Origin of the sequence: Pararhizobium sp. PWRC1-1 (assembly GCF_049897905.1) — a bacterium.
Lineage (GTDB): Bacteria > Pseudomonadota > Alphaproteobacteria > Rhizobiales > Rhizobiaceae > Pararhizobium.
Window position 1 is genome coordinate 114,617 of record NZ_JAFCXE010000014.1, and the last position, 52,867, is coordinate 167,483.

A 52,867-nucleotide genomic window follows, 5' to 3' on the forward strand; every position below is an offset into this window, starting at 1 on the left:
CAATCTGCTGGTGGAAGTCATTTGGCCAGAAAAACCTGGACAGACGATATGCGCGAGCCGGAATCGACTTTGAAGCACATTGCCAGCCTTACCAACGATCTGATCGCGGAGGCGTCCGTCCCGCGTAAAAGATCTGGAGTATCGGGCTGGTGCTGCCGACGCTTGACGACGATATCTACGATTTCACCACCAAGCAGCCGGGATGGGATGCCTGGGCCAACGTCCCTGTCGCCCAGCGCCTGCAGGACCTGTGCGGACTAACGGTGCTTGTCGAGGATGATGCAACGGCTGCGGCGATCGGCGAACATTTCGCTCGCAGCAACAAGGACAAGCGCAACTTCGCTCATCTCTATATCGGCTATGGTGTCGGTGCCGGCATGATCGTCGATGGCATGCCTTTGAAAGGTGCGTGGGGCAACGCCGGCGAACTGGGTTTGCTGCCGTTTCAGCCGAAACGCATGCGCGACAACGGCGAGCCTCAATCATCGATGCGGTGCTTTCGCTGAACGGGATCGCGTCGGCACTCAAATGGTGCATCGAGGAAGCAGATGCAGCCCTTGCCGACCTGTCGATCCTTGCCGATATCCACGCCCGGCGCGACACCCAGCTTTCGGCCTGGATGGAAGAGGCAGGACTTTGCCTGCGTTTCCTCACCGCCATTCTCGAAAGCACGATCGATCCGGAATTCATCACCGTTGGCGGATCTTGCCGCCTTCGATCATCACAGCCCTGGTCGAGCGGGCCTACCCACTGCACCGCTCCTTGAGCGAACGCAAGGATCGCCGCTCGCCCCGTCTCGTGGTCGGTGAACTGACGGACGATGCGCCGGTCATCGGCGCTGCCAGCCTACCGATCTTCTATACGCCAGATTGGCGACGACCCGCGCCCCTTTCGAGCAGCCGAAGAGGGGTTAGCGGGAGCACCCGTCTTTGGCAAAGCCACCAGGCCCCAGCGCTCGGCTACTTCGCATCCGCGCCGGATGCTCGCAAAAGAAAACGGAGGCGAGCGCACCGGTAGGCGTCGGGGATCGAGAGCGCCCAGACGAATAATCCGCCGGCATGCCGCCCGATAAAGGAATGCTCCGGCGTGGTCGTCATATAGGTCAGAAACGAAAACAATAGCACGAACGACGCGAATGCCAGTCCGCGCCGGGCTTCACCGATTGCGACATGGCCCGCCCCCGGCAAGATGATCGACAGGAGGAGAACGAAATACGGATTGACCGGTTTCGACATGGCAGTTCCTCATGCAGCTTTCGAGGCAGATGATCGTTCAGCACCGGACAGGACAGCGCTGAGGCTTTCGGCCAGTGCAATGGCCTGTTTGATCGTCTCCGCCGGAACCGTCTCGAGCGAAAACTGGGCCTGCCGGAGAAACATGTGCGCCGCGCGGCCGCCCTGTGATGCCTGATAGACAATGCGGGCAATTGTGGGCGTGATCACGGCTTCCTTGACGCGCGGATCGGCAAACAGCCTTTGTACATGGTCACCAAAAAGGCTCTCATGCTCACGCGTCGCACACCCATCGCCACGCATCAGCAGCGAGATACCGGTCTTGGGTGGCGTCATCCATTCAGGCAAGCCGTGAACGAGCGAGTAGTATTCGGAGCCCGTTGGACGGGCGAGCGCACCGATGGCCGGGCGGACAAGCGGCTCGCTTTCGATCAACGTCGCCTTCAACCAGAGTTGCGGCAGGCGGCGCGTTACCAGCGTATCGGCGATCAACTCGATCCGGACCCGGCGTCCATCGGCAATATGCCCGGTGACGACAGGAAACTGGTCGGGAGCAAGGGTCATGCCGGGTTCACGGAGCAGGTCGTGCGCTTCATCCAACAAGCGATGGCGCTCCGCCATGGCACGCTGGTGCCCCCTTACGGCGGCCCGGATAAACCAGGCGATGGCCAGCAAAGCAAGAGCGCTGAACAGGTAGTACGTCATCATATTCGATCCCTCCCACGGCAAGCCCGCAGCCGACAATGCAGCTGCGGGCGGCGCCGTATCAATAACCTTCAGGCCGTGGCCAGGGCATCGTGAATTGATCGCCGCGGCGCACATACCGGTAACGCCGGAAGTGGAACCAGAGCGAGGCGATGATGTAGAAGCTGACCATGGCGATGAGCTGTGTGCCATAACCCAGAAACACGGCGACATAGGCTGTCGCGCACAGGATCAGCAGCACGATTGTCGGCAACGGGTGCATCGGGTGGACATAGCCGCGCTTGATCGTATCGAGCGGCCATTTCCTGCGGAACATCACCATGTTGAAGGTCATGAACGTGTAGCCCAGCAACCCGGACAGGATCGAGAATGTCACCACTTGGTCGAGCGGCGCGCCGAGTGCGAAGATCAGGGCGATCGGCACGAGGAAGATGATCGACCGGTACGGCGTGCGGTAAACCGGATGCACCGCGCCGAACCAGATCGGGAGGTAGCGGTCACGGCCCATCGAGAACCAGGCGCGCGAGGCATCGTTGATGCAGCCGTTTGCCGAGGCGAGTGTCGAAAACATCGTGCCGATGAACAGGAGAACCATCAGGCCGCGATTGCCGGTGACGCGGGCCGCATCGAAGAGTGGCGTTCCGGCCTGGCCGAGATATTCCCATGGGATAAGCCCGGAGCAGACATACCAGGTCATGGTCGCGGCGATCAGCAGGGTCATGATGCCGGCCATCGTACCATACGGCAGCGAGCGGGCCGGCGAACGCACTTCCTCGGCCGCCTGGCAGGTGCCCTCGATGCCGAGGTAATACCACAGGCCGAAATGCAGCGAGGCGAGAATGCCGATCCAGCCATAGGGCATGGGATCGGTCGTCACCGCCGAAAAATCAAGCGGCACGCTGGATACACCAAACTGCACCGACAGGAACAGGACGATAATGGCCATGAATGCGATCGCGGTAATCACGAGGTTGAATGTCAGCGTTGCCAGCACGCCGCGATAGTTCAGCCATGCCAGAAACATCACGCAGAGAACGATGAACGGCTGCTGGTGCAGGCCGGTATGGCCTTGCATGGCGGCTACAGTATCGAGCAGAAAACCGATGGTGATGGCGTTGGCGGCCTCAAGCATCGTATAGGCCATGACCAGGAACAGACCGACATTGAAGGCCATCAACGGACCGACGATGTGCTTGGCCTGCGCATACTGGCCGCCGGCAGCGGCCACCGTCGATGTCACCTCGGAATCGATCATGGCCACGCATGTATAAAGCAGCCCGGCCACCCAGCAGGCAATCAAGCCGGCGATCATGCCGCCTTTGCCGACTGCAAAATTCCATCCCATATATTCGCCGACGAGAACGATGCCGACGCCAAGCGCCCAGATATGGGCGGGCCCGAGGACGCGCAGCAGTTGCAGCCGTTCAGGCTGACCGGAGGCGGTTTTCGTGTCTACCATGTCGGGCCCCTCACAGCGTGTGACGTTCAGCTGCCGCTTCAATCTCGCCTTCGCGGGATGATGTCAGCAGGTCGTTGTCATAGGTCGTGTCGATACGCACCATGTCGGAGAGCATCAAAAGGGCAAAGAGCGCCGAAAGGGCCCAGGCCGCGTATTCCAAAACAGTCCACATATCCATTGGTGCCCCACTATTTTTTCTTGGCGCCGAAGCGCTCAGCGATGACGTCGCGATATTCCCTGTCCGACAACCGCACCACCAGCACGAAATATCCGATCACCAGAATTGCCATGACCACCAGGGCAACCCAGCTGAACGAATAGTCGAAGCGGGCGGTGATGATGTCGTTGGCCGCGGCCGGATCGGTGATGCCAAGAGCTGCCCACTGTTGCTGCTCCGTGGCATTCTGGCCGAGCGCTTCCCATGTGGGATTGGCGATGGGCGCGGGAGTCTTGGCAGCCCCCGCAAGGCCAAGATAGAGCGGAAGATAGAGCGCACCGACGGTCAGGACCAAAAGAGTGATGACGTCGAAAATCTGCCCGGCAAAGCTTTGTTTTGGTGGTTTGTAAGCCATTGTTCCCTCCTAACGCTTGCGCCGGCGCATCTCGTCGAGATGCTTGAGGTCGAGCCCGTAAATGAAATGCTTGTCTTCCCGGTAGTGCCGGAGCATTGCAACGATCGCCGCGGTGTTGAACACCAACACAAGGCCGCAGGCCACTGTCAGGATGATCCGGATGGCTGGCACGGCGATGTAGGGCCAGATCGTCACCAGCGCAAAAACCAGCGTGCACCACAGCACTGTAATGAAAATGAGCAACCCTGCCCTGTCGCGCGAATGCATCCGATCGATGCGCGTCGCAAGATGCGCGTCGGCACCTGCTTCATGCGTTACCATTCGTCCCTCCCAGACTATGCTTCAGCTTGCAGTATTGCCTTTAAGGCAAATTATTTTCTTGAAAGGAATATTGACGAAACCCTGTGCCGTCAAGGCAAACTGCGCGGAAATGTCGCATTTGCCGAAAATTGAAGCGGCGCCCCATGGCGCCACCGGCAATGGTAACGCCGCACGACACCCCAGGCCTGACGGCCCATGAAGGGACAGATGGTCCAAAATCACAGCGGGGCGCGTTGCGACGTAAAAAATTTTCTCCGCACACCAAGCCTGATGAAACTGCTTGACCGGACTTAAAGATGCAAACTTCTTGCATTCCCCGCCAGAATAGCGATTACTTAAGGAGCTTTATACAAATCCAGACAGGTTAATGAATATGGGCATTCGAACGTGGTTGGGCCTGAAGAAGAAACGTCCTGTTGCAGAGCAACCGCCAGAGCCGCCTCCGTTTTGGAATGAACATAGCTTCGCGCAGATACAGCAGGACCGCTGGGTCTTGGCGGAACTGGATGGAAAGCGCGGAGGTTTCTTTGTTGAGATCGGCGCCTTCGACGGAAAGCAGCTGAGCAACACTTATCTTCTCGAAACCGAGTATGATTGGAAAGGTATACTGGCGGAACCTAATCCTTTGCTTGATGGCATCCGCAAAGTCCGGCACGCTGCGCTGTATACACATCCCGTCGATGCGGTGAGCGGAAAGTCTGTAAAGATGCGGTTTGTCGCCGACCATCCCGAATTATCATCCATGGTCAACAATGCGTTTAAGGACCGCCATGCCCATTAGCCGGCGGAAGGAAAGTGTGGAGATCGTGCAGACGACGATCAGCCTCAACGAACTGTTAGAGACTAACGGCGCTCCCTTGGAGATTGATTTCATTAGCATCGATACAGAAGGCAACGAGCCGGACATTCTTTCAACTTTCGACTTCGATAAATTCTCCGTCCGGCTTTTTTGTATTGAGCACAACAATACGAATGCCAACGAAAAACTGGACAAAATTCTTCTTCCGAAGGGTTATGAACGCGTTTATCGCGAATGGTCCAGATGGGATGCCTGGTATCGGAAGCGCTGAACGCCGATACCATCCACCTGCGCCAGATCGCAGAAGATCAGCTCGATTTCGGCGCGGATGATCTCCGAGAACGGCAGGAGGAAATCCATTTATCCGACAACGAGGCCGCTGATTTTCTTGGTGTGAGCCTGCGGACGTGGAAAAACTATCGCGCTGCCGCTCCCATAAGCAACGCTGTCAAAATGCTGCTGAGAGTCAGCCAGCGTGACCCCTTATTGATGCATGCTCATTATCGGTCGCGCCAGACCGGCAGGCCAAAAGCGGCTTAGTTTTCGTCGGTCCGCCCGTGACTCCGAGAAGTCAGGAATTGGCTGTGACTTTTGTGCTTTACTGCTCTTGACCCTGTTCGACAGCCTGACCGGTACACCGTAACGATCGATAATGACCACGAAGCCCTGCACGCTGCCCTTCAGACCTACGGCGGACGGGCGGACATTCTGGCGGTCTGCGAGGTGACCGGCGGCTATGAAAGCCTTTCACGGCGATGCAGGCATTGTCCTTGCGGATGAGGGTTTCGATCTGTGCTTCGATTTTGGCGATGCGCCGGTCGAACTCGGCAATATGATCCTCGATATCGGCGGCGATCATGGCGCTGCGGGGTGCTTTGAGCCGGTTCTTTTTTCCTGGACCCGCATGGCCACGAGATCGGTTCAAGGGCCTATATATCCGTTCTTTCCGTAGACGCGCCAAGACAACCGACGAAGGGAAAGTGGCACTGGGCAGGCTCTTGGCCTTGATCCCATAATGGCAAGCCGCCGAGGCCGACCGCCGGTTACGCGGAATTCCGCGATAGGAAAACGCGGGTTGGTTCGGTTTTCCGCTCGACGTTCAACGCTAAAGGTCGAGGAAAACTGGGAGCTGAGTATGCGCTTGTGGAGCCGCGCAACCCACAAGGCAGGCAACCATGAGCGACGACAAGATGGTACACCCGAATTCTCCGGTACATTTTGAACATTGGTGCGGCCATGAAGGCTGCGAAAAATGGGGAGGAGCGCAGAAGCGGCGAGACCGAGTGGCGCTGCAGGGAGCACCTGGCCATCGATTATTGGGATGGGCGCTCCACCCCGCTAAATTGAACAACGGGGTGGTTCAGGTCGCGCCGCATTCACGACCGAATCAATACCACTTTCGGTTTAGCTCAGGTATCCCTCAATTGGGGGATTAGTGGGATAGCTCGACCGCTTGGCCGGCTTGCCTGTGTATTGCTTCGGCGAGCGCCGCGCGTCGCCATTCTGGAAGCTTCAGGATGAAAGTGTCCATGTCGCGCCCGAAGTTCAACCAGGCTTTATCACCGGCTTCGCCCCGATCGATTACGCCCGCCGCCTCCAGGTCGGTACGATCCATGTTCACCCGAGCGAGTGAAATTTGGAGAAGATCCGTGCCGGTTATCATCGCCCTACCCCTTGTTGGCTGTTGTTCAAAGTCCCGTGGCTCGGCTGCCGTGGCGAAAAGTCCGGTTCCGCTGCCTCTTCGTCCTGAACCACTTTGTGATAGCAAGCCTCGATATCCTGAGCGATGCCGTCAGCGTCATAGAGATATCCATCTGTTCCACCGTCGGTCTCGATGATTTCGGCAATCGAGGTCATCATGACGCGCCCCAGGCGCTGCAAGGCGTCTCTGTGGCGATCGGCCCCCGAACTTGCGAACTCGCGATTGGCGTCGTCCAGCGCCTGGCGCATGGCCTGAAAGGATCCGTCGATATGGAGTTGCGCATTCATTGCATCACTCTCCTGTCATGGGATTGCGGAAACAGACTCCTCTAACGCAATACCCGTGGATTGGTTCACCTTACTATAGACAGACGACTAAATGCCACAATTGATTCGCGTATTAGCTGGAACAAACGTAATCTGCCATCGTTGAAGCCGGGTTCATCGGGAGAAAACAACATGGCCGGACGTGCTCTTTGGAAGGGCTTTCTGAAGTTTGCCGAGATCAGCTGCCCCGTGGCGCTCCATAGCGCTGCTTCCACGTCAGAGCGCGTGAGCTTCAATACCCTCAACCGAAAAACCGGCAACCGGGTGAAGCGCGAGTATGTTGACATCGACACATGGAAGGTCGTGGAGAAAGAAGATCAGATCAAAGGCTATGAAGTCGATGATAACCTCTACGTCCTGTTTGAGCCGGACGAGCTGGCCGCGGCGGTTCCCCAGAGTGACAAGACGCTTCGAATTCAGTCCTACGTGCCATTCCAAGAGATTGATGATCTCTACTTCGACAAACCCTACTACCTTCTGCCCGATCGGATTGGCGAGGAAACCTTTGTCCTCATCCGCGATGCGATGCGGGAATCCAACGTCGGGGCGCTCGCTCAAGCCGTGCTCTTCCGCCGGTTACGGACGGTGTTGATCCGCGCTCACGGCGACGGCCTAATCGCGACCACGCTCAATTTCGACTATCAGGTTCGCTCTGCCAAGGATGCCTTCGCCGATATCCCGGCACTGAAGATCGAGGGAGAAATGCTCGAACTGGCAAAGCACATCATCAAGACCAAGGCCGGTTTGTTCGATCCCACAACATTCGACGATCGCTATGACGCTGCACTTGCCGAGCTGGTGAAGGCGAAGATGGAAGGCCGGTCGGTTGCGGTGAAGAAGCAGCCTAAGGTCGAGTCTTCGACCAACCTCATGGAAGCGCTGCGCATGAGTGCCGGCTTTGGATCAGCGCGGGCATCCAAACCCAGAACAGCGACAGCAAAGCGGGCAACTCCCGCGTCACGGCCGGCTGCTCGCAAGAAGGCGAGCTAGCCATGGCAGCAGTCAAACCATATTGGAAAGGCTATCTGAAGCTCTCGCTGGTCACCTGCCCTGTCGCCTTGTCACCCGCGACGAGCGACACCGAGAAGGTGCGCTTCCACACCATGAACAGGGCAACCGGCAATCGCGTTGCTTCTCGATACGTCGATAGCCTCACCGGCAAGGAAGTTGATCCAGATGATCAGGTGAAGGGATACGAGCGCGGCGAAGGCGATTACATCATCCTTGAGGAGGAAGAGCTGGACGCAGTGGCTCTCGAAAGCGTCCGGACGATTGAGATCGAGCTGTTCACGCCGCGCGACTCCGTCGAATGGATTTGGCTGGAGAAGCCCCATTATCTCGTTCCGAACGACAAGGTCGGTGAAGACGCCTTTGCCGTCATACGCGACGCCATGCGCGCGGAGAACGTGGTTGGGATTTCCCGCCTGGTGTTCGGCCAGCGGGAGCGCGCGGTGATGCTTGAGCCACGTGACGAGGGCATCGTCCTCTGGACGTTGCGCTATGGCGACGAGGTACGGCCGGAAGTGGAGTACTTTTCAGCCATCAAAGCGAAGCCAGAGGGTGGCCTTGCTCCCCTGATGAAGCAGCTCATCAAGCAGCAGACCAAAAAATGGTCTCCGATCACCGATCCGATCCAGGATCGCATGCTCGACTTGATCGCCGAAAAGAAGAAAGCAATGAAAAAGCTGGAGAAGGTGACTGCCAAAAAATCTTCATCTGGGACTAAGGACAACGTCATCGACATAATGGCGGCGTTGAAGAAAAGTTTGGAAGAAAGCAAGCAACGCAGTCGTTAGCCCCTTCCGACTACGGAACAAACCGACGATCTCTTGGTTACTTCTACGCTGGAGATATCCTTTTCCAGCACAAGGTCAACTGGGCCCCGCTTAGGCGGGGTCATTTTCGGCCAGTCGGGAGGACCTGCCTTGCCGCTTTACTTTTTCCATCTGCGAACCACCAACAGAAGATGCGCACAACGATGGCAGTGTGTGGGCAGCCTCCCAAGAGGAGCGCGAACACGTGACCCAAACTGAATATATTCTAATTCTTGAAGACGAGCCATTTATCGCGCTCGACTACCTGTTTGAGGATGCTGGCTTCAAAACCCAAGTTTGCGTCTTTAGAAAATTGGAGTGTCAGATATGATCCGATCCGACAAGCCCAGGCGTCCAAGGGGCGCTTCTCCCCGTGGCGACTTCGAAGAAGCAAAACAGTATGCCAACCGTACTGAACAACTGCGCCTGGAGAATGCGAAGCTCAAGACTGCCGCTTTGAGAGAAGCGCGACTGAAAAAGCAATTCGAGGGGAGCGGCAACCCAAACCAATAGACCTCTTTCAAAGGCACCACGCAGCCGCTCCAACAGAGGAACAAAGCTGTCATTGTAGAGTTCCCCTCGAAATCGAGGAACCATGATGATCAACACGCCGAAATATCCGGTCTCTCACGAGGACCGTCATCTCGTCTGCCAGGACAAGGTCGAGGGCCCGGTACAGGCCATTATTGACAGAGCAAACATGCACGGCTGGACCACTCTTGAGACGATCACGGCGATGGAAGAGGTATTGAAGAACCTCCGGATCGCGTATGAGGACGAACCCGCTCCAGCACAAGACCCGCCGCCGGCCGACAGCGGCGATGCTTACGACTTTGGCGCGTTTCCATCAGCTGACCGGCTCGTCAAAGCCTATGTGGTAGAGCGGGAAAAGCCATGAACATTTATGCCTGGACTGTCAAAGTACCCGGCCGCCAAGACGTTCAGCACGTCACGACGCTGGACGAACTCCGGGACTATCTGCGGGTCATCGACCTGCCCGGCGTCGCGCCGCCAGAGTTGACCACTCACGATGCCGAGGTGCATGACCATGGCACCTATACCTACAATGAGGGCAGTGCGGACGAATGGTCGCTGACCTGGACGAAGGTGGATGGCGAGAGTGGATTGGTCGATTGAATTAGGCGGCCTTTTTTACCGACGGCGCTACCCGCCTTTATCTCGCGAGCCTCCAGCAATGCTATATCAATCAGATAGCACAGTATTTGGTCGCCATTGGCCTTTGCCAATATCTTGGCGCTTTCAAGCAGATCTGTGATTGCAGTTTTCATGAATAACTCCTCTATCAGACGTTGAAAGCGTGACCCAGCATGGTTAACCTAAACCGAATGGGAGACCCGCGGGTCCCACATGCGACGGACGATTTGGGGTAATCAATCCGAACTCCCCGGTGGCATTTCGAGCACTGGTGAGGGCATGAAGGCTGCAAGCGTTGGGGATCGTTCGGGAAAGAGCGCGGCCGGGCGAAACCGAATGGCGCTGCATCGAGCGCCTGGCGGCCGACGCGTGGGCGAGGTCTTATTTTTGCGGCTGTCTGGCAGATGCCTCGAATCTGGTGGCTGCATAGCTACCGTTGGGTTTCTTAACTGCCCCATCCGCGGCATCCCCCGTTTTGGGTCGCCCGCATAAACGTGAGTGCGGGAACAAATTAGCCGCATCTAACGTTATTCCCGCGAGGAGAGTGCCATGACAATCGTTCCAGCAAAATTGAAAGTTAGTCATCCCGACCCGAAGTTCCGCTCACAGAGCGCGGTCGGTCGCGCTGTCTACAAGGTCCTCGCGGATGCATCTGCCCATGGGTGGAGCATGGAAAAAACCAACAGCGAGATGGAGATGGTATTGGGAAACCTACGGCTTAGTTACATTGATGGCGTATCGGGCAATACAAAGGCTACCCAGTACAGCGATCTCGCTAACGACATCGTGAGCAGACCTGCCCCTTCCGCGGCCGCGGCCGCGCGCCGACCGATCGGCCCGGGGTAGCGTAGCGTTACCTGATCCACGTTCGCCTTTTGAAGCTGTAGATGCAGCTGGCAGAACAAAGTAGGTTCACTGTCCGAGTTGCATGTATTGGGGGAATTGGCAGCAACTTCTAAAGTCTTCGGACTTTACCCATTTCAGGGAAGGACTATGCCTATCAATGACCCCAACATTGGACATGATGGTCCAAGGAGGAATTTCCTCAGACTTGCCGGCGCAGTGAGCGCCAAGATTGCCGTAGCCGCGGTAGCTTTGTCACACGGTTCAGCGGCCCTTGCCAAAGGGAAATTATGGCACAAGCCCGATAAAAAAGGCGGGATGTGTTTCCTTCGCGGCACCGCCATTTTGACCCCTGCAGGCGAAGTGTGCATCGAAGACCTTCAAATCGGCGATCTCGTCGAAACCGCACGCGGCCCAGCTTTGCCGGTCAAATGGATCGGACGCCACGTTTAAGCGGAGCGGTTCGACCTGGCATGAGAGCGTTCTGCCGATTCGAATTGCACGAAACGCTTTAGATCAGGCAACTCCCGCAAAGGGATCTCTATGTCTCACCTGGCCATGCTCTACTCATCGATGGCGTCTTGATCAGGGCGAAGGATCTCGTTAACGGCCTGTCAATTAAGCCTGCTATGCCCCCCGGTCGGGAGATGAATATCTCAGTATTGTGCTCGACAGCCACGAAGCGGTCTTGGCCGAGGGTGCTGCCGCCGAAACCTTCCTTGTCTCGGCCAATAACTACGAGGACTTTGCGAATTTCCCGGAATTCGTGACCTCCAACTCTGCCAGCCCTTTACCTGACATGAAGCCGTGTGCGCCCACTGTAGCAGTTGACTCCGGTCGGGAACGGTTAATGGCACTCCTGCCATCGCGTCTGTCCCACGGCCTCCATATTCGCCGGCCGGCACACACGATTCGCGAAAGAATAGTAAAGCGCGCTCAGCAACTGGTCAGCTGAGTTATTTTTGCAGGCATTCGGCCTGTGCGATCTCGACTTCATGTCAACAGCGAAGAATAGTCAGACCACCCCACGTTTGTGTGCATGGCGTGACGGAATACTGCCGCGTCGGGCGACGGGAGGATGATGGTCGACCCGCCGAAATACCGGTCACCGGCGAGGACAGCCACCGCGAAGTTAAACATGCCGTTGCCCAGCCGGCGCTTATTAAGCATTGAACGGTTGATTTCCCAGGCGTAAAAGCCCGCCGTGGGTGCACGGCGGGCCAAAGTCTTACGTGATAAAATTACCGCGCGAACTAGATACGGCATATTCATAACTTGGAATATAAGCGAAGGTTCCGCACCAATATTCACTCTCTGGAATTGAATGACACATGCGGTGATCAGGTGCCCGCGGGCTGGTCTTTCCGCGATGTTCCGGTCACGACCTTGGACGATCTGCGCGATGTACTGCGGGTGCTGGAATTGCCTGGAATTGCAGTGTTCATGCAAGTGGAACAGGCGATACCCCGACCATGGCACCTACCCGAATGACGAAGGTAGTATGGAGGAATGGTCGTTAAAGTGGACCAGGGCCGACGGCAAGACTGAGGTTATCGACTGAGGGTGTCAATGGTTCGTTAACTACTCGATGCGAATATTAGCATGAGCTTGGATTGCCACCCAAGCGGCTTGACATGTACCCTAGGCCCTCCTGCGGAAATGCGGGAGGGTTTTTCGTTTCTCACGGAATTTTCAGCTAATGGCGGACAGGTGATACAGCCGTCTCACTCATGTGGGCGACAATGCTGCCTATCGTCAGACCAGCGAGCGCGATCAAGCCGCTGATACCGACGCCAAGCGTCTTCATCCGTTTCCACTTATCAATCGCCGGAGCTACGATGCTGGTTCTTCTCGACCGTTTCTTTCAGGGCTTGGATTTCGGCCTTACCTGAGCGTCAACCTGACCGCTAAGGGCGATAGTCGTTTCCATGTGGGCGATTTGCAGAGCTTGGTTGTCCAGCCGCTGGTGAATAACCAAGCGGCTTTCATGCGATCGCGATAAGGCGTACCTGTTCGACCGCCTGCGCCCCCCGGTCCCGCCGAGACAGGAAAATCGAAGGCAGAGAACGTTTCTGTCCTTTGATACCTAAAACCTGCCGCCCGCCTGCTTCAGATAAGCAGGTCTGATCATGGCTATTCTGGTGGCTGTCGCCTGCGATCAGTGCCGGGTCACGGGGTTCCTGCCCTCTCTCAAGGTCCATCTCCCGGCCATACCTGGAGGAATAGCCAGCGCACTGGTGGTGTTTGCTACCGCATATGGGGGCTGCATCTCGCCTTCTACGGAGCCGAAGGCCGCAACCGCCGAAAGGGCGACGCATTCCCACAACGCAGAACAACCACACGGGCCGATATCGGATACGGGCATTGGAGCGCCGCCGACCAAATGAAAATTACATATACCCATTGCATAACATAGGAGTCCTATATATATTCGCTTCATGGAAACGCCGAAGAACCCAACCTCCGTCAATCATCGCATACTCGAAGGCCTTTCACGGGTTGCCATGGCCATGCGGACAGACGACTGGAACCGCGCCAAGACCAGCGGCCTGAACCCGACCCAGCTCGCCATTCTGGAATTGCTGGAAGGGCGAAAGGACGGGCTTGGGGTCAAGGAGATCGCCGCCAACCTCGGCGTTTCGCAGCCGACAGCGACGGACTCGATCGCGGCGCTCGAACGCAAAGGGTTCGTGGCGAAACGAAGCGCGGGTACTGACAAAAGAGGTGTGAACGTCGGCATCACGCCCGAGGGACTTTCAGCGCTTGAGGCTGGTCGATTGTCGCAAAGCGTCGCTGAACAAACGGTCGATGCCTTGGCCGAGCATGAACAGGAAGACCTCTTGATCACACTGGTCAAGATGATCAGACATCTGCAGGAGACCGATGCGATCCCGATCCAGCGCATGTGCGCGAGCTGTCGGTATTTCGCGCCTTTCGCCCATTCCGATGCGGCACAACCGCATCACTGTAATTTCGTCGATGCGGCATTCGGACAGCGGGATATCCGTATCGACTGCCGCGAACACGAAGCCGCCGATCCCGCGTTACGGGCAGCCACCTGGGACGCTTTTCAGCAGGGATAGTTTTGCAACCCCTCCAGGCTATGGAGATAAAGGAGAATATGAACATGATCAGGACATTTGCAGCTGGCGCGCTTGTCGCCGGAACGGCCTTGCTATGGCTGTCGACCGCCAACGCGCACTCCATCAAGGCTGACCCCGCGGAAGCCGTACAGGCACCGTTCGACATCATCGAAACGACAATCGTCACCAAGGGAAACTCTGCCGTCTTCACCACCCGCGTTCGTGGCGAGGCTGGTTCCGAGAAACCCGCAGCCACTGGCAAGTTCGGGGGATCGGATGTCTACGCCTATGTCTGGCCGACATCGCTCAACAGCGGCGAGATCGGTTTCGACAAGGATCAGGGTATCGTCGCGCTGGCCGTCACTTTCCATCCCGACTTCGACGACGCGGCCAAGGGCGGCAAAAACCGCGATGTCTGGCATCCTCACTGGGTCGTTCTGGCTGAGGACAAGGCCTGTGGCGGTGGTCTGAAAGTCATCGACATCCCCGAAGGCACGAAGCCGAAGGTTCCAGAAACATGGCCGGGCGTGCCGCTTCTGATCGACAGCCCGGAATACCCGACAACGTTCAAGGGCGATGCTGTCGACGTCACCATTCCTCTGTCCCTGATCGGCGGCATCGAGGGCGCGTCCTACGACGGCGTGACCGCGGGCCTCAAGGTCAACGGCGATCTGCACGCCCCGCTTCTGTGCGTCAGCAACGTCTTCAAGGTCGCTTCCGGCAACCTCAGCCTTCCCGGCAAGGTCCTGCCTTCGAAGTGACTTGACCTGCGCGGGTCCGCCGACAGCCATCGACGGACCCGCATATTCCCCCCTCCAGGCTAATAGAGAAAAAGAACATGTCCAGAATTACACTTATCGACCCGGCCAGCGCAACAGGCCAGACATCGGAACAGCTCGCCCAGATCAAGGGAGCGTTCGGCATGGTGCCGAACATGTTTAAGGCCGCGGCAAGCTCGCCCGCTGCCCTGACAAGCCTGTGGGGCGCGTTCGGCGCGCTCGGCGGCGGCCGTCTTGGTGCCAAGCTCGGCGAGCAGATCGCCGTTGCGATCGCCGACCGCAACAACTGCAACTATTGCCTCGCCGCCCATACGGGTCTCGGCCGCAAGGCTGGTGCGACCACACAGGAAATGGCAGAGGCCCAGGTTGGCCGCTCGACCGATCCTCGGACGGCCGCCGCCCTCACCTTTGCTCTCGCTGTTGTCGATGAACGGGCCGGGATCGAAACTGCCGATGTCGACGCTCTGCGAGCCGCGGGCTTTGACGACGAGGAAGTCGTCGAGATCGTCGCACACATCGCTTTGAACCTGTTCACCAACTACCTGAACGTCGCCCTCGACGTGCCCGTCGATTTTCCCGGTGTGAAACTCACGCGAGCCGCCGCGTAACACCTGGGGGGCGGACCGTTTCCCCTGCTGTCGCCCCGCAACATAAGGATTTGAAATCATGTCTACGACATCATCGACGCTCGCCCCCGAACTGGCGGTGAGCGACTGGTTCAACACGCCTGCCCCGCTGACGCTTTCCGCCCTGCGCGGTCGCCCGGTGTTTATTCACAGCTTCCAGCTTCTCTGCCCCGGCTGCGTTTCTGAATCCATCCCGCAGGTCCAGCGGATCGAACGCATCTTCGGCCATACCGATCTCCAGGTCATCGGCATCCACACGGTGTTCGAACACCATGCCGCGATGACCCCCGTCACGCTGAAGGCATTCCTGCACGAATACCGTATCAAGCATCCCGTAGGTGTCGATTTCGCCGACGAGCGCTCCGATACGCCGATTACGATGCAGCGTTTCGGTTTGCGTGGAACTCCGTCCTCGATCCTGATCGGCCGTGACGGCTACATCGTGCACCAGGTGTTCGGTGTCGAGGAAGACCTCGCAATCGGAGCGCGGATCGCGATGGCGCTTTCGGCCCGTATCCCAGATATCACTGCCACGACGACGTCGCGGGACGACGACGGATGTGCCGACGGCCGTTGTGAACTTCCTTCCCAGAGCGCTGCGTGAGGTCGTCATGGAAAAGACTGCCCTTGTGCTGCGTTACGTGCATTTCGAGGACCTCGGGTCGTTTGAATGGCCGCAGAAGGCGTCGGGTTACAGGATTTTCTACAGCGATGTCACTGACGTGGATTTCTGTAAAGGCGACCCCTTGGAACCCGATCTGCTGGTCATTCTCGGCGGACCGATTGGTGTGTACGAAGACGCCGCCTATCCATTCATCGCCGTCGAACGCGAGTTCATCAAAGCACGCGTCTTGGCGGATCGGCCAACGCTGGGCGTTTGTCTCGGCGCACAACTCATTACTTCCGCGCTCGGAGGGAACGTGTTTTCCTCTGGCCTGAAGGAGATCGGATTCTCCACTCTGAAGCTCTCCGATGCGGGGCGCGTCAGTCCCATGAGACATCTCGAAGGGGTTGCCGTCCTTCACTGGCACGGAGACACCTATTTACTGCCTCCCGGTGCCACGAACCTCGCCTCGTCCAATTCGGTGGAGCAGGAGGCCTTTTCGATAGGGCCGAATATTCTAGGACTTCAGTTCCATCTGGAGGCCGAAACCACGAAGACCTTCGATCGCTGGCTCGTAGGGCATGCCGTCGAGCTGGCTTCGGCAGGGATCGTCGTTTCCGCGTTGAGATGTGAAGCGCTGGAGCGCGGTCCCCTACTGCGCGAGGTCGCAAGGCTGGTGCTGAAGGACTGGATTGCCCAGCTAAAGGTGAAAGAATGACCAGCTTTCCCTTGTCGGCCTTGCTCACGGGCTCCGTCAAGCCTCTAGGACACCGCGCTATCCCGAGCGGCATCGTTAAATCGGCCGTCGCCAATCCCACGCGGCTGACCGAGACAGGGTTCGATCGCGATGCACAGGGCGATCTGGTCCGGCACGGCGGCCGCGACAAGGCCGTCCACCACTACCCGTTCGAGCACTATGCGTCATGGATCACCGATATCGGCCCGCACGAGCTTCTCGGTCGGCCCGGTGCGTTCGGAGAGAACATCTCGACCGTTGGGCTGACCGAAGACTCCGTTTCCATCGGTGACGTCTTCGAACTAGGCACCGCGACGATTGAGGTGAGCCAAGGCCGGCAACCGTGCTGGAAACTCAACGAGCGTTTCGGCAGGCCTGAGATGGCAAGTGCCGTTCAGTCCTCGGGTCGCACAGGGTGGTATTACCGTGTCTTGTCCTCAGGGGTAGTGAAACCCGAGGATCGCCTCAAGCTTGTTGCCCGCAGATCACCGGGCTGGTCCATCGCCCGCATCTGGCGAGCATTCTACGTTAACACCCTCAATCCAGAAGAACTCGCCCGCCTCTCCGAGGTCCCGGCACTTGCAGAGGCCTGGCGCTATCACGTTCTCCGAAGGCTCAAGACAAACAAGGTCGAAGACTGGACCAAACGCCTGACAGGCGCAGACCCGGAGCCTGTCGTCACCAGACACTGACAATAGAAACCTCATCGAAGGAGGCACGAAAATGCCACGTACGCTTACCGAACATACGAAATCCATAGTGAGGGCAACCGTTCCAGCACTCGCCGAACATGGAGCCGCGATAACCGCTGCCATGTACGGCCGGCTGTTCCAGAACGAAGATGTGAAAGCGCTCTTCAACCAATCCAACCAAGGCGGCGAAGGCCGTCAGACCCATGCGTTGGCGCATGCGATCCTGGCCTATGCCCAGAACATCGACAACCTCGAAGTTCTGACCGCCGCTGTCGAGCGTATCTCCCAGAAGCACGTCAGCTTGAGAATTCTCCCCGAACATTATCCCCACGTCGCTTCCGCTCTCCTGGCGGCGATCGAGGATGTCCTCGGACACGCGGCGACCGACGAAATCCTCACCGCCTGGGGCGAGGCATACTGGTTCCTTGCTGAAATTCTTATGGGCAGAGAAGAGACGATATACACTGAACAGGCTGCTGCCGAAGGCGGTTGGACGGGCTGGCGGGACTTCGTCGTGGAGAGCAAGCAGCGTGAAAGCTCGATCATCAGCTCTTTCGTTCTGCGCCCGGCAGACGGAGGCCCTGTTTCCCGCCATCTCCCGGGCCAATATATCACTCTGCTCTTGCCCGTTCCTGGAAAGGCACCGCAGCGGCGCAACTACAGCATCTCGTCGGGGCCGAACGATCATACCTATAGGATCACAGTCAAACGCGAACCGCACGGCGTTGTCTCCTCGATCCTTCACGATCAGGTCCAGGAAGGCGACAGGGTTTTTCTCGCACCACCGTCAGGCGACTTTTTCCTTGCCCACGACACCGCCCGACCGATTGTCCTGCTGAGCGGCGGTGTCGGTCTTACTCCTATGGTCAGCATGCTGGAGTCCATTATTGAAGACGGCACTTCGGCGCCGCTGTTTTTCGTCCATGCCACCCAGCATGGGGACGTCCACGCAATGGGGGATCATGTCCGTGCGCTCGCAGACATCCATCCCGAAATCAGGGCGGCTGTATTCTACACGTCACCCCGTGATGGGGACGAACATGGCAGGCATTACGATCATTCTGGAAGGATCGATATGGAGTGGCTGTCGTCAAACACGCCACTAGCCGAAGCGGAGTTTTATCTCTGTGGTCCAAAGGGATTTTTGTCCGCGATGGTTGGCGGATTAGCGTCCCAAGGCGTCGACAATAGCCGCATCCACTATGAGTTCTTCGGTCCGGCCGTGGAGCTTGCCCTTTAACTAACGAAGACCCGGGACCGCTTTCGCCGTCCCGGGTCTTCCTGGCCAACCGAGTGCCGGGGGCATCACGCTGGCTGGCCGACGTTCCGTCCGAGTTCCAGCTCGAAAGGTCCGTCCTGCTGGAAGCTGCGCTGCAGCAACTGTCCGACCCGCTGCCCTGTCTCCGGCCATGTCGCTGAGGGCAATCTTCCGCCGTCGGTGAATGTCCATCCTGACCGCCTGGGACCGATAATCCGGGTCGATGCAGACGGCGAACGCGAGTTGACCATGTCTACGTGGGGGCATGCCACCCCCGACGAACATCTCGAGGGCAAGCCCGACAAGGGCGTGACCAACGTTCGCAAGACGTTCATACCTCATTGGCAGCAGTGGCTCGGCGTGGAACACCGTTGTCTGGTCCCTGCGACGGCCTTCAGCGAGTATGAACAAGTCGCCGACCCGGAGACGGGCATGAAGCCTTTGCGATGGTTCGTCGTGAACGACGCCCAGCCACTTTTCATGTATTCACACGATGTGGACCGGCGCGCGGGGACCGATCAAAGCGCGCCGCGGTTGGACGAGCACGACATCTATGCGTTCCTGACCACGAGCCCCAACGAGGTCGTCAAACCAATCCACCCGAAAGCCATGCCCGTTCTACTGGCGACGCGGTTGGAGTGCGAGGTTTGGATTACAGCGCCGTGGAAAGAGGCCAAATCGCTTCAGCGCCCCCTCCCCCTTGGCAGGATGACCGTACAGCCACGCTACACGGCCGTCGGTGGTTTGGGTGGCACCCGACACAGACGACTGATCTATTCTCAGAATAACCGAATGGCGAAAGACAGCACGGCATACCCCAATACGCCCGACGGCCGTTATTTCGTTGTCCGAAGAAGGCTTTGGCGGCGGAGCAATCCGGCGCTCGACGAGGAAACCCGTGACGGTCTGGTCAAAGACTTGATGTCTGCTCGACGGGCTGTCCGCGATGCCAAAGGCGAAAAAGTCGCGACAGCCGATGCCCGAAGCCGTGTCGACCAAGCCAAGTTTGCACTCGGCGAGCGAGGCCCCGTATGGTGGGAGGAGGGTCAGCTGGATTACAATAGGCATATGGCGACGAACACGCCGTATGCAGGTTGGTACGAAGCACTCCCACCGTCAGCGAGACGGTAGCCTGGAGAGCTTCCAGTGTCCCAATTAGCACCTCGCCTTTCCGTTGACTTAACCGGGTGCAAAAACCATCTAACCTCCATGCCAAAGCAGGAAAAAAGCGACATCGAACTTCTCAAGACCTGGACCTTGCCGTCAGCAGCAACACTCGGGTCATCAGTGCGCTCGAAAGGCATTCTCTTGGAGATGCGCGCGCGGCTTCCAGTAACATCGAAGAAGTTGCTCGTGCTGGAAACAGGGGAACTCGTATTGGCGATGCCGGCCAGTGCAAAGACGGAATTCAACGCCGCAGCGGGCATTGTCTCCGCAGGAATGAGGAATATCGAAGGTCTTCCCGTCATTCCGCGAGAGATACAGGATATCCTCACCATTAAGCCGGGCGAGAGGCATCGCTGGCTGGCCGACGGCAGGCTTCCCAGCGCGGGAACGCGGACAGTACGGCTAGCGGGACGCGCCAAGAAGATCACCTTCCACGTCTTCGATCCGCGAGTCGTCGAAGAACTCCTGAATAGCGGGACGGTCGACGAATGGCGTGAGGAGGATGCGGCGGCAACTGTCGAGAATCGAAGGCGCGCTGCATACAAGGCGAAGCTAACGTGGGCGCTGAAGAAGAATTCGAAGTTAACATCGTCGCCAGACGCGAATTCAGACGAGGCAACCGCGATACTGTCGGACTGGGAAGAGTTCGGGCGCGACGGTCTTTTGCGGTGATCGTCTGATCGAGCAAGCGGGCTTCTCGCCTGTGTCACGACTATCCGCTGAATCTCAAAGTCTGTCGGAGCATAGGACCGCTCCTCGCGAATGCTCGGTGCGGAGCCAGTCCAAATAATAGCGCGCCTCCGCCTCAGGCAACGGATCGCCGAGACCCGGAGGTATTACGGCCACTGTACAACGGTCGGCTCGTCTGCCGGGTTCGGACGAAAACACTCTTACCGGATCATCGCCGACGTTTGACCTTGTCCAATGGCTTACACCGAGCAGGCCGGTGCTAACGTCTTTCCGCAGACGGGATATTTCCGCAGCGGAGGTCAGCATGTCGGTCATGCCCAACACAGCCGCGGCCTGAGAACCTTCGTAGGCTAGGATACCGATCTCCGCAAAACCCGCCGGATTGTCCATATCACCCCCTTCTTTGTCGTTAATGCCACTCATATAACGCGCGGGCGTTTGGTACAACACGGCATATTTTCGAAAGGACATCTTATGACCAAGCGCGCACTAATCGTCGTTGACCTGCAGAACGACTACCTGACGAGTGGAAAGTTTCCCCTGGTGGGCATAGATGCAGCACTCGAAAACGCGGCGCGGGTGGTTGACGCAGCTCGCCGCTCTGGGGAAATGGTCATCAATGTACGCCACGAAAGCCCGGTCGATGGACCGTTCTTTGCCGTAGGCACGGAAGGGGCGGAAATCACATCCAAGATGGCTCCACAGGACGGCGAAGCGATCGTTACCAAGCGGCACCCCAACTCGTTCCGCGAAACCGAACTGGCTGATTTGCTGTCTACGGCTGGTGTCGATGAGGTCACGGTCATCGGCGCGATGAGTCATATGTGCATCGACGCAACCGCCAGGGCGGCTTCTGATCTGGGCTACAAGACCACCATCGTGGAAGACGCGTGCGCAACGCGCGACCTGGAATTCAAAGGCGAGGTCGTATCGGCCGACAAGGTCCACGCCGCCTATATGTCCGCTTTGGCCTTTGGCTATGGACAGGTTGTGTCGACTGCGGACTATCTCGCGAAGTAATTCGCGCGCCGTGGACAGCGGTTGACCGTCAGCTCACCGTCTTTTTCGTTTGTCACCTTTCGAACAGAGCATGGGCCAGTCGATTGGGAGCATCATCGTGGAAGGATCAAACACGCAAACAGGTCTGCTGCCAATGATCCCCAATCCTAATTATCTGCTTGTCGGGCGTAAGCGCGTGGAAATAGCCCCAATCACGATGCAACGAAGACATGAGCGCTGGCCGGATCGAAACCGAGCGTAATGGAATCGCCCCGGCTAATCCGAGATGCGGCTTCATGACCGAAAGGCAGACGCACGGACAGTGCCTCGCCAGTCTCGGCCGCGGCTGCTACATGGATATTGCTGCCGAGAAAGGTAATGTCGGTGACAGTGGCCGCGAGATTGGCGCCGCCTAGGCCACCTTGTCCGCGCGTCAGGGAAAGGCGCTCCGGCCGCAGCATTAGCGCTGCCAATCCGCCGGCAGCCCCCGGCCCATGCAACGGCACGCCACGGATGGCGCGGGAGCCGATTGCAATATCGGCGCGCCCGCCCTGCGCGGCAACAATCCGGCAACCAATAAAATCGCTATCGCCGACGAACTCGGCGACAAAGCGGGTGGCCGGATTTGCGTAGAGCTCCGGCCCGGTTCCGATCTGTTCGATCACGCCCCTGGAGAAAACGGCGATCCGGTCGGACAGCCGCAGCGCCTCCTCCTGGTCGTGCGTCACATAGAGGATGGTGACCTCGGTTTCCTGGTGAATGCGGCGGATTTCGTGCTGGATCTCCTCACGCAGCTTCTTGTCCAGTGCAGACAAGGGCTCGTCCATCAAAAGCACCGGCGGATCGTAGGCCAGCGCCCTGGCAAGCGCCACGCGCTGCTGCTGGCCACCGGACATTTGTGCCGGCTTGCGATCCTCAAACCCTTCAAGCCGGACGAGCTTCAGCATTCTCGCGACCTTCGCATCGATCTCGGCCTTGCCAAGCCTGCGGACCTTCAGCGGAAAGGCGATGTTTTCACCGACTGACAGATGCGGAAACAGCGTATAGCGTTGGAAGACCATGCCGATATTGCGCTTGTGCGAGGGCGTCGAGATCAGGCTTTGGCCGTCCAGCAGGATATCGCCGGCCGTCGGGTTTTCAAAACCGGCGAGGATATACAGCGTCGTGCTCTTGCCGGATCCGGACGGCCCAAGGAATGTCATGAACTCGCCGCGCTCGACGGTGAGATTGACCTCCTGAACAGCGGTGACGATGCCATAGTCCTTTCGCAAGGCCTGAATCTGCAGGAAGGGTTGGCTCATGATTTCAGTCCTTTGCGCAGCAATGCGACCAGCAGCATCAGGGCGATGGTGACGACGATGAGAAGGGTGGAGGCAGCAGCGATAACTGGCGTCAGGTCCTGGCGCAGCGTCGCCCAGATCTTGACTGGCAGGGTTTGCAGCGTCGGGCTTGCCATGAAGATGGCCAGAACGACCTCGTCCCAGGAGGTCAGAAACGAAAAGACCGCAGCCGAAAAAAGTCCGTGGCTGATCGATGGCAAGGTGACACGGATCTTGGCCTCCAGCGGAGAGGCGCCGCACAGAACCGCCGCATCCTCGATCGATTTGTCGAACCCTTCCAGGGCATTGGTGATCGACAGGATCGAAAATGGCAAGGCCACGACCAGATGTGCGATGACGAAGCCGGTCACCGTGCCGTTCAGCCCGACACGCAGGAAGAAGGCGTAGAGGGCTACAGCCAGCACCACGACCGGCAGGATCATCGGCGTCAAAAACAACGCGCGAAGGCCCTCCTTGCCGATGAAGCGGCCGCGCACCAGCCCGAATGAGGCGACAAGGCCGATCAGCACAGACAGCACGGTCACGATAGCAGCGATGTAAAAGCTCGTTCCGGCAGCCTCCAACCAGCGCGGATCGGCAAAGAACATGGCATACCATTTCAGCGTCCAGCCGGGCGGCGGGAAGATCAGCCATTGCGACGAGCCGAACGACAAGGCAGCGATGAAGAAGATTGGCAGGATGAGGAAGGCCGACGTCAGGGCCGTGATGCCCAAAAGCACCCATTTCCATCCTCCGAGACGATCGAAGTTCAACAGCATCTCAGCGTCCCTCCATCCGGGCCGTGCCGAACAGCTTCAGCTGGATGGCGTAGAGTGTCAGCGTCACCACCAGGAGAACCAGCGCTGCCGCGCCGCCCATGCCCCAGTTTACCAGCGACTGCACAAACTGCGCGATCAGTTCGGCCAGCATCATGTTGGCCGTGCCGCCGAGCAGCGACGGCGTGACGAAATAGCCGAGCGACATGACAAAAACCATCAAGGCGCCAGACACCATGCCTGGCGTGGCGAGCGGAATGAGGATGCGGGTCAGGGCCTGCCAGCGGGTCGCGCCGCACAGGGCTGCGGCCTGCAGGATGGCCGGGTCGATCTTGCGGATGACGCCATAGAGCGGAAGGATAATGAAGGGCAGCATGATATAGGTCATGCCGATCGTCACGCCTGTCAGGTTGTTGACCAGCGGCAACGGTTCGCTGATCAGCCCCATTCCCATCAGAGCCTTGTTGATGACGCCGGTGCGTTGCAACAGCACCATCCACGCATAGGTCCGCGTCAACAGATTGGTCCACATCGACAGAAGCAGGATCGCAAACACGATCGACGACAGCCGGGACGGCATGATGGCCAGTGCCCAGGCAACGGGAAAACCGATAGCCAGCGTCACCGCCGTGACCAGAGCGGACACGACGAAAGTGTTGAGGAAGATCTTCAGATACGTCGTGGAGCCGAGCAGAGCCGCATAGTTGCCGAGCCCCGGCTCTGGCTCCAGCACACTGCGCAACAACAGCGACAGCACCGGCAGAATGAAGAAGACCACCAGCAAGAGCAGAGCCGGCAGGGTCAGGGCAAAGTTCATGGGCCGCAGCCCCTTAGGTGCCGCCAATGATGGATCGTCTTGCGCAGTCAGCGAGGCCATGCCGAAAACCCTTCCGCCGTTCCGTTGAGAAATGCGGGCACGGCTATGCCGTACCCGCGACGATGTTACTTCGCCTGCCAAGCGTACCAGCGCTCACCGATCGCATCGCGGTTTTCAGCCCAGTAGCTCATGTCGGCATTGACCTGGCCCACCGTCTGCTGGTCCGGCAGGGTCTTGGCGACGTCCGGATCCATCAGCTTTGGCGAATCCAGATTGATGGGCGCATAGCCGGTGCCCTTTGCCATTTCAGCCTGTGCTTCCGGTGACGTCGCAAGCGCGATGAACTTCATCGCCGCAGCCTTGTTCTTTGCGCCTTTCGGAACAACAAGAGCGTCGGCCGCCGTGATGTTCTGCTCCCAAGAAGTTTCGACGGTCACACCGGTCGCCGCAAGCGCCGTCAGGCGGCCGTTCCAGAACGAGCCAAAGGGTGACTCGGCGGATGCCAAAAGCTGTTGGGACTGCGCGCCGCCAGTCCACCAGATGATATCGGCCTTGATCGTGTCGAGCTTCTTGAAGGCCCGGTCGAGGTCGAGCGGATAGAGCTTGTCGGGTGCCACGCCATCAGCCAGAAGTGCTGCCTCGACGACGCCTGGTGCCGACCACTTGTAGAAGGCGCGCTTGCCGGGGAATTTCACTGTATCGAACAAATCGGCCCAGCTTTTCGGGCAAGCCGAAACGGCGTCCTTGTTGCAGCCGATGACGAAGGAATAATAGAAGCTGCCGACCGAATAATCGGTAACGAAGCGCGGATCGAGTTTGCTTTTATCGATGACAGCAAAATCGAGTTTTTCCAACAGCCCGGCCTTGCCGGCCTGGACGGCATAGTCGCCCTCGACATCGACGACATCCCAAGTCACGCCGGCCGCCTCGACCATGGCTTTGATCTTGCCGTAGTCCGTAGGACCGTCCTGCAGAACGGTGACGCCTGATTTTTCCGTGAACTTATCTGCCCAGGCGGCCTTCTGCACGTCCTGTGTCGTGCCACCCCAACTGGTGAAGACCATGTCTTCGGCCCGCACCTGCGTGGATAGGCTGAGTGTTGCAGCGATCGCCGCGATAGTCAGTCTGTTTTTCATGTTCCCTTGCTCCGTTTGTTTGGACTGTTTTTCTTGGCTTCATTACAGCCGTCGGCTGTCCGTCCCGGGTTCTCGTAGAAGGTGGCAAAATCCCGAAATTTCGTGTCTTTCGAGCCAACGGCTCTCCGCCGGATCAGACCGGCCGTGTTCCTCCCGCCGGTGAAAAGGGTGCAGGTTTCAGAATCTTGTTTTCAGCGACCTCGATCAGGTCGCGGATTTTAGGCAAAAATGCATGCCAGGCGGGGTCTGCCATCAGCGCGCTGCGGCGGCCTTCCCGGTCATCAAGGCTGGAGAAGCCCCAGATGTGAACGATCTCATTGATCACGCCGATTTCCGAAAAGAAATAGCCGACGAGTTCGCCCAGGTGACGCTTCTGGATAGCGATGCCCTCGTCCTCCACCACCTTGAGATAGGAGGGGATGGCTCCATTCTTCAGCCGGTAGGTTCGCATCTCGTAGACCATGGCCGTCACCGCATCACAAAGGGATCGGGGATCGGATCATCGGAGGTGCGCAGCCATATGGTCTTGGTGCGGGTATAACCGAGTGCCGCCGCCATTCCGCCTTCGCGTCCATCGCCGGAAAGCCCGGAGCCGCCGAACGGGGCGATTGGCGATACCGCGCGGTAGGTGTTCACCCAGACGATGCCGGCACGGATCGATTTCATGAGCCGATGCGCCCGCGTCAGATTTTGCGTGAAGATACCGGAAGCCAGTCCGTAGGGCGTGCTGTTGGCCAGCTCGACCGCCTCGGCCTCGGTCTCAAAGGACATAACGGAGAGCACAGGACCAAAGAATTCCTTTTCCAAGGATGGCGAGCGCGTCCCATCGCAATCGAGAATAGTTGGCAGATAGAAATAGCCGTCCCCCTCAGGTGCCGACCCGCCGGTGACGAGCCTGGCTCCGCTCTCCAGCGCCGCTGCGACCAGCGTTTCGATGTGACGGCGCTGCCGCTCCGTTGCAAGCGGCCCGACCTCGGTATCCATGGACAGCGGAGAACCGATGCGGATGGCTTCCGCTTTCGTTTTCAATATATCGAGAAACCTGTCCTTGACGCTGCGCTCGACAATCAGCCGGGAGGCCGCAACGCAGCTTTGACCGGTTGCCGCGAAAATGCCCGCGACCTGCGCGTTGGCCGCACTTTCCAGATCGGCATCGGCGAAAACCAGCAGCGGAGACTTGCCACCCAATTCCAGGGATGTCGATGCAAGGTTTTCCGCCGAACTGCGCACGATATGGCGGGCCGTCTCGGCGCCTCCGGTAAAGGCTATATGAGCGACTTTCGGATGCGCAGTCAGCGCCGCACCGCAGGTGGCCCCGAAACCGGCGATCACGTTGACGACACCCGGCGGAAAGCCCGCTTCGTCTACAAGCCGGGCAAATTCAAGCAGGGGCGCCGGACCATCTTCGGATGCCTTCACTACGATCGTGCATCCCGCCGCAAGGGCCGGACCAATCTTCACTGCGGCAAGAAACAGTTGGCTGTTCCACGGCACGATGGCAGCCACAACCCCAACCGGCTCGCGGCGTAGCCAGACATCCATGTCCGCCTTGTCGATCGGCAGCGAAGCCCCTTCGATCTTGTCGGCGAGCCCGGCATAGTAGCGGTAATAGTCGGCGACATAGGCGATCTGCGAGGAGGTTTCGCGGATGATTTTTCCGGTGTCGCGGGTTTCGAGTTCAGCCAATCTCGGCACGCTCGCGGCAATCAGATCGGCAAGCCGGTAGAGGAGTTTGCCGCGCTGTGTCGCCGTCATGCGCGCCCAGCGTCCGCCGCCATACAGAGCCTGATGAGCTGCCTCGACGGCCTGATCGACATCGGCCTGCCTGCTCTCGGGCATCTCTGCCCAAGCAGCGCCCGTTGCCGGATCGACGCTTTGAAAGCGCGCCTCACCATTGCCGAACCGTCCATTAATGTAGCATTGGAACTGCTGCATCACGCTACTCCGCAAATGCCGGCATGACATCGGCGATGAAACGTTCGAGTGATGCCTTCTTGCGCTCGAAGCTCATGCCCGTGTCGATCCAGAAAGAATATTCATCATAGCCCATTGCCTCGTAGGCCTTGAGCCTTGCGATGACGTCGGCGGCATTGCCGACCACATTGTTGCGCCGCATGATTTCGGCGGAAAGCATTGCGTTTGCGGCAATATCCTCGGCTGCAATACGCTCGATCAGACCCTGATGGATCGGCTTTTCGTTCTTGAACCAGGCGAAGAAGTAATTGTAATAGACGCTCATTTCATGGGCGGCTTGCGCGATGTCGGTCTCGTCAGAGCCAACATAGGTGTGGCGCAGCAGCATGATCTTCGGCCGCTCGACTGAAGCGTTCTTGCTGCAAGCTTCGTTGAAACGTACCATCAGCGTCTCGACTTCGTCATCTCCCTGCCAAAGCGGCGTCACCTGCACGTTGCAGCCATTGGCAACCGCGAATTCGTGGGAGTTTGGATCACGGGCCGCAACCCAGATCGGCGGGTGTTGCTGGACCGGCTTCGGCGCTGATGTGGTGGACGGAAACTGATAGAACTCGCCGTCATGGGCATAGTCACCGTCCCACAGCTTCTTGACGGCGGGAATGAGTTCGCGCATGCGCTGGCCGGCGACCCAGGCGTCGAGCCCGGGCAGCAGGCGTTCGTATTCGAAAGAATAAGCGCCACGCGCGATGCCGATATCCAGCCGGCCATCGCAGATGAGGTCGGTCATCGCCGCTTCGCCGGCCAGCTTGATCGGGTGCCAGAAGGGCGCGATCACCGTGCCGGTGCCAAGCCTCACCTTGCTGGTGCGACGCGCAAGATCGGCGATCGTGATGAAGGGGTTGGGCGCGATGGTGAAATCCATGCCGTGATGCTCGCCCGTCCAGATCGCATGCATGCCGCCCTTGTCGGCGATCTCGCAAAGCGCCACGAATTCCTCATAGAGGGTTTTGTGATCCTGCTCGGCGTCAAGCCGTTCCATATGAACGAAGAGGGAGAATTTCATCGCACTCAGGCCTTCCTTGAAACCGGGTGAACTTTGCCGGCTATCTCGTTGCCGAAATAAACGCCGAAATTCCCGATCGAGTTTTCGAGATCAAACCGCCGGACGATATCCGCTGTCGCGGTGCTGTCGAATTTTTCCTGCAGCGCAGCGGCGGGCGCCATGAATTGGCCGGCAGCAGGTTCCCCGGCGCTTGCCGTCGCACGGTAGACAATGTGCTGGCGGTTGTCGGTGCGGCTCTCGTAGACGGAGTAGAGAAATCCGATCGAAATGTTCAGCCCCGTCAGCCGTTCAAGATGGGCGCGCAATGTCTGGACAGGCTCGCCGCTTTCCATCGCGCAGGCCGGGAGGCTGAGTGTGCCGCTGCCCAGGAAAAGAAGATCACCGTCGCGTTCGATCACCGCGCTCAGCTGTGCCTCCCCTTCCGCTGCTGCGGATACAGCCTTGCCGGCCAATGCGGGTGTGAAATAACTGCCGCGGGCGTAGCCAAGACCGTTCTTACCGCTGTTGTCGAAGGCCCTGACCCGGCCGGTCATGATGACATGATCGCCAGCATCCAGAATCTGCTGCGTGCAACAATCAAACCAGGCCGCGACATCGGCGAAGATCGGCGACCCCTGTGGCCCGGTTTTCCATTCGACGGCAGCAAAGCGATCTTCGACCGGACGTGCAAATGTGTTGGAAACTTCCTTCTGGGTTTCCGACAGGATGTTCACGGCGAATTTTCCCGCCTTCGTCATCGTCTCGAAATTCCGCGACGTCTTTGCCAGACAGACAAGCAGCAGCGGCGGATCGAGCGAAACGGACGTAAATGAATTGGCGGTAAAGCCGACCGGCCGGCCGGACGCGTCATGCGCGGTGACAACGGTGACACCGGTCGGGAAAGCGCCAAAAGCGTCGCGCAGAGCGCGCGCATCGAAACTCGTTTCGCTCATCGTGTTTCCTCCGGTTTCGCCAGCCAGTTCGCAAGTATCGTATTGACCTCTTCGGGCGCTGTCAGATTGACCATATGCCTGTGGCCCGCAATCAGCACGGCGTAACCATGGGGCGTGGCTTGCGCCATCGCATGGGCCATTGCCGGCGTGGAGTTGGGGTCGTCTGCGCCGGTGAGAAACAGGGCCGGGCAGCGAACCTTCTGCCAGCCATCGGCATAGGTGTCATCTCCACCGGCAAAGGCAGCATAGGCCGTAGCGTAGGCGGCGCGATCGACGCAGGACAACCAACGGTGGGTCAATCGGTAGGTTTCACTCCCTTGGGCGTCTGCGCCGAACCAGCGCAGCAACGGCCCGTCGATATCGACCTCTCCATCCTGGATTTTGCGGGCTCTGTCCATGACTGCGGCGCGCGCCGCCGGATCCCGGCGATAGACCGCATTCAAAAGAGCAACCCGGGACACTCTGTTGCCGAATGTGGCCGCAGCACCGCCGGCAATCAGGGCGCCCATCGAATGTCCGGCGACATTGGCGTATTCAAGCTTGAGGTCGTCGAGGAAAAAGCCCAGCCAGTCGACGAACGCATCAAGCCTCGACCCCTCCGACAAGGCCCGGCTTTCGCCATGGCCAGGCATATCGACGGCGATCACCCGATGCGACCTGCTCAGCACGCTCATTTGCGGCGCCCAGGCCTCCAGGCGCATGCCGACCCCGTGGATTAGCACCAGGGGCTTGCCGGAGCCTTGCTCCAGGTAGGCCGCGCCGTTTCTCGTGTGGGATCGCCGAACGGAGTCCATATCAGACAGCTGCCGGATTGGTGGCGTCGTTGCCGAGATCCTTCAGATCCTGGTAGCGGTCGCCGATACGATGATGCGGGCGGCCACCGACCGACGCGCCCAGAGCAACGAGGATTTCATTTGCCGCCGGCGCATCGCCGATCGACGTCTGGATGGTGAGATAGTGCGAGCGGCGCCCTTCGTCTTTCTTGTCCATCAGCGGGATCATCACCGGCGCATTGGCTGGGCCGCGCGTGTTGCAGAACGCGAGATAGGACTTAGCGCCGACGGCGCTGCGGTAATGATTGCCGAAACGCAATGTATGGATGAGCGCGGATGCATGTTCGAGTTCGCCATCAAGCCCGACGACTGCAGCCTTGCCGTAGGCTTCGACGTATTCGCCGGAACCGACGGCGTCGATGATCATCCGCGTCAGGAGCTCGCCGAGCACGGGCGCCGCCGCGTGGATCTCCGGTTTCAGATCATCCACAAACCCCTTGCCAGCCCAAGGGTTCCTCACCACGGCAATGGCGGCGTAAAGCTTGAGTGGCGTTGCGGCAGCCTTGCCGCCCTCGATCAGCAAGGTTTCCACCTGTAGCAGCGTCTTGCGAATTTCGATGGTCAAAGCCGTTTTCCTTCATTGCGTCGATATGCCGTATGATGGTATACCATACGACAACGTGTCAAGTCTTGTTTGGAATCATTTGAGCGGCTATTAAGGACAGCATGAGCCAGAACCTCCTTGCCCAAGCCGCCGCCCCTGCCCCGAACCTGGAATCGCTGCGGATCGACACACCGCCGGTCACCCTGCGGGAGATGGCGCTCGAGAGGCTGCGCAACGCGATCATCGCCGGCCTTTTCAGCCCCGGACAGCGTCTGGTCGAGCGCACCTTGTGCGATCAGCTCGGCGTATCGCGCTCGGTCATCCGCGAAGTGCTGCGCCATCTGGAAACGGAGGGTCTGATAGAGACTGCACCGAGACAGGGGCCCATCGTTGCTCTGATCGACTGGCATCAGGCCCGGCAGATCTATGATGTCCGTATTGCTCTCGAGACGACCGCCGTCGCCGACTGCGCCCGCAACGCGACGTCCGCCACCAAGGAAAAGCTGAAAGCGGTCCTGAAGGATCTCGACCGCAACTCCCGCAAGAACGATCCGCTGACGATCCTCGCCGCGACCACGCAATTCTACGAGACGATCTTCCTGTCTGGCGGGCACGAAATCGCATGGGATATCGTCAAGCGCTTGAACAGCCGAATTTCCCGTCTGCGCGTCATGACCCTTGCCACGATAAACCGCACCGTATCGGGCCCTGCACGTATGCGAGAGATCTTCAATGCGATCGAACGAAACGATCCCGACGCCGCCGACGCCGCCTGTCAGGCTCATATTTCCGAGGCGGCGGAGATAGCGCGAACCCTGTTGGAATCGGAAGGACGGCACGACGCGGGACGATGACAGTATGTCGGGGTTCTGTTCTCGCAAAAATATCGTCAAGCGTCTCAGATAGTGATCCGATTGTTATGAATGGCGCTCCAATGTAACGGTTGCGATGCCCTAGGCGGGCGTAAAAACCCCGGGATGCAGGTTCCATTGCAGGGCGCAAAGGCGGCGACAGTTCTTCGCGATTGTCCGAAGTAAAGGTGACCCGTGCGAACTCTCGGGCAATATCCGGATCGGTCTGGCAGAAGCCCAGACTAGAAGCCGATGAGATCGTCCAAGCAGGGAGACTGCAAGTCAGTAAATGTCTCGTCGCGCTCGATCAGCCAACATTCTTTCCTAACTTCAACGGCTCGCGTGGGTAGGTGGCGGTGTCCAGCGCGCCAACCGGTCAAAGCTTGGTATGTTTGATGATGCGCACCGATCTGGCGGTCCAAGCAGGCCATTGTTGCCATCAAGGAAGTAGGATAGCATTTTGCGGGCCGAAGTCGACGCCAGGCAAAAATCGAAGCAGCGTGTCACATATCGCGATCCTACCTCGTCTAGTCTTTAAGAATTGATAGACGAAGGAGACGGCCATGTCGGAACGAAAGCAACATGCGGCGGAGGCGGTGCGATGACGATAATGAGCGGCGTTGATGCTGCCCGCATTTTCGATCCGTTGCGGCCGAGGCTGATGCGGGTCGCGTATCGTATGCTCGGCTCGGTTACCGAGGCAGAGGATATCGTCCAGGAGAGCTTTCTGCGGTGGCTCGATGCGGATCGACAGGCGGTGCAGGAACCTGCGGCCTTCCTACACCGCATCGTGACGCGGCTTTGCCTCGACCATCTGAAATCGGCACGGAGCCGCCGCGAGACCTATATCGGCCCGTGGCTGCCGGAGCCTATGGTCATGACGACGGACGACGAGGTGGAAGACATAACGCTGCCTCTAATGCTCGCGCTGGAGCGCCTGTCGCCGCTCGAGCGCGCCGCTTTCCTGCTGCATGATGTCTTCGACATCGACTTCGAGGATGTCGCCGAAACCATCGGACGAAAACCCGCCGCCTGCCGCCAGCTTGCTAGTCGGGCGCGCGCCAATCTGCGCGGTGCGCGGCAGCGTTATGCCATGCCGCGGGAGCGCGGAATGCAGATCGCCTCAGCCTTCTTTGCCGCCTCGCGCAGTGGAGAGATGGAGGCGTTGCGCGCGCTGCTCGCAACCGATGCGGCCGTTTATACGGATGGCGGCGGAAAGGCGGTTGCGCCGCGGCGACCTGTCGTCGGCCTCGACAAGGTGATGAAGCTCTTCGCAGCATTGCAGCCAATCTTTGCCGCCAAGGCATCGCGGCTTCTGCACTATTCCCTGATCAATGGCCTACCGGGCTTTCTGACCATGGAAGAAGGTCCTAATCTGCAGACCACGGCGCTCGAAATCGAAGACGGCAAGATCATCGCCGTCTACGTGACGCGCAATCCCGACAAGCTCGCCCATCTCAGGCAATACGCTGCCGCTTAAGCGAAGAGCTAATATCGCATTTCCTCATCTCACATAGACCTTTCGCCGTCAGCGAATGGATCGTCATGCCATTCCCACAAAGGAGACTTTATCCATGTCCCAACCATTGATCGCCATCGTCTATCACAGCGGCTACGGCCATACGGCGCGGCAGGCGCAAGCCGTAAAAGCCGGCATAGATGAGGTGGCGGGCGCGACAAGCCAGCTATTGACTGTCGACGAGGCGCCGACATGCTGGAGCGATCTTGCCGGGGCGGAGGCGATCATTTTCGGCACCCCGACCTACGTAGCCGGCCCCTCGGCGGCTTTTAAGAGTTTTCAAGAGGCGAGCTCAAATGCGGTGATGGCGCAAGGCTACCGATGGAAAGACAAGATCGCCGCCGGTTTTACCAATTCCGGGACGCACTCTGGCGACAAGCTGGCGACGCTAATGCAGATCGCGCTCTTTGCCGCGCAGCACGGTATGCACTGGATCAATCTTGATCTGCCGCCAGCAAACAATTCCCGGCGCGGCAGCGAGCAGGATCTTAACAGACACGGCTTCTGGCTTGGGGCGGCGGCACAATCAAATATCGACGAAGGCGCCGATATTGCGCCGCCCGAAGCCGACCTTGCGACTGCTTGCCATCTCGGCCGTCGGGTCGCCCTAGCGACGCTCCAATTCGTGCGTGGCCGGCTCTAATCAGAATCAGGCAGGCGTGCGCGTGACTTCGGGACCGCGGCACATTTAATGATATTTGCCGAAAGACTTCCTTGCCCTAACAGTGCCTTTTTCGAAGACTTCAGCGAGACCGTGGTGCCCTTCCGGGATGCCGGTTTCATGACCAGTCTATCGCAGACGCTCATTAAACTGACAGCTCCAGGCAGACCGGACATTTATCAAGGGAGGGAAGGGCCAGACTTCAGCCTGGTCGACCCAGACAACTGCCGCCGCATCGACTTCGCTGCTCTGAATGCGAACGAAGAAAATGTGAATCAGACCGATCAAGTGACCGGCTTTCATCGGAGGAAGGCCCATCTTATCCGCAAGGTGCTGCATATTTGAAAGCTCAATCCAGACCTGTTTAACCTTGGTAGCTATTTGCCCATCGAAGCGTTGGGCCGAAGAGGAGACAAAGTCGTGGCCTTCGCACGGGTGCTCGACGGACAATTTGCACTAACGATCGCTCCAATAATGGTTTTTGGTCACGTTGTTCGTGGATCCATGCAACTCACAAAGGGCTTCTGGGCCGACACGGTCGTGCGGATACCTGAACATCTTCGTGGGTCACTTCGCGACGTCATCTCCGGCAAGGCTCGCAGCGGCGGCGAGGTGCTCGCTGGCTGATATACTCGAAGAGAATGCAACTGCCCTTCTGCACAACGGATTGGATACGATAGATTAGAAAGTGTTGCGAAAATCGGATTCACCCGGGAACAAATCGATCGATCAAGGTAAAGCTCGGTTGCACAACCGGCCGTTTGGCAGGTTTACGGGAAGTTTTAATTTCCTCTGAATGCTCGCCTCATGCGTGAATACTGGAGCCATCGAAAACGCTCCCCACCGTTCAACTCACCGAACGTCCGTTTCACTTTGCCGAATGATGCAATATGTCATGGTGGATCAGACAATACGGAGCCGGCATGGCCGAAAAGACGACCCAACAGGATCCCTTGCGCGCCAAGCGCGGCCGCAAGGCGGGCGAGCACGCCGTCCCCTCCTCGGTTCAGGTGCTCGACCGCAGCCTGAAGCTGCTCGATCTCGTCGCCAGCGCCGATGGTGCGGCCCTCACCGACCTGTCCGATCGGTCCGGCATGGCGCCGTCCACCGTCCATCGGCTGCTCACCTCGCTTGCAGGTCACGGCATGGTTACCCACGATGCCGAAACCGGAGCCTGGACCATCGGTCTGAAAGCCTTCGAGATCGGCAATGCCTTCCTGCGCTTTCGCAAGCTCGGCACGATCAGCCGCCCTTTCCTCAAACACCTGATGGAACATTCGGGCGAAACCGCCAATATCGGCATCGAGGACGGCGGTGATGTCGTCTTCATCTCGCAGGTCGAAAGCCACGCCCCGATGCGCGCCTTCTTCCGTCCCGGCCGCCGCGGCCCCATCCACGCCTCCGGCATCGGCAAGGCCATCCTATCGACCTGGGACAACGCCACCATCGAACGCCTGCTCTCGCCCCGCCCGCTCAGACGTTTCACAGAAAAAACCCGCGACACGTTGCCAAAACTGCTGACCGATATCGAAACCATCCGGGCACGCAGCTGGTCGATCGATGACGAGGAACACACGCTCGGCATGCGCTGCCTCGCCGCTCCTATCTTCAATGAATACGGCGAAGCGATCGCCGGAATTTCCGTCTCAGGCCCGGCTGTGCGTTTGCCGGACGAAACACTCGCAGCACTCGGACCGGTGGTGAAGGCTGCAGCCGACGGGGTGACGCAGGCGATGGGGGGAAGATTGGACTGAGGTCGGAGTTGTCTATCTGGGCCGATGCAGGAACATCGATCGCGCGGATGCATTCTACCTCTGCAAAGGTTAAGCTGATGACGAAACGCGCCTGATTAAACCAGCATAACGCTAAATTGGATCTCTCAACGCGAAGGGACAGACAATGGCAAAGAATACGATTTGCGTTTGGTACGACAAGGACGCCGAAGACGCTGCCCGCTTCTACGCCGAAACGTTCCCCGAAAGCAGCGTCGGCGCAGTCATGCATGCACCAGGCGACTTTCCCGATGGCAAGCAGGGAGACGTGCTGGTTGTCGAATTCACAGTCGCCGGTATTCCCTGCATCGGCCTGAACGGCGGCCCCACCTTCAAGCACAGCGAAGCCTTCTCATTTCAGATTTCGACGGAAGATCAGGAAGAAACCGACCGCTACTGGAACGCAATCGTCGGCAACGGCGGCCAGGAAAGCGAATGCGGCTGGTGCAAGGACAAATGGGGCATCTCCTGGCAGATCACCCCGCGTGTTCTCATGGAAGCGATGGCAGTAGGCGGTGCGGAGGCTAAACGCGCGTTCGAGGCCATGATGCATATGAAGAAGATCGATGTCGCCGCAATCACGAAGGCGAGGCGCGGCGATTGACTGCCGCGCCGCCCTGTTTTTCAAAAAAGTTCAGGCAGCCTTACCCGGCGCGATGCCGTCCAGTTCCTGAATGGCATCGGCCGGCAAGGCCAAACCGGCGACGGCCAAATTTTCCCTGAGATGGCCGCGGGACGAGGTGCCGGGGATCAAGAGGATGTTTGGCGCGCGCTGCAACAACCACGCGAGAGCCACCTGCATCGGCGTTGCGCCAAGCCGTGCTGCAACATCCGACAATGTCGATGACTGCAGCGGCGAGAACCCTCCGAGCGGAAAGAAGGGCACGTAGGCTGTGCCTTCCGCCGCCAGCTGATCGATCAGAGCTTCATCCTCGCGATGGGCGAGATTGTACTGGTTTTGAACGCAGACAATCTCCGTGATCTTTCGCCCGTCGGCGATTTGCTTCGCGGTAACATTGGACAAGCCGACATGCTTGATCAGCCCTTGGCGCTGGAGATCAGCAAGAACGCTCAGCGGTTCCTCGAGCGAACCTTCCGCCGGGCCATGAATGCCGAGCATCGAACGCAGGTTGACCACCTCGATCACGTCGAGACCGAGATTCCTGAGATTGTCGTGGATCGCCTGCGTCAGGGCCTCCTTGGAGAACGCCGGATTCCAGGATGCGTCGGCACCTCTCGTCGCGCCGACCTTGGTAACGATGACGAGATCATCGCTATAAGGGTGCAGCGCTTCCTTGATGATCTGATTGGTGACGTGCGGACCGTAGAAGTCACTCGTGTCGATATGGTCAACGCCGCTTTCGACCGCTTCGCGCAGTACCGCGACTGCCTCGGTGCGATCCTTCGGCGGGCCGAAGACGCCCTTGCCGGCAAGCTGCATGGCACCGTAACCGAGACGCTTCACCGTGCGGCCGCCGAGCTTGAATGTGCCGGATTTTTTAAGATTGGACATGATGTACCTCCGTTTGATCACAGGAGAAATAGGCCGCATTAGTCCGCGCGATAAGTGGGGACAATGCGCACGGGCTGTGCGATTTTCCGCACAATGCCCTCGATAAAAAGACTGTGTCAGTCCGGCTGCCATCATAGTGAAGTCCCAGCCATAGCCGTCGTTAGCACAGAACGCGGAAAGCTGCGCCTTCGCATGCGAAAATGTCTCGAAGCGGTCCGCAGCACGCTGCAACAGATTCATTCAACCAATCAGTTGACTATTTTCTGGATGCGACTACATTCAACCACATGGTTGAACAAAAAACACTGCAGATGAATTCAGTCTTTCACGCCCTCAGCGACGGCACACGCCGTCAGATGCTGCGGGAACTGACGCGCCGCGAGCGCACGGTGAGCCAGCTGGCGGAGCCGTTTTCGATGTCGCTGGCGGCGGCATCCAAACATATCAGAGTCCTGGAAGGCGCCGGCATGATCCGCCGAGAGGTGCGAGGACGCACCCATCTGTGCCGGCTTGAGCCCGAGCCGCTTGCCACCGCATATGAGTGGTTGGGCTTCTACGAACGCTTCTGGAACGACCGCCTGGACGCCCTCGAACGGCTCCTGCGCGAGGAAGATGCACACAAAAGCATGACCAAAGACCCTGATCGCAACACCGGCGGCTGAACCGCAGCAGAAGGAGAAGACCGATGAACACGCTTGCCCATGTCAATCCCTATGGCGTCCTGATCGAGCCCGACACAATGAAGCTTGAGCGCCTGCTGCCCGGCCCGATCGAGCGGGTCTGGTCCTATCTTGCCGAAAGTGACCTGCGTAGCCAATGGCTGGCGGCGGGCGACATGCCGATGAAGATCGACGCGTCCTTCGAGCTGGTCTGGCGCAACGACACCCTTTCCAATCCGCCCAGCAAACGGCCGGAGGAGTTTGCCGAAGTGCAGCGGATGCAGAGCCGGATCGTCGAGCTCGACCCGCCAAGACGCCTCACCATTTCCTGGGGCGGCAGCGGCTCCGTGTCCTTCAATCTGGAGCCGAAGGGCAGCGATGTCCTGCTGACCATAACCCATCGCCGCATGCCGGATCGCGCCGCGGCCCTGATGTTTGGCGCCGGCTGGCACATGCATCTCGACACGCTGGCCGCCCGCATCAACGGACAGCCGCCGCAGCCATTCTGGGAGGGATGGGCCCGCCTAAAGTCCGAATATGACCGGTTGATTCCGGCTTGATTCAATCCGCGCGGTTCAGTCCCTCCGGGATACGCCGGAGGCAATGTCACCGCCTTACCCCAAAGAAAACGGAGATAGCCATGACCAGTTTCACCACATGCTTTACCGTGGACCAGACGCCGGAAGCCGCTTTTTGTGCCATCAACAATGTGCGCGGGTGGTGGTCGAAAGCAATCGACGGTCCCACCGATACCGCCGGCGGTACGTTCGATTATCATTTCCAGGATATCCACCGCTGCAAGATCCAGGTGAGCGAACTCATCCCCGGAAAGAGGATCGTCTGGCACGTCCTCGACAACTATTTCAGCTTCACCGAAGACGAGACCGAATGGACGGGTACGACCATCGTTTTCACTATATCCCGAACCGGCGGAGGCACGGAAGTCCGCTTCACCCATGAGGGTCTGGTTCCCGAATACGAATGTTACGATGCCTGCTCCGACGGCTGGAGCACCTACATCAGTGGAAGCCTGCGCGCCTTGATCGAGACCGGCAAGGGCGACCCCAATCTCGGAGACCCGATGACCGGAACAGAACGGGCACTGGCCGGCTAGGCGATCTATCCTCCCGACGTGCCGCACCGCGACGCCGCTCTTGCGGCGTCCGGACATCGTCGTAAACTTCCGCCGTGCATGGTGAAGCCACCCGGCGATGTACGCGCCGGCCCCAGGCGCAACCGGCCGCCAACTCGGCCGTTGCCGCAGAAGCATGAGATCATTGAAACGGAGACATGCAATGAACGCTTCTTCCTATCGCTGGGTCATCGTCGCTGCCGGCGGTCTGCTCGGCTGCCTCGCCATCGGCGCGGTGTTTTCCCTGCCGGTATTCCTCCTGCCCATCTCGCGCGATACCGGATGGTCGGTCACCGGCATATCGAGCGCCATGACCATCGGCTTCCTGGCCATGGCACTGGCCAGCATGATCTGGGGCACTTTGTCGGACCGCTGGGGTCCGCGCGTCATCGTGCTGACAGGTTCGGTCATCCTGACGGCAAGCCTTGCCTTTGCCAGCCGGGCAACGTCGCTGGTCGAGTTCCAGCTGGTCTTCGGTCTCGTCGTCGGCGCAGCCACTGCCGCCATCTTCGCGCCGATGATGGCCTGCGTCACCGGCTGGTTCGATACCCATCGCAGCCTGGCCGTCTCGCTCGTCTCGGCCGGGATGGGCATGGCGCCGATGACCATGTCGCCGCTCGCCGCCTGGCTCGTCTCCGTCTATGACTGGCGAACCTCGATGCTGATCATCGCAGCCATTGCCGCTGCTATCATGATTCCCGCATCGTTCCTGGTTCGCAGCCCACCCGTTGTGGAGCACGAAAGCGTCGGCGCGGCGGGCGATCAAGGTCCGCAATCGGACATGACGATGAACCAGGCCCTGCGCTCACCCCAGTTCATCGTTCTGATGCTCACCAATTTCTTCTGCTGCGCCACCCATTCCGGCCCGATCTTCCACACCGTCAGCTACGCCATCAGCTGCGGCATCCCGATGATTGCAGCGGTATCGATCTACAGCGTCGAGGGACTGGCCGGGTTGGGCGGCCGCGTCGCCTTCGGCCTGCTTGGAGACCGCTACGGCGCCAAGCGTATCCTGGTCATCGGCCTGCTGATCCAGGCGTTCGGAGCGCTGGCCTATGTCTTCGTCCGCGAGCTTACGTCGTTCTATGCCGTGGCAGCCCTGTTCGGCTTCATCTATGCCGGGGTCATGCCGCTCTATGCGGTGCTGGCGCGCGAAAACTTCCCGCAGCGGATGATGGGCACCGTCATTGGCGGAACCGCCATGGCCGGCAGTCTCGGCATGGCCACAGGCCCCGTCGCCGGTGGTCTGATCTACGATACGTTCGCCACCTATAGCTGGCTCTATATTGGTGCCTGGGGCATCGGCATCGGCGCCTTCCTGATCGCCATGACCTTCCGGCCGTTCCCCAAGGCAGTGCCGCAACTGGCGCATGCCTGAGGCTGCCCGGCGCGGGTTGTCTCCCGGGACGAGCAGTTCGGCCTCAACGCACCGCGAAAAACACGCGATGTCCTGCCCTTCACAGCCCGTTGCAAAACCGGAACCCCCGCGTTACTCGGGAACATAATGGCAGCCGACATCCGCAGATTCGCGATTGCCTCTCGGGAGGAACGAATGGAACACGAAAAGCGGCGGTTGAACTATGTGCTGTTCCTGATTGTCAGCACCGGCCTCGTGTCGATCGCCCGCTCCATGTCGCTGGCGTTCCTGGCCATCAAGCTGCAGCAATCGTTTGGCTTGAGCCCAGCGATGATCGGCGCGCTGCTGGGTGTCGGCCCGCTTCTCGGTGCTCTCGCGGCTCCGTTCGCCGGGTCTTTGTCCGATAAGGTCGGCCGCAAATCGGTACTGATCATTACGCTGCTGGCGATGGCCCTTTCCCTTGCGGGCATGGGCATGGCGCAGACGGTGACCGCTTTCTGCCTGGCGCAGATCGTGTCCGCCATCGCCGTGGCGATCTATGAGCCGATCACGCGCGCCCTGATGAGCGACGTCTGCACGGAACCGTTGCGGCTCAAATATTTCACATGGCGTTATACGGCGATCAATGCCGGCTGGGCGATAGGCCCGCTAATCGGGGTCGCCGCCGGCGCAGCATCGTCCGGGCTTTTCCTGGCCGCGGCAGTGGTCTACGTCATTTTTGCCGCATTGTTCTACGCACGGACGATCCCGGTAGCGGAAACATCCACCAAACACCCGGCCGAGACACTATCGCTGCTTCAAAGCATCCGGGCAGCCGCGCGCGATCCCCGGCTGGCCTTTTTCGTCGGCGGTGGGACGCTGTTGATCGCGGTATACGGCCAATGGTCGGCGACACTTGCCCCCTATCTGACCGGCAGCATGGATGGCGGCGTCGAAATCTTCGCTTATCTCGTATCGATTCATGGCGCCGTCGTTCTGATCGGCAATCCCTTCGCCCGGCGCTTCATCGAGCGCGTCGGAGGTCTCGCCGCGCTGGTGGCCGGTTGCGTGCTATTCCTCGTCAGTGAAATCGGTTTTCTCGCCTCGGCCGGTTTTCTCGGCCTCGCGATCTCCATGGTGGTGTTCACAATCGGCGAAATCCTTGTCGTGCCATCGGAATATATGCTCGTCGATGGCATCGCCAATGATCGCAACAGAGGCAGCTATTTCGGAGCCCATTCGTTCTCGACGATCGGCAACTTTGTTGGACCGACACTCGGCGGCCTGATGCTCGGGGCATTCGGCGGTGCTGGAATGTTTCTTCTTTACGCCGGTTTGGCAGCCGCCGCTGCGGTCCTCTTTGCACTCGGAACCCGCATGCCGCCGCCGGGCACGCCGGCGAAGGTCCGCTTTGCCGCGGCCTCAGCCCCCGTTACGACCACGCATCTTCGCGGCTCGGCTGCGGTTTGATCGCATCGACCAGAAACAAGACAGGCACCGCAATGGCCATCAGTTCCGCGCTACCCAATCATGCCAGTCGGCTTCGCTGCCGCGGAACACGTTGAGATCGATCCGGCCTTCGACACCATGCGAAAGCCCCGAGCCCGAATATTGCCAGAACAGCCACTTGCGGCCCGGATAGACCTCCGACGGGTGTGCTGCCACCGAGCGCAGCCAGAACGGATAGTCCTTGAATTCGCCTGTCAGATTGTCGCGGTAGAAATCTGGTGCGGTGTAGATCACCGGGCGCTTGCCGTAGTGGCGCTCCAGCTTGTCCATGAAGACCTGCATCTTCTCGATCGCCTTGGCCCGCGACAGACGGTACTTGCAGCTCGATTCGCCGTTATATTCGACGTCGATTACCGGCGGCAGCGCATCGGGATCGCGCGGCACGTTGCGGATGAACCAGTCGGCCTGTTCGCCGGCTGTCCGGCACCAGTAAAAGAAATGATAGGCGCCGCGCTTCAGCCCGGCATCCTTTGCCCGCTTCCAGTTGGTCTTGAACATCGGATCGAGATGGTCGCCGCCGTCGGTCGCCTTGATATAGGCGAAGTTCGCCCCTTGCGTGCGCAGTCTTGCCCAGTCCATCTCGCCCTGCCAGCGCGACACGTCGACGCCATGCACCGCAAGCTTGCGCGGCGAGGCCTTGCCGAAGTTGATCGGATGCGCATCGCGGAATTGCCGGCCATAGATTTGCGCGCGCCGGATGCGCGAAGCGCCGCTCGTCGGGTTTTCCGGCATGATCATTGCTACCGGCCGTTCAGCCGGAACAGCCATGCCTTCGGTCGTCACGGATTCGAAAGCCTGCGACTGCGGGATCTGCCCTGCCCATGCCAGTTGCTCGGGATGATTTTCAGCTTGCGCAATCACATCGCCGACATCGGCCGTGGGCACCGGCGCCTGCCCGACGGAACTGGTCGTCTCCTTCGACGGCAGCCCGGCCACCAGGCTTTCCGGCCCGGAACTCGATGTGCAGCCCGCCACAAGGAGGCCGGCAAGAATGATCGCTGGAACAGCCGAAAAACGCATAGGAACCCGTACGCAAAACGATAAAAAGGCGGCACCCGCCCCACTGCCTTCAATTCCTAACGGAAAATTACCAACAAAGATTGAATCCGATCTTACTTACATACAAAGAGTGGGGAAAGGCGGGAGAAGGCGGGGTATTTTTGATATTGAGTCAGTCTCGATGCGGCGGCCTCGCACTGATCTCTGGCCTCCTCCTGCTCAACCAACAAATTTCACTCCCCGCAAATCACCGCCCTCAAACCCGTGCCATACTTCTTCCCGTCCGATTACGGATATACCGGTTTGCGTTGGCGCGGTGGTGGGGCCGGTGCCCGGATGGTTTGGCTGAACGCGCGCGAAATCCCTGGGGCCGTGTGAACACCTCCGGTTCGCAAATGAGCCGGGCGTGCCGGGTAGCCAAACCACGGGCGGTTTACGCCGCCGGACGGTTTTGCCGTCAAAGGGTCCAGGGCTAAACCCCGCCGCATTGCAAGGCCGGGCGGATAAACGGCCGGGCCGGGGCACTGGAGGCTTTCCCTTGAAATAGGAAAGCGCAGAAGAACCCCGAGAAGCGCAGCAAAAGACACTGAACGGGGCGCCGGAGGGCGTCATATAGACTTATATAGCTCCGGCACTTTCCAGCGCCCCGGCCAAGTCAGCATCAGAGAATACCACGGCGGATTTTTCCGGGCGAGGCTGCGGGTCGTTGCGGGGACAGTCATCGCCCTCTTCTCCTCGAGGCGAGCATGAAGACGCGTTACCGCTCTTCCGGTCCTGCAGCAGTTTTCCGTCCTCGGAGGATGGCATTGCCGACCAATCTCGGCAAAGATGGCTCCTTCGAACAGTGGAACCGGGAGAACACCATGATACCCGTCACCCCTCGCAGCATCTTTGCCGCCCTCATCATTGCACTTCAGCCCCTGCAACCAGCCTTCGCCGCTTCGCCCGAGCCAATCAAGGCCGAGCACGGCATGGTCGTCACCGCCCAACATCTCGCCTCCGATGTCGGCGTTGATATCCTCAAGAAGGGTGGAAACGCCGTCGATGCGGCCGTTGCCGTCGGCTATGCCCTGGCCGTCGTCTATCCGACCGCCGGCAATATCGGCGGCGGCGGGTTCATGACCATCCGGCTGAAGGACGGAAGGACCTCCTTCCTCGATTTCCGCGAACGCGCGCCACTCGCCTCGACCAAGACCATGTATCTCGACGACAAGGGCGAGATCGTCAAGGGTGCCAGCACCAACGGCTATCTGGCGGTCGGCGTTCCCGGCTCCGTCATGGGCTTCGAGACGGCACGTGAAAAATACGGCACGCTTTCGCGCGAGGAGCTGCTGGCGCCCGCTATCCGCCTTGCCAAGGACGGTTTCGTCCTCGATCAGGGCGACGTCGTCTCGCTCGGCAACGGCGCGAAAAAACTTTCCAAGGACAAGGCCGCCGCCGCGATCTTCCTAAAGCCGGACGGCAAGACGTTTTCCATCGGCGAAACGCTGGTTCAGCCGAAGCTGGCGGCGAGCTTAACCAGCATTTCGGAAAAAGGCCCGGACGCCTTCTATAGGGGCGCCATCGCCGAGGATATCGTCAAGGCGAGCGCGACGACCGGCGGCATTCTCGCCAAGGCCGATTTCGAGCAATATACCGTGCGCGAACTTAAACCCGTGACCTGCAATTATCGCGGCTACGAGATCGCCTCCTCGCCGCCGCCAAGCTCGGGCGGCGTCATCATCTGCGAAATCCTTAACGTGCTGGAAGGCTATCCGCTGCCCTATCTCGGCCATGGCTCGGCGGAAGCAGTCCATGCCATGATCGAGGCCATGCGCCACGCCTATGTCGACCGGAACTCGGCGCTCGGCGATCCGGATTTCGTCGAAAACCCGGTCGAAAAGCTCACCGACAAGGCCTATGCCAAGGAAATCCGCGCCAAGATCAATCCGTTCAAGGCCGGAATTTCGAAGGACCTGATGCCAACGGGCATGGGCGAAAGCACCGAGACGACGCATTATTCGATCATCGACGACGACGGCAATGCTGTGGCAGTCACCTATACGCTGAACGGTTCCTTCGGCGCCGGAGTCGTGGCGCCCGGAACCGGCATCCTGCTCAACAATGAGATGGACGATTTCACTTCCAAACCAGGCTCGCCCAACCTATACGGCCTCGTCCAGGGCGAGGCCAACGCGATCGCGCCGAAGAAGACGCCGCTTTCCTCGATGAGCCCGACGATCATATCGAAGGACGGCAAGCCGTTCATGGTCATCGGCAGCCCCGGCGGCGCCCGCATCATCACCGTCACGCTGGAGGCGATCATCAACGTCATTGACCACGGCATGAGCATCCAGGAAGCCATCGACGCGCCCCGCATCCATCATCAATGGCTGCCCGATAAGGTCTATATGGAGCCCTTCGCCCTGTCGTCGGACACGTTGAAGCTGCTGACCGAGATGGGCCATGACGTCCAGATCGATGCCAGCTGGCCGATCTGGGGTCAGGCCGCCGGCATCCTGGTCGGCGGCAAGAATCTCCCCGAAATCGAGGAAGGCGGCGGCGCGCGGTACAATGGCGCCATGGACAGCCGGGCGGCGTCGGGGGCGGCACGAGGGTATTGACGTGGATCACCTTGCGAGGGGGTTGGCATGCATCCCCGAAGCCTGCCCCTTACCCGCCCTGCCGGACATGCTCTTGCCTGCTAGAATAGGAGGGAGACCCGGCCCCCCAAGCAGAAGACAGGCGCTCACACCGTCTCCAGCGCCCGCGCCGCAGCACCGGCCTTGCGCTTCTTCATCGCCTTGCCGGCCACATAGACCTCGGCGACACAACGATCATCGCCCATAGTCTGCAGGATGAACAATTCGTCGGTCAGCGATTTCGCCGTCCGCATGCGCAGTTCCATCGCCGATTTACCGCTGGAATCGAGCACGACCATATCGGCGTCGGCACCGGCATGCAACGAGCCGATGCGGTCCTGAAGCCCCAGCGCCCGGGCATTGCCGAGCGTCATGCGGTAGAAGGAATTGAGCGGCGACAGGCGTTGGCCCTGCAAGTGCAGCACCTTGTAGGCCTCGTCCATCGTTTCCAGCATGGAGAAGCTGGTCCCAGCCCCGACATCGGTTGCCACCGACCAGCGGGCGCCGAGCCGGTCGAACCGGTCGCGGTCGAACAGGCCGGAGCCGAGAAAGAGGTTGGACGTTGGGCAGAACACGCCGACCGCCCCGGTCTCGGCCAGCACCGAAATCTCCCGGTCGCTCAGATAGATGCAGTGCCCGAGCAGCGTCTTGTCCGTCAAAAGATCGTAGCGAGCATAGATGTCGGTATAGTCCTTCGCATCCGGATAGAGCGAGGTGGCAAAGGCGATCTCGTCCTTGTTTTCGGAGAGATGCGTCTGCACGTAGCAATCGCGGTGTTCGGCGACCAGCGCCCGGGACATTTCCATCTGGTCCGGTGTCGAGGTAATGGCAAAGCGCGGGCTGATCGCATAATGCGCCCGGCCCCGGCCATGCCATTTGCCGATCAGCCGCTTGGTCTCGTCATAGCCCTGTTGCGGCGTGTCGCGCAGCGCATCCGGCGCATTACGGTCCATCATCACCTTGCCGCCGACCATCAGCATGCCGCGCTGTTCGGCCGCCGTGAAATAGGCGTCAACGCTCTGCGGATGCACCGAACAATAGGCAACTGCCGTCGTCGTGCCGTTCGACAAGAGCTCGTCCATGAACCGTCCGGCGATGAAGGCCGCATGCTCCGGTTCGGCGAATTTCTGTTCCTCAACGAAAATATAAGTGTTCAGCCATTCGAGCAGTTGCGCGCCATAGGACGCGATCGCCTGCGTCTGCGGGAAATGCAAATGCATATCGATCAGCCCGGGCAGGATGAGATGCGGCCGGTGATCGGCCACCGCAACGCCGGGACCGGCAGTCTTGCTGATATCGGCAAAATCGCCGATGGCTGCGATCTTTCCATCGCGAACCAGAACCGCGCCATCGTCCACGGTCAGATAAGATGCGGTATCATCGATCCTCTGGGGCTCATTGATAAAGGTCAGCACCCGTCCACGGATCAGCAGTTCGCTCATTGGGTTTTTCCTCCGTTCACAACTGTCTCGTACCAGGCGGCCAGCAGCTTGCGCTCATCGTCGGTCACGGCGGTTACGTTGGCCGGCGGCATCGCATGCGAACGTCCGGCCTGCAGGTAGATTTCGCGCGCATGGTTGGCGATCTGGGCATCGCTCTCCAGCACCACGCCCTTCGGCGGCTTGATCATGCCTTCCCAGCCCGGCTCCTGCGCATGACACATGGCACAGCGGCCAAGGATCGTATCGCGCACCTTCGAAAAGGCCTCCGCCTTAACAAAAGGCTGCTGTGCGGCCGAAACCTGTTCCGGCCGACCGGTCAGGATTTTCGGCACGGTCGAAAGCCACATGATGACGATGAACAAAAGCACGGTGGCAAGCCAGGTCCAGGTCGGATTTCCGGCATTGGCGTGACGGGTGTTGAAATAGTGCCGGATGGTAACGCCCATAAGGAACACCAGCGAGGCGATGATCCAGTTGAACTGCGTGCCAAAAGCCAGCGGATAATGGTTCGACAGCATCAGAAACAGCACGGGCAACGTCAGGTAGTTGTTGTGCGTCGAGCGCTGCTTGGCGATCCGGCCGTATTTCGCATCCGGCGTGCGGCCCGCGATGAGGTCGGCAACGACGATGCGCTGGTTCGGCATAATGATGAAGAAGACGTTGGCCGACATGATTGTCGCCGTGAAGGCGCCGAGATGCAGAAAGGCGGCACGGCCGGTGAACAGCTGCGTGTAACCCCAGGCAACCGCGACCAGGATGAAGTAGAGCGCAACCATCAGCCGGGTATTGTCATTGCCGAAGGGCGACTTGCAAAGCAGGTCGTAGATGATCCAGCCGAAAGCAAGCGAGGCAAGCGAAATGCCGATGGCGACAGGCTTGGAGACATCCAGAACGTTCGGATCGATCAGGTAGAGATCGGCACCGGCATAATAGACAAGACACAGCATGCCGAAACCGGAAAGCCAGGTGACGTAGCTCTCCCATTTGAACCAGATCAGATGTTCCGGCATGTTGGACGGCGCCACGAGATACTTCTGGATATGGTAGAAGCCACCGCCATGCACCTGCCACTCCTCGCCATACGCACCGGCCGGAAGGTCCGGACGCTTGCGCAGGCCAAGATCGAGGGCGACGAAATAGAACGACGAGCCGATCCAGGCGATGGCGGTGATGACGTGGAGCCAGCGGACGGCGAAGGTCAGCCAATCCCAGGCAATGGCGTATTCATACATAAGGGCCTCCCTGTTTGGGAAGCTTCTGCCATCCTGCGATCTTCGCCGAAATGCCGGTTAATCCCCAACACTTTCAAAAAAATCTATAAGATCACCCCCGCTGTGGTCGGTTACTGCCTGTGGTAGAAGGGTGTCATGTCCTATCTCGATAATATCCGCGTCTTCGTCCGCGTCGTTGAACTCGGCACTCTTTCCTCCGCCGGCCGCGACCAGCGGGTAACGCCTGCCGTCGCCAGCAACCGTATCAAGGAGCTGGAAAAACACCTTGGCGTGCGCCTGTTCAACCGCACCACCCGCAAGCTGTCGCCGACCGAACATGGCAGGGTGTTCTACCTCGGTGCCGTCAAGATCATCGAGGCCGTCAACGAGGCAGAGAGCGCCATCGCCGATCTCTCGCACAATCCGAAGGGATCGCTGCGCATCACCGCCCCGCTCGGCATCGGCCGCCGCCTGATTGCCTCAGGCATCCCGGAATTCCACGATAAATACCCGGATATCGAGGTGCGTGTGCGCCTCTCCGACCACAATGTCGACATCTTGAGCGAAGGCGTCGATGTCGCCTTCAAGCTCGGGGTGCTGGAGGATTCCAATCTTCGCATGCGCGGCATCCTCAACTGTCAGCGCGTCGTCTGCGCCGCTCCCGGCTATCTTGCCAAACGTGGCACACCGGACACTCCGGACGCGCTGATCGACGACAAGCACGACTGTCTGCTTTTGCGCTATCCGGGCTCGAAGGAATATTATTGGACCCTGCAAACGCCGGACGGCATTCGCAAGCTCGAAATCGGCGGCCCATACGATTCCGACGATGGCGACGTCTTGACCCAGTGGGCGCTCGAAGGCCGGGGCATCATCAACAAGCCGCTGTTCGAGGTGAAAGCACACCTCAATGACGGCACGCTGGTCGAAATCCTGAAAGACACCCCGCCCGCCAGCGTCCAACTCGCCGCGATTTACCCGCACAAGCGCTTCCAGGACCCAAAAGTCCGACTGATGATCGATTTTATGGCCGAACGCTGTCAGCGGATGATCGGCAAGATGCTGGAGTAGAGACTACCGTGCGCTCACCGTGGCGCGGTTGCTTCGCGCGGTCACGACTTTGGCCACATCCTGATTGAGCGCCGCAGTCATGATCTCCGCTGCGGCCAGAGCGGCAATCACCGCCGGCCGTTTGTCCTTCACCGCAGTGCCGCCGATCGGGCAGATCAGGCGGTCGAAAAGTTCGGGGCGGCCGACGTCGTGGGAGAGCCAGTTCTTGAAGGTCGCGCGTTTAGTCTTCGAGCCGATCATGCCGACATAGGCGGCATCGTCGCGGCGCAGGGCCTCGGCGGTGATGAGAAAATCGAGCGCATGATCATGGGTGAGGATGACGAACGAGCTGCCTGCCGGGGCGTCACGGACCAGGGCCTCCGGCATCGCTGTCAGGCAGGTTTCGATGCCGGGCACATTGGACGCCGAGAGCTCCTGTTCGCGGGTATCGACGAGAATGATGCGTAAGGGGACCAGCGACAGCGCCATGGCAAGCGCATCGCCGACATGGCCGGCGCCGAAGACATAGACATGCGGACGTGACGCCATTTCGCGATCGCTGCGGGCAATCAGAAACAGGGCGAGTTCAGTGTTCATAGCCGTGAACGAAAGCCCGACGCGGCCGCCGCAACACTGGCCGATTTCGGGGCCAAGCGGAACATTCATCGCTTCGGCCGGCACGCCCTGCCGCAGGCTGCGGCGCGCATGATCGATGGCCATGTATTCCAGTTGACCGCCGCCAATGGTGCCGAACAGGCCTTCGGCCGCCACCAGCATCCAGGCATCGGTATCGCGCGGCGTCGAGCCGGCAGCACCCGTCACCTCGACGAACACGCAGTCCGGCTCGCGGCGCAAGAATTCCCTGATGTCTTCGCGCTTAGCGGCCATGCCATTCACCCGTTCTTTGCCGCGCGGCGCAGCCGCTCGATGGCAAGCAACACCCGTTCCGGCGTTGCCGGCGCATCGAGGCGCGGTGCAATACGATACTCCGCAACGCTCGCCGCCGCCATCGAGATCGCTTCCAAAACCGAGATCGGCAGCATGAATGGCGGCTCGCCGACAGCCTTGGAACGACGGATCGTCTCCTCGCGATTGACAGACCATTCGGCCAGCTTGACGTTGAAGATACGCGGCCGGTCGGAGGCGAGCGGGATCTTATAGGTTGACGGCGCATGGGTGCGCAGCCGTCCTTTGGCATCCCACCACAGTTCTTCCGTCGTCAGCCAGCCCATGCCCTGCACAAAAGCACCCTCGACCTGGCCGATATCCAGCGCTGGGTTCAGAGACGTGCCGACGTCGTGCAGCACGTCACTGCGATCCACCTGATACTCGCCGGTCAACGTATCGACGCTGACTTCGGAGCAGGAGGCACCATAGGCGTAGTAGAAGAATGGCCGACCCCGGCCCTCGGAACGATTCCAATGGATCTTCGGCGTCTTGTAGAAACCGGCTGCCGAAAGCTGAATGCGCGATCCATAGGCGATCCTGATGAACTCCCCGAAAGGAATGCGTTCGGCGCCGATGCGGATCGTGTTCGGCTCGAAGGCGACATCGTTTTCGCTGACGCCCCAGCGCATGGCAGCAAAGGTGACCAACCTTGCCTTGATCTGCTGCGCCGCATTGGCGGCCGCCATGCCGTTAAGGTCAGTGCCGGAAGACGCGGCGGTCGCTGATGTGTTCGGCACCTTGCCGGTGGTCGTTGCCGTTACCTTGATCCGGTTGAGATCGACCTGGAACTCATCGGCCACCACCTGAGCAATCTTGGTGTAGAGCCCCTGCCCCATCTCCGTGCCGCCATGGTTGAGATGGATCGAACCATCGGCATAGACATGTACCAGCGCGCCGGCCTGATTGTATTCCGTCTTGGTGAACGAGATGCCGAACTTCACCGGCGTCAGCGCAATACCGCGCTTGATCACGCTGCTCTTGCGATTGAAAGCCAGCACTTCCGCGCGCCGCGCCGCATAATCGCAGGACGTTTCCAGTTCCTCGATGATACGGCCGATGATATTGTCTTCGACGGTCTGGTGATAGGGCGTGAGGTTGCGCCCCTCGCCGCCGTAAAAATTCAGTTTGCGGATGTCGAGTGGATCCTTGCCGAGCGCATAGGCGACGTCCTCGATCATCCGCTCGCCGCCGACCATGCCCTGCGGGCCGCCGAAACCGCGGAAGGCGGTGTTGGAAACGGTGTTGGTCTTCAGCGGCCGCGAACGCAGCCGGACATGCGGATAGAAATAGCAATTGTCGGCATGAAACAGAGCACGGTCCGTGACCGGGCCGGAAAGGTCGGCCGAGAAGCCGCAACGGGCCGAAAACGTCGCATCGACAGCCTCGATGCGGCCATCGTCGTCATAGCCCACCTTGTAGCCGACATGGAAGTCGTGGCGCTTTCCGGTCGCCGTCATGTCGTCGTCGCGGTCGGGCCGGATTTTGACTGCACAACGATATTTCTTCGCTGCGAGCGCTGCGACGGCAGCAAACAGGTTTGCCTGCGTTTCCTTGCCGCCGAAGGCGCCGCCCATGCGGCGGACATTGATGGTGACGGCATTGGACGCAACGCCAAGCACCTGGCCGACCATATGCTGGGTTTCGCTTGGATGCTGAGTCGAGGAATAGAGCGTGATCTCGTCGTCTTCGCCGGGAATGGCAAAGGAAATCTGGCCTTCGAGGTAGAAATGATCCTGCCCGCCAACCCGCATCTCGCCTTCGAGAATGTTCTTTGCCTTGGCGAACCCGGCCGCGATATCGCCACGCTCCAGCTTCAGCGGATCGATGACCAGCGGATAATTGGCGGCGGCCGCTTCGAGCACGTCGGTGACATGCGGCAGGTCGCGGTACTCGATCTTGACCTTGGCGGCAGCGCGACGGGCCGCATCGCGGGTTTCGGCAATGACGGCAAAGATCGGCTGGCCGTGGAACTCGACCTTTCCGGTCGCAAAGACCGGGTCGTCATGCTTGTGAGCCGGGCTGACATCGTTTTCGCCAGGAATGTCGTCGGCCGTCAGGATACCGATCACCCCGGGCGCGGAATTGACGGCGTCAAAATCGATCGACAAGATCTCGGCATGGGCGCGTTGCGAAAGCCCGAGATAGGCATGCAGGGTGCCGGCGGGTTCGGGAATATCGTCGATATATTCAGCGGTGCCCGTCACATGCTTGTGGCCGGATTCGTGGCGCTCGTTTTCGTGGACACCACCGCGGATGCGGTCGATTGGCTTCATGACGTTCATGGTCTTCTCCTACACGGCCTGTTTGCGGTCAAGCCGCACCGGCTCATCGCCCTGCGATTCCAGATAGAAACGGCGCAGAAGGTTTTTTGCGACCAGCAGCCGGTAGTCGGCGGTTGCGCGCCAGTCGGTCAGTGGCGTGTAGTCCTTGCCAAGCGCGTCCATGGCGGCTTCGACGGTCGCTTCCGTCCAATCGGCAGCGATCAACGCGGCTTCGGCGTTGTCAGCCCGCTTCGGCGTTCCGGCCATGCCGCCAAATGCGATGACAGCATCGGAAACTCTGCCATTCTCATCGACAGTCAAGCGGAAGGCGCCGCAGACGGCGGAAATGTCCTCGTCCAGCCGCTTGGTGATCTTGTAGACCGCATAGCGCGCTTTCTCGTTCAGGAACGGGATGCGCACCGCTTCGACGAACTCGCCGGGCTGACGGTCCTGTTTGCCGTATTCGATGAAATAGCTTTCGAGCGGC

General features: G+C 59.5%; 64 protein-coding genes and 1 pseudogene (2 of these 65 cut by a window edge). 37 read left to right on the plus strand and 28 right to left on the minus strand.

Annotated elements, in window-relative coordinates; genetic code table 11:
* The 3 genes from ACP7E0_RS21095 to ACP7E0_RS21105 all read left to right on the plus strand — a co-directional run.
* Positions 1–73 carry the final stretch of a MarR family transcriptional regulator gene (locus tag ACP7E0_RS21095; protein ID WP_426127666.1) on the plus strand. The gene continues 242 nt to the left of window position 1, outside the view, so the window shows 73 of its 315 coding nt (coding positions 243–315); its start codon lies beyond the left edge, outside the window; it ends in the stop codon at positions 71–73.
* A gap of 76 nt (positions 74–149) precedes the next feature.
* On the plus strand, positions 150–506 hold the full coding sequence (locus tag ACP7E0_RS21100) for an ROK family protein (RefSeq protein ID WP_426127502.1): 357 nt from the start codon (positions 150–152) through the stop codon (positions 504–506).
* A complete protein-coding gene (locus ACP7E0_RS21105; protein WP_426127504.1) occupies positions 494–766 on the plus strand; it encodes a hypothetical protein in 273 nt (90 codons plus the stop codon). The genes ACP7E0_RS21100 and ACP7E0_RS21105 overlap by 13 nt, the downstream gene beginning before the upstream one ends.
* Before the next feature lie 193 nt (positions 767–959).
* On the opposite strand, the gene ACP7E0_RS21110 is transcribed toward ACP7E0_RS21105, so the two are convergent.
* Genes ACP7E0_RS21110 through ACP7E0_RS21135 form a run of 6 tightly spaced genes read right to left on the minus strand, consistent with a single transcriptional unit; the run spans position 960 to position 4,289 of the window.
* Positions 960–1,235: a hypothetical protein gene (locus ACP7E0_RS21110; protein WP_426127506.1), complete on the minus strand. Its 276-nt coding sequence runs from the start codon at positions 1,233–1,235 to the stop codon at positions 960–962.
* Positions 1,236–1,244: 9 nt separating this feature from the next.
* Positions 1,245–1,940, minus strand: coding sequence for a hypothetical protein (locus ACP7E0_RS21115; RefSeq protein WP_426127508.1), 696 nt, complete (start codon positions 1,938–1,940; stop codon positions 1,245–1,247).
* A 58-nt stretch (positions 1,941–1,998) separates the two neighbouring features.
* Positions 1,999–3,396, minus strand: coding sequence for an APC family permease (locus tag ACP7E0_RS21120; protein ID WP_426127509.1), 1,398 nt, complete (start codon positions 3,394–3,396; stop codon positions 1,999–2,001).
* A 10-nt stretch (positions 3,397–3,406) separates the two neighbouring features.
* Positions 3,407–3,574, minus strand: coding sequence for a hypothetical protein (locus ACP7E0_RS21125; RefSeq protein WP_162745522.1), 168 nt, complete (start codon positions 3,572–3,574; stop codon positions 3,407–3,409).
* A gap of 10 nt (positions 3,575–3,584) precedes the next feature.
* Entirely contained in the window at positions 3,585–3,968 is a 384-nt protein-coding gene (locus ACP7E0_RS21130) for a hypothetical protein (RefSeq protein WP_113318015.1), read from the minus strand.
* A gap of 9 nt (positions 3,969–3,977) precedes the next feature.
* Entirely contained in the window at positions 3,978–4,289 is a 312-nt protein-coding gene (locus ACP7E0_RS21135) for a hypothetical protein (RefSeq protein ID WP_426127511.1), read from the minus strand.
* Between the two features lie 373 nt (positions 4,290–4,662).
* Here ACP7E0_RS21135 and ACP7E0_RS21140 point away from each other — a divergent pair, with 373 nt between their 5' ends.
* From ACP7E0_RS21140 to ACP7E0_RS21155, 4 genes are all read left to right on the plus strand, one after another.
* Positions 4,663–5,070, plus strand: a complete 408-nt coding sequence (locus ACP7E0_RS21140; RefSeq protein WP_426127513.1) for a hypothetical protein — start codon at positions 4,663–4,665, stop codon at positions 5,068–5,070.
* On the plus strand, positions 5,060–5,359 hold the full coding sequence (locus tag ACP7E0_RS21145; RefSeq protein ID WP_426127515.1) for an FkbM family methyltransferase: 300 nt from the start codon (positions 5,060–5,062) through the stop codon (positions 5,357–5,359). Before ACP7E0_RS21140 ends, ACP7E0_RS21145 begins: the two co-directional genes overlap by 11 nt.
* The gene (locus tag ACP7E0_RS21150; protein WP_426127516.1) at positions 5,323–5,628 is read left to right on the plus strand and encodes a hypothetical protein; all 306 of its coding nucleotides are present in this window, start codon (positions 5,323–5,325) and stop codon (positions 5,626–5,628) included. Before ACP7E0_RS21145 ends, ACP7E0_RS21150 begins: the two co-directional genes overlap by 37 nt.
* Before the next feature lie 196 nt (positions 5,629–5,824).
* Positions 5,825–6,040, plus strand: coding sequence for a hypothetical protein (locus ACP7E0_RS21155; RefSeq protein WP_426127518.1), 216 nt, complete (start codon positions 5,825–5,827; stop codon positions 6,038–6,040).
* A 480-nt stretch (positions 6,041–6,520) separates the two neighbouring features.
* Here ACP7E0_RS21155 and ACP7E0_RS21160 read toward each other — a convergent pair whose 3' ends face one another.
* Both ACP7E0_RS21160 and ACP7E0_RS21165 read right to left on the minus strand, forming a co-directional pair.
* Positions 6,521–6,751 carry a hypothetical protein gene (locus tag ACP7E0_RS21160; protein WP_426127520.1) on the minus strand — a complete coding sequence of 77 codons (231 nt, stop codon included), beginning with the start codon at positions 6,749–6,751 and terminating at the stop codon, positions 6,521–6,523.
* Positions 6,748–7,077, minus strand: coding sequence for a hypothetical protein (locus ACP7E0_RS21165; RefSeq protein WP_426127521.1), 330 nt, complete (start codon positions 7,075–7,077; stop codon positions 6,748–6,750). Before ACP7E0_RS21165 ends, ACP7E0_RS21160 begins: the two co-directional genes overlap by 4 nt.
* A gap of 171 nt (positions 7,078–7,248) precedes the next feature.
* Here ACP7E0_RS21165 and ACP7E0_RS21170 point away from each other — a divergent pair, with 171 nt between their 5' ends.
* Both ACP7E0_RS21170 and ACP7E0_RS21175 read left to right on the plus strand, forming a co-directional pair.
* On the plus strand, positions 7,249–8,106 hold the full coding sequence (locus ACP7E0_RS21170; RefSeq protein WP_426127523.1) for a Ku protein: 858 nt from the start codon (positions 7,249–7,251) through the stop codon (positions 8,104–8,106).
* A 2-nt stretch (positions 8,107–8,108) separates the two neighbouring features.
* Positions 8,109–8,912, plus strand: coding sequence for a Ku protein (locus ACP7E0_RS21175; RefSeq protein ID WP_426127525.1), 804 nt, complete (start codon positions 8,109–8,111; stop codon positions 8,910–8,912).
* A 339-nt stretch (positions 8,913–9,251) separates the two neighbouring features.
* Here the strand turns inward: ACP7E0_RS21175 and ACP7E0_RS21180 are convergent, their stop codons facing one another.
* Positions 9,252–9,539 (minus strand): hypothetical protein, encoded by a 288-nt coding sequence (locus tag ACP7E0_RS21180; RefSeq protein WP_426127527.1) that lies wholly within the window; start codon positions 9,537–9,539, stop codon positions 9,252–9,254.
* Here ACP7E0_RS21180 and ACP7E0_RS21185 point away from each other — a divergent pair.
* The 4 genes from ACP7E0_RS21185 to ACP7E0_RS21200 all read left to right on the plus strand — a co-directional run bounded on the left by ACP7E0_RS21185 (position 9,526) and on the right by ACP7E0_RS21200 (position 11,381).
* Entirely contained in the window at positions 9,526–9,828 is a 303-nt protein-coding gene (locus ACP7E0_RS21185) for a hypothetical protein (RefSeq protein ID WP_426127528.1), read from the plus strand. The genes ACP7E0_RS21180 and ACP7E0_RS21185 overlap by 14 nt on opposite strands.
* Positions 9,825–10,067: a hypothetical protein gene (locus tag ACP7E0_RS21190; RefSeq protein WP_426127530.1), complete on the plus strand. Its 243-nt coding sequence runs from the start codon at positions 9,825–9,827 to the stop codon at positions 10,065–10,067. The genes ACP7E0_RS21185 and ACP7E0_RS21190 overlap by 4 nt, the downstream gene beginning before the upstream one ends.
* Positions 10,068–10,634: 567 nt before the next feature.
* Positions 10,635–10,931, plus strand: a complete 297-nt coding sequence (locus tag ACP7E0_RS21195; protein ID WP_426127532.1) for a hypothetical protein — start codon at positions 10,635–10,637, stop codon at positions 10,929–10,931.
* A gap of 147 nt (positions 10,932–11,078) precedes the next feature.
* Positions 11,079–11,381 carry a Hint domain-containing protein gene (locus tag ACP7E0_RS21200; RefSeq protein WP_426127534.1) on the plus strand — a complete coding sequence of 101 codons (303 nt, stop codon included), beginning with the start codon at positions 11,079–11,081 and terminating at the stop codon, positions 11,379–11,381.
* A 540-nt stretch (positions 11,382–11,921) separates the two neighbouring features.
* On the opposite strand, the gene ACP7E0_RS21205 is transcribed toward ACP7E0_RS21200, so the two are convergent.
* Together ACP7E0_RS21205 and ACP7E0_RS21210 are read right to left on the minus strand one after the other, a co-directional pair.
* Positions 11,922–12,194, minus strand: coding sequence for a hypothetical protein (locus ACP7E0_RS21205; RefSeq protein WP_426127535.1), 273 nt, complete (start codon positions 12,192–12,194; stop codon positions 11,922–11,924).
* Positions 12,195–12,624: 430 nt separating this feature from the next.
* Positions 12,625–12,906: pseudogene (locus ACP7E0_RS21210) on the minus strand (hypothetical protein).
* A gap of 526 nt (positions 12,907–13,432) precedes the next feature.
* Here ACP7E0_RS21210 and ACP7E0_RS21215 point away from each other — a divergent pair.
* From ACP7E0_RS21215 to ACP7E0_RS21260, 10 genes are all read left to right on the plus strand, one after another.
* Positions 13,433–14,011 (plus strand): MarR family winged helix-turn-helix transcriptional regulator, encoded by a 579-nt coding sequence (locus ACP7E0_RS21215; protein WP_426127537.1) that lies wholly within the window; start codon positions 13,433–13,435, stop codon positions 14,009–14,011.
* A gap of 44 nt (positions 14,012–14,055) precedes the next feature.
* Entirely contained in the window at positions 14,056–14,772 is a 717-nt protein-coding gene (locus tag ACP7E0_RS21220; RefSeq protein WP_426127539.1) for a hypothetical protein, read from the plus strand.
* Positions 14,773–14,849: 77 nt separating this feature from the next.
* On the plus strand, positions 14,850–15,398 hold the full coding sequence (locus ACP7E0_RS21225) for a carboxymuconolactone decarboxylase family protein (RefSeq protein ID WP_426127540.1): 549 nt from the start codon (positions 14,850–14,852) through the stop codon (positions 15,396–15,398).
* A 58-nt stretch (positions 15,399–15,456) separates the two neighbouring features.
* The gene (locus ACP7E0_RS21230; RefSeq protein WP_426127542.1) at positions 15,457–16,020 is read left to right on the plus strand and encodes a TlpA disulfide reductase family protein; all 564 of its coding nucleotides are present in this window, start codon (positions 15,457–15,459) and stop codon (positions 16,018–16,020) included.
* Positions 16,021–16,027: 7 nt separating this feature from the next.
* The gene (locus tag ACP7E0_RS21235; RefSeq protein WP_426127544.1) at positions 16,028–16,738 is read left to right on the plus strand and encodes a glutamine amidotransferase; all 711 of its coding nucleotides are present in this window, start codon (positions 16,028–16,030) and stop codon (positions 16,736–16,738) included.
* Complete coding sequence (locus tag ACP7E0_RS21240; protein ID WP_426127546.1) at positions 16,735–17,448, plus strand: MOSC domain-containing protein; 714 nt, start codon at positions 16,735–16,737, stop codon at positions 17,446–17,448. The genes ACP7E0_RS21235 and ACP7E0_RS21240 overlap by 4 nt, the downstream gene beginning before the upstream one ends.
* Positions 17,449–17,479: 31 nt before the next feature.
* Positions 17,480–18,688 carry an NO-inducible flavohemoprotein gene (gene hmpA, locus ACP7E0_RS21245; RefSeq protein WP_426127548.1) on the plus strand — a complete coding sequence of 403 codons (1,209 nt, stop codon included), beginning with the start codon at positions 17,480–17,482 and terminating at the stop codon, positions 18,686–18,688.
* Between the two features lie 126 nt (positions 18,689–18,814).
* On the plus strand, positions 18,815–19,837 hold the full coding sequence (locus tag ACP7E0_RS21250) for an SOS response-associated peptidase family protein (protein ID WP_426127668.1): 1,023 nt from the start codon (positions 18,815–18,817) through the stop codon (positions 19,835–19,837).
* A 78-nt stretch (positions 19,838–19,915) separates the two neighbouring features.
* On the plus strand, positions 19,916–20,545 hold the full coding sequence (locus ACP7E0_RS21255) for a hypothetical protein (RefSeq protein WP_426127669.1): 630 nt from the start codon (positions 19,916–19,918) through the stop codon (positions 20,543–20,545).
* 492 nt (positions 20,546–21,037) lie between these two features.
* A complete protein-coding gene (locus ACP7E0_RS21260) occupies positions 21,038–21,583 on the plus strand; it encodes a cysteine hydrolase family protein (RefSeq protein WP_426127550.1) in 546 nt (181 codons plus the stop codon).
* A gap of 191 nt (positions 21,584–21,774) precedes the next feature.
* On the opposite strand, the gene ACP7E0_RS21265 is transcribed toward ACP7E0_RS21260, so the two are convergent.
* The 10 genes from ACP7E0_RS21265 to ACP7E0_RS21310 form a co-directional block, all read right to left on the minus strand.
* Positions 21,775–22,863 carry an ABC transporter ATP-binding protein gene (locus ACP7E0_RS21265; protein ID WP_426127552.1) on the minus strand — a complete coding sequence of 363 codons (1,089 nt, stop codon included), beginning with the start codon at positions 22,861–22,863 and terminating at the stop codon, positions 21,775–21,777.
* On the minus strand, positions 22,860–23,660 hold the full coding sequence (locus ACP7E0_RS21270) for an ABC transporter permease (RefSeq protein ID WP_426127553.1): 801 nt from the start codon (positions 23,658–23,660) through the stop codon (positions 22,860–22,862). Before ACP7E0_RS21270 ends, ACP7E0_RS21265 begins: the two co-directional genes overlap by 4 nt.
* 1 nt (position 23,661) lies before the next feature.
* Entirely contained in the window at positions 23,662–24,534 is an 873-nt protein-coding gene (locus ACP7E0_RS21275) for an ABC transporter permease (RefSeq protein ID WP_426127554.1), read from the minus strand.
* A gap of 65 nt (positions 24,535–24,599) precedes the next feature.
* Positions 24,600–25,610, minus strand: a complete 1,011-nt coding sequence (locus ACP7E0_RS21280; protein ID WP_426127556.1) for a polyamine ABC transporter substrate-binding protein — start codon at positions 25,608–25,610, stop codon at positions 24,600–24,602.
* A 133-nt stretch (positions 25,611–25,743) separates the two neighbouring features.
* The gene (locus ACP7E0_RS21285) at positions 25,744–26,073 is read right to left on the minus strand and encodes an NIPSNAP family protein (RefSeq protein ID WP_426127558.1); all 330 of its coding nucleotides are present in this window, start codon (positions 26,071–26,073) and stop codon (positions 25,744–25,746) included.
* Positions 26,074–26,078: 5 nt separating this feature from the next.
* A complete protein-coding gene (locus ACP7E0_RS21290) occupies positions 26,079–27,545 on the minus strand; it encodes an aldehyde dehydrogenase (RefSeq protein ID WP_426127559.1) in 1,467 nt (488 codons plus the stop codon).
* A gap of 4 nt (positions 27,546–27,549) precedes the next feature.
* The gene (locus tag ACP7E0_RS21295; protein ID WP_426127561.1) at positions 27,550–28,587 is read right to left on the minus strand and encodes an LLM class flavin-dependent oxidoreductase; all 1,038 of its coding nucleotides are present in this window, start codon (positions 28,585–28,587) and stop codon (positions 27,550–27,552) included.
* 5 nt (positions 28,588–28,592) lie between these two features.
* Complete coding sequence (locus ACP7E0_RS21300) at positions 28,593–29,519, minus strand: flavin reductase (protein WP_426127563.1); 927 nt, start codon at positions 29,517–29,519, stop codon at positions 28,593–28,595.
* Complete coding sequence (locus ACP7E0_RS21305) at positions 29,516–30,313, minus strand: alpha/beta fold hydrolase (protein WP_426127565.1); 798 nt, start codon at positions 30,311–30,313, stop codon at positions 29,516–29,518. The genes ACP7E0_RS21300 and ACP7E0_RS21305 overlap by 4 nt, the downstream gene beginning before the upstream one ends.
* A 1-nt stretch (position 30,314) precedes the next feature.
* Positions 30,315–30,917, minus strand: coding sequence for an amino acid synthesis family protein (locus tag ACP7E0_RS21310; RefSeq protein WP_426127567.1), 603 nt, complete (start codon positions 30,915–30,917; stop codon positions 30,315–30,317).
* Positions 30,918–31,018: 101 nt separating this feature from the next.
* Between ACP7E0_RS21310 and ACP7E0_RS21315 the strand changes: the two genes are divergently transcribed.
* The 7 genes from ACP7E0_RS21315 to ACP7E0_RS21345 all read left to right on the plus strand — a co-directional run bounded on the left by ACP7E0_RS21315 (position 31,019) and on the right by ACP7E0_RS21345 (position 36,303).
* The gene (locus ACP7E0_RS21315; protein WP_426127568.1) at positions 31,019–31,750 is read left to right on the plus strand and encodes a GntR family transcriptional regulator; all 732 of its coding nucleotides are present in this window, start codon (positions 31,019–31,021) and stop codon (positions 31,748–31,750) included.
* A gap of 598 nt (positions 31,751–32,348) precedes the next feature.
* Positions 32,349–33,227: a sigma-70 family RNA polymerase sigma factor gene (locus ACP7E0_RS21320; protein ID WP_426127570.1), complete on the plus strand. Its 879-nt coding sequence runs from the start codon at positions 32,349–32,351 to the stop codon at positions 33,225–33,227.
* A gap of 94 nt (positions 33,228–33,321) precedes the next feature.
* Positions 33,322–33,909, plus strand: a complete 588-nt coding sequence (locus ACP7E0_RS21325; protein ID WP_426127671.1) for a flavodoxin family protein — start codon at positions 33,322–33,324, stop codon at positions 33,907–33,909.
* A gap of 138 nt (positions 33,910–34,047) precedes the next feature.
* Positions 34,048–34,272: a hypothetical protein gene (locus tag ACP7E0_RS21330; protein WP_426127572.1), complete on the plus strand. Its 225-nt coding sequence runs from the start codon at positions 34,048–34,050 to the stop codon at positions 34,270–34,272.
* Between the two features lie 159 nt (positions 34,273–34,431).
* Complete coding sequence (locus tag ACP7E0_RS21335) at positions 34,432–34,554, plus strand: hypothetical protein (RefSeq protein WP_426127574.1); 123 nt, start codon at positions 34,432–34,434, stop codon at positions 34,552–34,554.
* A 296-nt stretch (positions 34,555–34,850) separates the two neighbouring features.
* The gene (locus ACP7E0_RS21340; protein ID WP_426127576.1) at positions 34,851–35,681 is read left to right on the plus strand and encodes an IclR family transcriptional regulator; all 831 of its coding nucleotides are present in this window, start codon (positions 34,851–34,853) and stop codon (positions 35,679–35,681) included.
* A gap of 145 nt (positions 35,682–35,826) precedes the next feature.
* Positions 35,827–36,303 carry a VOC family protein gene (locus ACP7E0_RS21345; RefSeq protein WP_426127578.1) on the plus strand — a complete coding sequence of 159 codons (477 nt, stop codon included), beginning with the start codon at positions 35,827–35,829 and terminating at the stop codon, positions 36,301–36,303.
* Positions 36,304–36,333: 30 nt separating this feature from the next.
* Here ACP7E0_RS21345 and ACP7E0_RS21350 read toward each other — a convergent pair whose 3' ends face one another.
* Positions 36,334–37,212, minus strand: coding sequence for an aldo/keto reductase family oxidoreductase (locus ACP7E0_RS21350; protein WP_426127580.1), 879 nt, complete (start codon positions 37,210–37,212; stop codon positions 36,334–36,336).
* Between the two features lie 287 nt (positions 37,213–37,499).
* Here ACP7E0_RS21350 and ACP7E0_RS21355 point away from each other — a divergent pair, with 287 nt between their 5' ends.
* From ACP7E0_RS21355 to ACP7E0_RS21375, 5 genes are all read left to right on the plus strand, one after another.
* Positions 37,500–37,874, plus strand: a complete 375-nt coding sequence (locus tag ACP7E0_RS21355; protein WP_426127582.1) for an ArsR/SmtB family transcription factor — start codon at positions 37,500–37,502, stop codon at positions 37,872–37,874.
* Between the two features lie 23 nt (positions 37,875–37,897).
* On the plus strand, positions 37,898–38,431 hold the full coding sequence (locus ACP7E0_RS21360; RefSeq protein WP_426127584.1) for an SRPBCC family protein: 534 nt from the start codon (positions 37,898–37,900) through the stop codon (positions 38,429–38,431).
* A gap of 80 nt (positions 38,432–38,511) precedes the next feature.
* On the plus strand, positions 38,512–38,985 hold the full coding sequence (locus tag ACP7E0_RS21365; RefSeq protein ID WP_426127586.1) for an SRPBCC family protein: 474 nt from the start codon (positions 38,512–38,514) through the stop codon (positions 38,983–38,985).
* Between the two features lie 181 nt (positions 38,986–39,166).
* Positions 39,167–40,381 (plus strand): MFS transporter, encoded by a 1,215-nt coding sequence (locus ACP7E0_RS21370; RefSeq protein ID WP_426127588.1) that lies wholly within the window; start codon positions 39,167–39,169, stop codon positions 40,379–40,381.
* A gap of 174 nt (positions 40,382–40,555) precedes the next feature.
* Complete coding sequence (locus tag ACP7E0_RS21375) at positions 40,556–41,809, plus strand: MFS transporter (RefSeq protein ID WP_426127590.1); 1,254 nt, start codon at positions 40,556–40,558, stop codon at positions 41,807–41,809.
* A gap of 39 nt (positions 41,810–41,848) precedes the next feature.
* Here ACP7E0_RS21375 and ACP7E0_RS21380 read toward each other — a convergent pair whose 3' ends face one another.
* Positions 41,849–42,868 (minus strand): glycoside hydrolase family 25 protein, encoded by a 1,020-nt coding sequence (locus tag ACP7E0_RS21380; RefSeq protein WP_426127592.1) that lies wholly within the window; start codon positions 42,866–42,868, stop codon positions 41,849–41,851.
* A gap of 842 nt (positions 42,869–43,710) precedes the next feature.
* Between ACP7E0_RS21380 and ggt the strand changes: the two genes are divergently transcribed.
* Positions 43,711–45,450: a gamma-glutamyltransferase gene (gene ggt / locus ACP7E0_RS21385; RefSeq protein WP_426127672.1), complete on the plus strand. Its 1,740-nt coding sequence runs from the start codon at positions 43,711–43,713 to the stop codon at positions 45,448–45,450.
* 125 nt (positions 45,451–45,575) lie between these two features.
* Here the strand turns inward: ggt and guaD are convergent, their stop codons facing one another.
* Together guaD and ACP7E0_RS21395 are read right to left on the minus strand one after the other, a co-directional pair.
* A complete protein-coding gene (gene guaD / locus ACP7E0_RS21390; protein ID WP_426127594.1) occupies positions 45,576–46,910 on the minus strand; it encodes a guanine deaminase in 1,335 nt (444 codons plus the stop codon).
* Positions 46,907–48,142 carry a urate hydroxylase PuuD gene (locus ACP7E0_RS21395; protein ID WP_426127596.1) on the minus strand — a complete coding sequence of 412 codons (1,236 nt, stop codon included), beginning with the start codon at positions 48,140–48,142 and terminating at the stop codon, positions 46,907–46,909. Before ACP7E0_RS21395 ends, guaD begins: the two co-directional genes overlap by 4 nt.
* A 135-nt stretch (positions 48,143–48,277) precedes the next feature.
* Between ACP7E0_RS21395 and ACP7E0_RS21400 the strand changes: the two genes are divergently transcribed.
* Positions 48,278–49,192 (plus strand): LysR substrate-binding domain-containing protein, encoded by a 915-nt coding sequence (locus ACP7E0_RS21400; RefSeq protein WP_426127598.1) that lies wholly within the window; start codon positions 48,278–48,280, stop codon positions 49,190–49,192.
* Between the two features lie 3 nt (positions 49,193–49,195).
* Here the strand turns inward: ACP7E0_RS21400 and xdhC are convergent, their stop codons facing one another.
* The 3 genes in view from xdhC to xdhA are tightly spaced (at most 9 nt apart) and all read right to left on the minus strand, a layout consistent with a single transcriptional unit that may run on beyond the window.
* Entirely contained in the window at positions 49,196–50,059 is an 864-nt protein-coding gene (xdhC, locus tag ACP7E0_RS21405; RefSeq protein WP_426127600.1) for a xanthine dehydrogenase accessory protein XdhC, read from the minus strand.
* Between the two features lie 5 nt (positions 50,060–50,064).
* Positions 50,065–52,401, minus strand: coding sequence for a xanthine dehydrogenase molybdopterin binding subunit (gene xdhB / locus ACP7E0_RS21410; protein ID WP_426127602.1), 2,337 nt, complete (start codon positions 52,399–52,401; stop codon positions 50,065–50,067).
* Between the two features lie 9 nt (positions 52,402–52,410).
* Positions 52,411–52,867: the end of a xanthine dehydrogenase small subunit gene (gene xdhA / locus ACP7E0_RS21415; RefSeq protein ID WP_426127604.1), read on the minus strand. The gene runs 1,019 nt beyond the window's last position; only the last 457 of its 1,476 coding nucleotides appear in the window; the start codon falls outside the window, past its right edge; the stop codon is at positions 52,411–52,413.

What these genes read in the sequence shown, in the direction of transcription:
- ACP7E0_RS21360 (WP_426127584.1), top strand. Translation starts at nt 37,898, where the DNA reads ATGAACACGCTTGCCCATGTCAATCCCTATGGCGTCCTGATCGAGCCC.
- ACP7E0_RS21195 (WP_426127532.1), top strand. Translation starts at nt 10,635, where the DNA reads ATGACAATCGTTCCAGCAAAATTGAAAGTTAGTCATCCCGACCCGAAG.
- ACP7E0_RS21260 (WP_426127550.1), top strand. Translation starts at nt 21,038, where the DNA reads ATGACCAAGCGCGCACTAATCGTCGTTGACCTGCAGAACGACTACCTG.
- ggt (WP_426127672.1), top strand. Translation starts at nt 43,711, where the DNA reads ATGATACCCGTCACCCCTCGCAGCATCTTTGCCGCCCTCATCATTGCA.
- ACP7E0_RS21335 (WP_426127574.1), top strand. Translation starts at nt 34,432, where the DNA reads ATGCAACTCACAAAGGGCTTCTGGGCCGACACGGTCGTGCGGATACCT.
- ACP7E0_RS21320 (WP_426127570.1), top strand. Translation starts at nt 32,349, where the DNA reads ATGACGATAATGAGCGGCGTTGATGCTGCCCGCATTTTCGATCCGTTG.
- ACP7E0_RS21135 (WP_426127511.1), bottom strand. Translation starts at nt 4,289, where the DNA reads ATGGTAACGCATGAAGCAGGTGCCGACGCGCATCTTGCGACGCGCATC.
- ACP7E0_RS21400 (WP_426127598.1), top strand. Translation starts at nt 48,278, where the DNA reads ATGTCCTATCTCGATAATATCCGCGTCTTCGTCCGCGTCGTTGAACTC.
- ACP7E0_RS21165 (WP_426127521.1), bottom strand. Translation starts at nt 7,077, where the DNA reads ATGAATGCGCAACTCCATATCGACGGATCCTTTCAGGCCATGCGCCAG.
- ACP7E0_RS21185 (WP_426127528.1), top strand. Translation starts at nt 9,526, where the DNA reads ATGATGATCAACACGCCGAAATATCCGGTCTCTCACGAGGACCGTCAT.
- ACP7E0_RS21355 (WP_426127582.1), top strand. Translation starts at nt 37,500, where the DNA reads ATGGTTGAACAAAAAACACTGCAGATGAATTCAGTCTTTCACGCCCTC.
- ACP7E0_RS21375 (WP_426127590.1), top strand. Translation starts at nt 40,556, where the DNA reads ATGGAACACGAAAAGCGGCGGTTGAACTATGTGCTGTTCCTGATTGTC.
- ACP7E0_RS21280 (WP_426127556.1), bottom strand. Translation starts at nt 25,610, where the DNA reads ATGAAAAACAGACTGACTATCGCGGCGATCGCTGCAACACTCAGCCTA.
- ACP7E0_RS21205 (WP_426127535.1), bottom strand. Translation starts at nt 12,194, where the DNA reads ATGCCGTATCTAGTTCGCGCGGTAATTTTATCACGTAAGACTTTGGCC.
- ACP7E0_RS21230 (WP_426127542.1), top strand. Translation starts at nt 15,457, where the DNA reads ATGTCTACGACATCATCGACGCTCGCCCCCGAACTGGCGGTGAGCGAC.
- ACP7E0_RS21215 (WP_426127537.1), top strand. Translation starts at nt 13,433, where the DNA reads ATGGCCATGCGGACAGACGACTGGAACCGCGCCAAGACCAGCGGCCTG.
- ACP7E0_RS21345 (WP_426127578.1), top strand. Translation starts at nt 35,827, where the DNA reads ATGGCAAAGAATACGATTTGCGTTTGGTACGACAAGGACGCCGAAGAC.
- ACP7E0_RS21225 (WP_426127540.1), top strand. Translation starts at nt 14,850, where the DNA reads ATGTCCAGAATTACACTTATCGACCCGGCCAGCGCAACAGGCCAGACA.
- ACP7E0_RS21200 (WP_426127534.1), top strand. Translation starts at nt 11,079, where the DNA reads ATGCCTATCAATGACCCCAACATTGGACATGATGGTCCAAGGAGGAAT.
- ACP7E0_RS21325 (WP_426127671.1), top strand. Translation starts at nt 33,322, where the DNA reads ATGTCCCAACCATTGATCGCCATCGTCTATCACAGCGGCTACGGCCAT.
- ACP7E0_RS21240 (WP_426127546.1), top strand. Translation starts at nt 16,735, where the DNA reads ATGACCAGCTTTCCCTTGTCGGCCTTGCTCACGGGCTCCGTCAAGCCT.
- ACP7E0_RS21300 (WP_426127563.1), bottom strand. Translation starts at nt 29,519, where the DNA reads ATGAGCGAAACGAGTTTCGATGCGCGCGCTCTGCGCGACGCTTTTGGC.
- ACP7E0_RS21285 (WP_426127558.1), bottom strand. Translation starts at nt 26,073, where the DNA reads ATGGTCTACGAGATGCGAACCTACCGGCTGAAGAATGGAGCCATCCCC.
- ACP7E0_RS21305 (WP_426127565.1), bottom strand. Translation starts at nt 30,313, where the DNA reads ATGGACTCCGTTCGGCGATCCCACACGAGAAACGGCGCGGCCTACCTG.
- ACP7E0_RS21110 (WP_426127506.1), bottom strand. Translation starts at nt 1,235, where the DNA reads ATGTCGAAACCGGTCAATCCGTATTTCGTTCTCCTCCTGTCGATCATC.
- ACP7E0_RS21255 (WP_426127669.1), top strand. Translation starts at nt 19,916, where the DNA reads ATGCCAAAGCAGGAAAAAAGCGACATCGAACTTCTCAAGACCTGGACC.
- ACP7E0_RS21130 (WP_113318015.1), bottom strand. Translation starts at nt 3,968, where the DNA reads ATGGCTTACAAACCACCAAAACAAAGCTTTGCCGGGCAGATTTTCGAC.
- ACP7E0_RS21370 (WP_426127588.1), top strand. Translation starts at nt 39,167, where the DNA reads ATGAACGCTTCTTCCTATCGCTGGGTCATCGTCGCTGCCGGCGGTCTG.
- hmpA (WP_426127548.1), top strand. Translation starts at nt 17,480, where the DNA reads ATGCCACGTACGCTTACCGAACATACGAAATCCATAGTGAGGGCAACC.
- ACP7E0_RS21120 (WP_426127509.1), bottom strand. Translation starts at nt 3,396, where the DNA reads ATGGTAGACACGAAAACCGCCTCCGGTCAGCCTGAACGGCTGCAACTG.
- ACP7E0_RS21175 (WP_426127525.1), top strand. Translation starts at nt 8,109, where the DNA reads ATGGCAGCAGTCAAACCATATTGGAAAGGCTATCTGAAGCTCTCGCTG.
- ACP7E0_RS21265 (WP_426127552.1), bottom strand. Translation starts at nt 22,863, where the DNA reads ATGAGCCAACCCTTCCTGCAGATTCAGGCCTTGCGAAAGGACTATGGC.
- ACP7E0_RS21380 (WP_426127592.1), bottom strand. Translation starts at nt 42,868, where the DNA reads ATGCGTTTTTCGGCTGTTCCAGCGATCATTCTTGCCGGCCTCCTTGTG.
- ACP7E0_RS21235 (WP_426127544.1), top strand. Translation starts at nt 16,028, where the DNA reads ATGGAAAAGACTGCCCTTGTGCTGCGTTACGTGCATTTCGAGGACCTC.
- ACP7E0_RS21190 (WP_426127530.1), top strand. Translation starts at nt 9,825, where the DNA reads ATGAACATTTATGCCTGGACTGTCAAAGTACCCGGCCGCCAAGACGTT.
- ACP7E0_RS21365 (WP_426127586.1), top strand. Translation starts at nt 38,512, where the DNA reads ATGACCAGTTTCACCACATGCTTTACCGTGGACCAGACGCCGGAAGCC.
- ACP7E0_RS21330 (WP_426127572.1), top strand. Translation starts at nt 34,048, where the DNA reads ATGACCAGTCTATCGCAGACGCTCATTAAACTGACAGCTCCAGGCAGA.
- ACP7E0_RS21140 (WP_426127513.1), top strand. Translation starts at nt 4,663, where the DNA reads ATGGGCATTCGAACGTGGTTGGGCCTGAAGAAGAAACGTCCTGTTGCA.
- ACP7E0_RS21270 (WP_426127553.1), bottom strand. Translation starts at nt 23,660, where the DNA reads ATGCTGTTGAACTTCGATCGTCTCGGAGGATGGAAATGGGTGCTTTTG.
- ACP7E0_RS21155 (WP_426127518.1), top strand. Translation starts at nt 5,825, where the DNA reads ATGAAAGCCTTTCACGGCGATGCAGGCATTGTCCTTGCGGATGAGGGT.
- xdhB (WP_426127602.1), bottom strand. Translation starts at nt 52,401, where the DNA reads ATGAACGTCATGAAGCCAATCGACCGCATCCGCGGTGGTGTCCACGAA.
- ACP7E0_RS21145 (WP_426127515.1), top strand. Translation starts at nt 5,060, where the DNA reads ATGCCCATTAGCCGGCGGAAGGAAAGTGTGGAGATCGTGCAGACGACG.
- ACP7E0_RS21150 (WP_426127516.1), top strand. Translation starts at nt 5,323, where the DNA reads ATGGTCCAGATGGGATGCCTGGTATCGGAAGCGCTGAACGCCGATACC.
- ACP7E0_RS21395 (WP_426127596.1), bottom strand. Translation starts at nt 48,142, where the DNA reads ATGTATGAATACGCCATTGCCTGGGATTGGCTGACCTTCGCCGTCCGC.
- ACP7E0_RS21290 (WP_426127559.1), bottom strand. Translation starts at nt 27,545, where the DNA reads ATGCAGCAGTTCCAATGCTACATTAATGGACGGTTCGGCAATGGTGAG.
- ACP7E0_RS21350 (WP_426127580.1), bottom strand. Translation starts at nt 37,212, where the DNA reads ATGTCCAATCTTAAAAAATCCGGCACATTCAAGCTCGGCGGCCGCACG.
- ACP7E0_RS21220 (WP_426127539.1), top strand. Translation starts at nt 14,056, where the DNA reads ATGATCAGGACATTTGCAGCTGGCGCGCTTGTCGCCGGAACGGCCTTG.
- guaD (WP_426127594.1), bottom strand. Translation starts at nt 46,910, where the DNA reads ATGAGCGAACTGCTGATCCGTGGACGGGTGCTGACCTTTATCAATGAG.
- ACP7E0_RS21160 (WP_426127520.1), bottom strand. Translation starts at nt 6,751, where the DNA reads ATGATAACCGGCACGGATCTTCTCCAAATTTCACTCGCTCGGGTGAAC.
- ACP7E0_RS21170 (WP_426127523.1), top strand. Translation starts at nt 7,249, where the DNA reads ATGGCCGGACGTGCTCTTTGGAAGGGCTTTCTGAAGTTTGCCGAGATC.
- ACP7E0_RS21315 (WP_426127568.1), top strand. Translation starts at nt 31,019, where the DNA reads ATGAGCCAGAACCTCCTTGCCCAAGCCGCCGCCCCTGCCCCGAACCTG.
- ACP7E0_RS21340 (WP_426127576.1), top strand. Translation starts at nt 34,851, where the DNA reads ATGGCCGAAAAGACGACCCAACAGGATCCCTTGCGCGCCAAGCGCGGC.
- ACP7E0_RS21295 (WP_426127561.1), bottom strand. Translation starts at nt 28,587, where the DNA reads ATGAAATTCTCCCTCTTCGTTCATATGGAACGGCTTGACGCCGAGCAG.
- ACP7E0_RS21125 (WP_162745522.1), bottom strand. Translation starts at nt 3,574, where the DNA reads ATGGATATGTGGACTGTTTTGGAATACGCGGCCTGGGCCCTTTCGGCG.
- ACP7E0_RS21115 (WP_426127508.1), bottom strand. Translation starts at nt 1,940, where the DNA reads ATGATGACGTACTACCTGTTCAGCGCTCTTGCTTTGCTGGCCATCGCC.
- xdhC (WP_426127600.1), bottom strand. Translation starts at nt 50,059, where the DNA reads ATGGCCGCTAAGCGCGAAGACATCAGGGAATTCTTGCGCCGCGAGCCG.
- ACP7E0_RS21275 (WP_426127554.1), bottom strand. Translation starts at nt 24,534, where the DNA reads ATGGCCTCGCTGACTGCGCAAGACGATCCATCATTGGCGGCACCTAAG.